The sequence below is a fragment of the Stenotrophomonas sp. NPDC077421 genome (assembly GCF_049545505.1).
GTDB lineage: Bacteria > Pseudomonadota > Gammaproteobacteria > Xanthomonadales > Xanthomonadaceae > Stenotrophomonas > Stenotrophomonas nematodicola.
The window spans coordinates 56990-107547 of record NZ_JBMWDP010000014.1; the positions used below are offsets into that span (position 1 = coordinate 56990).

General features: G+C 68.6%; 45 protein-coding genes. 24 read left to right on the plus strand and 21 right to left on the minus strand.

Annotation, left to right across the window (positions count from 1 at the left end; all coding sequences use genetic code 11):
- Nucleotides 1-26 precede the first annotated feature (26 nt).
- The gene (locus ACPEH1_RS09710) at nucleotides 27-1643 is read left to right on the plus strand and encodes a M28 family metallopeptidase (RefSeq protein ID WP_423715709.1); all 1617 of its coding nucleotides are present in this window, start codon (nucleotides 27-29) and stop codon (nucleotides 1641-1643) included.
- An 18-nt stretch (nucleotides 1644-1661) separates the two neighbouring features.
- Here the strand turns inward: ACPEH1_RS09710 and ACPEH1_RS09715 are convergent, their stop codons facing one another.
- Nucleotides 1662-2291: a hypothetical protein gene (locus tag ACPEH1_RS09715; RefSeq protein WP_423715710.1), complete on the minus strand. Its 630-nt coding sequence runs from the start codon at nucleotides 2289-2291 to the stop codon at nucleotides 1662-1664.
- Between the two features lie 157 nt (nucleotides 2292-2448).
- Between ACPEH1_RS09715 and gltX the strand changes: the two genes are divergently transcribed.
- Entirely contained in the window at nucleotides 2449-3852 is a 1404-nt protein-coding gene (gene gltX / locus ACPEH1_RS09720) for a glutamate--tRNA ligase (protein WP_136004331.1), read from the plus strand.
- A gap of 16 nt (nucleotides 3853-3868) precedes the next feature.
- Nucleotides 3869-4354: a Fur family transcriptional regulator gene (locus ACPEH1_RS09725; protein WP_136004329.1), complete on the plus strand. Its 486-nt coding sequence runs from the start codon at nucleotides 3869-3871 to the stop codon at nucleotides 4352-4354.
- Between the two features lie 63 nt (nucleotides 4355-4417).
- On the opposite strand, the gene ACPEH1_RS09730 is transcribed toward ACPEH1_RS09725, so the two are convergent.
- From ACPEH1_RS09730 to ACPEH1_RS09745, 4 genes are all read right to left on the minus strand, one after another.
- Entirely contained in the window at nucleotides 4418-5590 is a 1173-nt protein-coding gene (locus ACPEH1_RS09730; protein ID WP_136004327.1) for an HlyD family secretion protein, read from the minus strand.
- Between the two features lie 8 nt (nucleotides 5591-5598).
- On the minus strand, nucleotides 5599-7284 hold the full coding sequence (locus ACPEH1_RS09735) for an MFS transporter (protein ID WP_136004325.1): 1686 nt from the start codon (nucleotides 7282-7284) through the stop codon (nucleotides 5599-5601).
- Entirely contained in the window at nucleotides 7281-7847 is a 567-nt protein-coding gene (locus tag ACPEH1_RS09740; protein WP_153164446.1) for a TetR/AcrR family transcriptional regulator, read from the minus strand. The genes ACPEH1_RS09735 and ACPEH1_RS09740 overlap by 4 nt, the downstream gene beginning before the upstream one ends.
- A gap of 250 nt (nucleotides 7848-8097) precedes the next feature.
- On the minus strand, nucleotides 8098-10287 hold the full coding sequence (locus ACPEH1_RS09745; protein ID WP_423715711.1) for a TonB-dependent receptor: 2190 nt from the start codon (nucleotides 10285-10287) through the stop codon (nucleotides 8098-8100).
- A gap of 152 nt (nucleotides 10288-10439) precedes the next feature.
- Between ACPEH1_RS09745 and ACPEH1_RS09750 the strand changes: the two genes are divergently transcribed.
- Complete coding sequence (locus ACPEH1_RS09750; protein ID WP_136004320.1) at nucleotides 10440-10853, plus strand: MerC domain-containing protein; 414 nt, start codon at nucleotides 10440-10442, stop codon at nucleotides 10851-10853.
- Nucleotides 10854-10961: 108 nt separating this feature from the next.
- Nucleotides 10962-11144, plus strand: a complete 183-nt coding sequence (locus ACPEH1_RS09755; RefSeq protein ID WP_068850363.1) for a 30S ribosomal protein THX — start codon at nucleotides 10962-10964, stop codon at nucleotides 11142-11144.
- A gap of 76 nt (nucleotides 11145-11220) precedes the next feature.
- Here the strand turns inward: ACPEH1_RS09755 and ACPEH1_RS09760 are convergent, their stop codons facing one another.
- From ACPEH1_RS09760 to ACPEH1_RS09770, 3 genes are read right to left on the minus strand one after another with little or no spacing between them, the layout of a single operon-like run.
- Nucleotides 11221-12474 (minus strand): ectonucleotide pyrophosphatase/phosphodiesterase, encoded by a 1254-nt coding sequence (locus ACPEH1_RS09760; protein ID WP_423715712.1) that lies wholly within the window; start codon nucleotides 12472-12474, stop codon nucleotides 11221-11223.
- A gap of 60 nt (nucleotides 12475-12534) precedes the next feature.
- Complete coding sequence (locus tag ACPEH1_RS09765) at nucleotides 12535-13026, minus strand: methylated-DNA--[protein]-cysteine S-methyltransferase (protein WP_313241683.1); 492 nt, start codon at nucleotides 13024-13026, stop codon at nucleotides 12535-12537.
- Nucleotides 13023-14489 carry an AlkA N-terminal domain-containing protein gene (locus ACPEH1_RS09770; protein WP_136004314.1) on the minus strand — a complete coding sequence of 489 codons (1467 nt, stop codon included), beginning with the start codon at nucleotides 14487-14489 and terminating at the stop codon, nucleotides 13023-13025. Before ACPEH1_RS09770 ends, ACPEH1_RS09765 begins: the two co-directional genes overlap by 4 nt.
- A gap of 168 nt (nucleotides 14490-14657) precedes the next feature.
- Here ACPEH1_RS09770 and ACPEH1_RS09775 point away from each other — a divergent pair, with 168 nt between their 5' ends.
- The 4 genes from ACPEH1_RS09775 (at nucleotide 14658) to ubiM (ending at nucleotide 18125) form a co-directional block, all read left to right on the plus strand.
- Entirely contained in the window at nucleotides 14658-15818 is a 1161-nt protein-coding gene (locus tag ACPEH1_RS09775; RefSeq protein ID WP_136004423.1) for a hypothetical protein, read from the plus strand.
- Nucleotides 15819-15879: 61 nt separating this feature from the next.
- Nucleotides 15880-16410, plus strand: a complete 531-nt coding sequence (locus ACPEH1_RS09780; RefSeq protein WP_153164441.1) for a DUF4019 domain-containing protein — start codon at nucleotides 15880-15882, stop codon at nucleotides 16408-16410.
- A 30-nt stretch (nucleotides 16411-16440) separates the two neighbouring features.
- Nucleotides 16441-16830 (plus strand): MAPEG family protein, encoded by a 390-nt coding sequence (locus ACPEH1_RS09785; protein WP_136004310.1) that lies wholly within the window; start codon nucleotides 16441-16443, stop codon nucleotides 16828-16830.
- Between the two features lie 101 nt (nucleotides 16831-16931).
- Entirely contained in the window at nucleotides 16932-18125 is a 1194-nt protein-coding gene (gene ubiM / locus ACPEH1_RS09790) for a 5-demethoxyubiquinol-8 5-hydroxylase UbiM (RefSeq protein WP_153164440.1), read from the plus strand.
- Between the two features lie 30 nt (nucleotides 18126-18155).
- Here ubiM and ACPEH1_RS09795 read toward each other — a convergent pair whose 3' ends face one another.
- Nucleotides 18156-18386, minus strand: a complete 231-nt coding sequence (locus tag ACPEH1_RS09795; protein WP_136004306.1) for an RNA-binding S4 domain-containing protein — start codon at nucleotides 18384-18386, stop codon at nucleotides 18156-18158.
- A gap of 268 nt (nucleotides 18387-18654) precedes the next feature.
- On the opposite strand from ACPEH1_RS09795, the gene ACPEH1_RS09800 reads away from it, so the two are divergent.
- The 7 genes from ACPEH1_RS09800 (at nucleotide 18655) to ACPEH1_RS09830 (ending at nucleotide 29225) form a co-directional block, all read left to right on the plus strand.
- Nucleotides 18655-20604, plus strand: coding sequence for a DEAD/DEAH box helicase (locus ACPEH1_RS09800; protein WP_153164439.1), 1950 nt, complete (start codon nucleotides 18655-18657; stop codon nucleotides 20602-20604).
- A gap of 252 nt (nucleotides 20605-20856) precedes the next feature.
- A complete protein-coding gene (locus tag ACPEH1_RS09805) occupies nucleotides 20857-23199 on the plus strand; it encodes a putative bifunctional diguanylate cyclase/phosphodiesterase (RefSeq protein WP_423715713.1) in 2343 nt (780 codons plus the stop codon).
- A 129-nt stretch (nucleotides 23200-23328) separates the two neighbouring features.
- Nucleotides 23329-25005, plus strand: coding sequence for a sensor domain-containing diguanylate cyclase (locus tag ACPEH1_RS09810; RefSeq protein WP_423715714.1), 1677 nt, complete (start codon nucleotides 23329-23331; stop codon nucleotides 25003-25005).
- A gap of 54 nt (nucleotides 25006-25059) precedes the next feature.
- The gene (locus ACPEH1_RS09815; RefSeq protein WP_017354731.1) at nucleotides 25060-25782 is read left to right on the plus strand and encodes a pseudouridine synthase; all 723 of its coding nucleotides are present in this window, start codon (nucleotides 25060-25062) and stop codon (nucleotides 25780-25782) included.
- A gap of 66 nt (nucleotides 25783-25848) precedes the next feature.
- Nucleotides 25849-26919, plus strand: coding sequence for a GGDEF domain-containing protein (locus ACPEH1_RS09820; RefSeq protein ID WP_287256512.1), 1071 nt, complete (start codon nucleotides 25849-25851; stop codon nucleotides 26917-26919).
- 8 nt (nucleotides 26920-26927) lie between these two features.
- Nucleotides 26928-27989 (plus strand): DUF1176 domain-containing protein, encoded by a 1062-nt coding sequence (locus ACPEH1_RS09825; protein ID WP_165699759.1) that lies wholly within the window; start codon nucleotides 26928-26930, stop codon nucleotides 27987-27989.
- A 75-nt stretch (nucleotides 27990-28064) separates the two neighbouring features.
- Entirely contained in the window at nucleotides 28065-29225 is a 1161-nt protein-coding gene (locus ACPEH1_RS09830; RefSeq protein ID WP_423715715.1) for an AAA family ATPase, read from the plus strand.
- Nucleotides 29226-29237: 12 nt separating this feature from the next.
- On the opposite strand, the gene ACPEH1_RS09835 is transcribed toward ACPEH1_RS09830, so the two are convergent.
- Nucleotides 29238-30185: a DMT family transporter gene (locus ACPEH1_RS09835; RefSeq protein WP_423715721.1), complete on the minus strand. Its 948-nt coding sequence runs from the start codon at nucleotides 30183-30185 to the stop codon at nucleotides 29238-29240.
- Between the two features lie 94 nt (nucleotides 30186-30279).
- Here ACPEH1_RS09835 and ACPEH1_RS09840 point away from each other — a divergent pair, with 94 nt between their 5' ends.
- A complete protein-coding gene (locus ACPEH1_RS09840; RefSeq protein WP_229296445.1) occupies nucleotides 30280-30939 on the plus strand; it encodes a Pr6Pr family membrane protein in 660 nt (219 codons plus the stop codon).
- Here the strand turns inward: ACPEH1_RS09840 and ACPEH1_RS09845 are convergent.
- Both ACPEH1_RS09845 and ACPEH1_RS09850 read right to left on the minus strand, forming a co-directional pair.
- Nucleotides 30912-31730, minus strand: a complete 819-nt coding sequence (locus ACPEH1_RS09845) for a DUF72 domain-containing protein (protein ID WP_423715716.1) — start codon at nucleotides 31728-31730, stop codon at nucleotides 30912-30914. The two genes, ACPEH1_RS09840 and ACPEH1_RS09845, sit on opposite strands and share 28 nt — an antisense overlap.
- A complete protein-coding gene (locus ACPEH1_RS09850; protein WP_423715717.1) occupies nucleotides 31727-32167 on the minus strand; it encodes a VOC family protein in 441 nt (146 codons plus the stop codon). Before ACPEH1_RS09850 ends, ACPEH1_RS09845 begins: the two co-directional genes overlap by 4 nt.
- A gap of 131 nt (nucleotides 32168-32298) precedes the next feature.
- On the opposite strand from ACPEH1_RS09850, the gene ACPEH1_RS09855 reads away from it, so the two are divergent.
- Together ACPEH1_RS09855 and smrA are read left to right on the plus strand one after the other, a co-directional pair.
- Complete coding sequence (locus ACPEH1_RS09855) at nucleotides 32299-33876, plus strand: serine hydrolase (RefSeq protein ID WP_423715718.1); 1578 nt, start codon at nucleotides 32299-32301, stop codon at nucleotides 33874-33876.
- 88 nt (nucleotides 33877-33964) lie between these two features.
- Nucleotides 33965-35797: a multidrug efflux ABC transporter SmrA gene (smrA, locus tag ACPEH1_RS09860; protein ID WP_136004287.1), complete on the plus strand. Its 1833-nt coding sequence runs from the start codon at nucleotides 33965-33967 to the stop codon at nucleotides 35795-35797.
- 960 nt (nucleotides 35798-36757) lie between these two features.
- On the opposite strand, the gene ACPEH1_RS09865 is transcribed toward smrA, so the two are convergent.
- Nucleotides 36758-38569: a DUF885 domain-containing protein gene (locus tag ACPEH1_RS09865; RefSeq protein WP_423715719.1), complete on the minus strand. Its 1812-nt coding sequence runs from the start codon at nucleotides 38567-38569 to the stop codon at nucleotides 36758-36760.
- A 235-nt stretch (nucleotides 38570-38804) separates the two neighbouring features.
- On the opposite strand from ACPEH1_RS09865, the gene ACPEH1_RS09870 reads away from it, so the two are divergent.
- Nucleotides 38805-39611 carry a DUF4349 domain-containing protein gene (locus ACPEH1_RS09870; RefSeq protein ID WP_423670159.1) on the plus strand — a complete coding sequence of 269 codons (807 nt, stop codon included), beginning with the start codon at nucleotides 38805-38807 and terminating at the stop codon, nucleotides 39609-39611.
- A 43-nt stretch (nucleotides 39612-39654) separates the two neighbouring features.
- Here the strand turns inward: ACPEH1_RS09870 and ACPEH1_RS09875 are convergent, their stop codons facing one another.
- Both ACPEH1_RS09875 and ACPEH1_RS09880 read right to left on the minus strand, forming a co-directional pair.
- Nucleotides 39655-39948: a hypothetical protein gene (locus tag ACPEH1_RS09875; RefSeq protein ID WP_017355573.1), complete on the minus strand. Its 294-nt coding sequence runs from the start codon at nucleotides 39946-39948 to the stop codon at nucleotides 39655-39657.
- A gap of 71 nt (nucleotides 39949-40019) precedes the next feature.
- Nucleotides 40020-40961, minus strand: coding sequence for a LysR substrate-binding domain-containing protein (locus ACPEH1_RS09880; RefSeq protein WP_017355574.1), 942 nt, complete (start codon nucleotides 40959-40961; stop codon nucleotides 40020-40022).
- Between the two features lie 161 nt (nucleotides 40962-41122).
- Here ACPEH1_RS09880 and ACPEH1_RS09885 point away from each other — a divergent pair, with 161 nt between their 5' ends.
- Nucleotides 41123-42004, plus strand: coding sequence for a DMT family transporter (locus ACPEH1_RS09885; RefSeq protein ID WP_017355575.1), 882 nt, complete (start codon nucleotides 41123-41125; stop codon nucleotides 42002-42004).
- Nucleotides 42005-42016: 12 nt separating this feature from the next.
- Here ACPEH1_RS09885 and ACPEH1_RS09890 read toward each other — a convergent pair whose 3' ends face one another.
- Nucleotides 42017-42916, minus strand: a complete 900-nt coding sequence (locus ACPEH1_RS09890) for a peptidylprolyl isomerase (protein WP_017355576.1) — start codon at nucleotides 42914-42916, stop codon at nucleotides 42017-42019.
- A 151-nt stretch (nucleotides 42917-43067) separates the two neighbouring features.
- Here ACPEH1_RS09890 and ACPEH1_RS09895 point away from each other — a divergent pair, with 151 nt between their 5' ends.
- On the plus strand, nucleotides 43068-43433 hold the full coding sequence (locus tag ACPEH1_RS09895; RefSeq protein WP_017355577.1) for a PadR family transcriptional regulator: 366 nt from the start codon (nucleotides 43068-43070) through the stop codon (nucleotides 43431-43433).
- Nucleotides 43430-44449: a sensor domain-containing protein gene (locus ACPEH1_RS09900; protein ID WP_287255627.1), complete on the plus strand. Its 1020-nt coding sequence runs from the start codon at nucleotides 43430-43432 to the stop codon at nucleotides 44447-44449. Before ACPEH1_RS09895 ends, ACPEH1_RS09900 begins: the two co-directional genes overlap by 4 nt.
- Before the next feature lie 72 nt (nucleotides 44450-44521).
- Here ACPEH1_RS09900 and ACPEH1_RS09905 read toward each other — a convergent pair whose 3' ends face one another.
- Nucleotides 44522-45841 carry a polyhydroxyalkanoate depolymerase gene (locus tag ACPEH1_RS09905; RefSeq protein WP_136004275.1) on the minus strand — a complete coding sequence of 440 codons (1320 nt, stop codon included), beginning with the start codon at nucleotides 45839-45841 and terminating at the stop codon, nucleotides 44522-44524.
- 97 nt (nucleotides 45842-45938) lie between these two features.
- Nucleotides 45939-46535 carry a class I SAM-dependent DNA methyltransferase gene (locus ACPEH1_RS09910; RefSeq protein ID WP_136004273.1) on the minus strand — a complete coding sequence of 199 codons (597 nt, stop codon included), beginning with the start codon at nucleotides 46533-46535 and terminating at the stop codon, nucleotides 45939-45941.
- A 121-nt stretch (nucleotides 46536-46656) separates the two neighbouring features.
- Here ACPEH1_RS09910 and ACPEH1_RS09915 point away from each other — a divergent pair, with 121 nt between their 5' ends.
- The gene (locus ACPEH1_RS09915) at nucleotides 46657-47106 is read left to right on the plus strand and encodes a CopD family protein (RefSeq protein ID WP_136004271.1); all 450 of its coding nucleotides are present in this window, start codon (nucleotides 46657-46659) and stop codon (nucleotides 47104-47106) included.
- A gap of 92 nt (nucleotides 47107-47198) precedes the next feature.
- On the opposite strand, the gene ACPEH1_RS09920 is transcribed toward ACPEH1_RS09915, so the two are convergent.
- The 3 genes from ACPEH1_RS09920 to ACPEH1_RS09930 form a co-directional block, all read right to left on the minus strand.
- Nucleotides 47199-48158 (minus strand): acetyl-CoA carboxylase carboxyltransferase subunit alpha, encoded by a 960-nt coding sequence (locus tag ACPEH1_RS09920; RefSeq protein WP_136004269.1) that lies wholly within the window; start codon nucleotides 48156-48158, stop codon nucleotides 47199-47201.
- A 121-nt stretch (nucleotides 48159-48279) separates the two neighbouring features.
- Nucleotides 48280-49140: a hypothetical protein gene (locus ACPEH1_RS09925; protein WP_287256187.1), complete on the minus strand. Its 861-nt coding sequence runs from the start codon at nucleotides 49138-49140 to the stop codon at nucleotides 48280-48282.
- Nucleotides 49141-49171: 31 nt separating this feature from the next.
- The coding region (locus tag ACPEH1_RS09930) for an OB-fold nucleic acid binding domain-containing protein (protein WP_423715720.1) at nucleotides 49172-50558 on the minus strand (1387 nt) is incomplete at its 5' end.

Here is a 50558-nt window from a genome sequence, read left to right on the forward strand (position 1 = left end):
GAAGGGTGGTCGAGTTGAAGCGGAGCATGTTCAAGCGGAACGCGGTGAAGTGGGGCGTGCTTGCCCTGGCCCTGGCGGTGAGTGGCGGTGCTGGTGCACAGGCGAAGGAGCCGGTGGACCTGGACATGGTCAGCCGCATCCGGCAGGAGGCGTTCCATCGCTCGCAGGTGATGGCCACCTTCAGCCACCTCACCGAACAGATCGGTCCGCGCCTGACCAACTCCCCGGCGATGTCCGAGGCCAATGCCTGGACCCGCAGCAGGTTCACGGACTGGGGCCTGCAGAACGTGCACGACGAAGCCTTCGATGCGTTCGGCCGCGGCTGGGAATTCAGCAACGCCAACGTCGAGATGCTCAGCCCGCGGGTGACCCCGCTGTACGCGCTGCCGAAGGCGTGGACGCCCGGCACGCGTGGTCCGGTGGAAGGCGAGGTGATCAAGGTCGACATCAAGAAGCTCGCCGACCTCGACCAGTACAAGGGCAAGCTCGCCGGCAAGATCCTGCTGCTCAACGATGCGCGCGATTACGCACGCGCCAGCAGCGCCGACTCGCACCGCCACGATGACGCCGGGCTGGCCGAACTGCAGGTGTTCGCGGTGCCCAAGGACGTGGCCGACGCCAAGGCCGACCGCGCCAGGAAGGCCAGGGAATATCTGGAAAAGCAGGCGCTGACCCGTGCCACCAACGCCTTCTTCGCCGAGCAGGGCGTGCTGGCGACCATCAGCATCAGCGGCTGGGACAACGGCATCATCCGTGTCGGCGGCGGTGGGTCGCGCAAGGCCGGCGAGCCGGTCGGCGTGCCGGAACTGGCGATGATGGCCGAGCACTACAATCAGCTGGTGCGCGCGCTGGACCACAAGCAGCCGGTGAAGCTGCGCGTGGACGTCCAGGCACGTTTCACCGACGACACCGACCAGCCCGGCTACAACACGCTGGCCGAGATCCGCGGCAGCAGCAAGGCCGACGAGATCGTGATGCTCGGCGCGCACCTGGATTCGTGGCACACCGGCACCGGTGCGGCCGACAACGCGGCCGGCGTCGCGGTGATGATGGAAGCCATGCGCATCCTCAAGGCGGTGGGCGCCAAGCCCAAGCGCACCATCCGGGTGGCGTTGTGGAGCGGTGAGGAGCAGGGGCTGGTGGGCTCGCAGGACTATGTGTCGCGCCACCTGGCCCGTTACCCCGAACCGACCGACCCGCAGCAGCTGACGCTGCCGGCCTCGATGCGCGAACCGACCGGGGCGTTGCAGCGCCAGCGCGATTACGACCGGTTCTCGGCGTATTTCAACATGGACAACGGCTCGGGCCGCTTCCGTGGCATCTACGCACAGGAAAACCTGGCGGCCGTGCCGATCTTCGAGGCCTGGCTCGCACCGTTCCACGATGTCGGTGCCACCACCGTGGCCACGCGCAACACCGGCAGTACCGATCACATCGCCTTCGACCGCGTCGGCCTGCCCGGTTTCCAGTTCATCCAGGATCGCCTGGACTACTTCACCAACGTCCATCACAGCAACCTGGATACCTGGGACCACGCCGAGCCGGAGGACCTCAAGCAGGCAGCGGCCATCGTGGCGTCCTTCGTCTACCACGCCGCGATGCGCGAGGAAAAGCTGCCGCGCAAACCGCTGCTCGCGCCCTGATCCGGCGCTGCCTGCCGCTCATGGCGTGGCGGCGGTGCCGAAGGGCGCAGCCGTGCGCGCCAGGGCCAGGCGGAACTGGCGTGGCCCGGTATCGCTGCTGGCCGGCAGTTCATGCACGTGCACGGCCTGCAGGGGGGCGTGTCCGTCCTGCTCGATCGCCATCAATTGCCGCGCCAGCAGGTCCTGGGTCCGGTGGGGCCCGGACAGGACGGCCAGACACAACGACGCATCGCAGGCCAGGGTGTGCAGCGACAGCGGGGGCAGCAGGGTCGCAAGGTAGCCGTCCAGGCCTTGGTGCAGCCGCATTATGGTGCGTGGATCAGGACTGTCCTGGCGCCCTCGCCATTCCTCCAGGAGGGCATGGAACGCGGTGTCGTCGGACAGCAGTCCGCCCAGCGCACGCAGCGGGGTGTCGACCTGGCCGGGTGGCCCGGTCATCCGGCGGGACCGCAGCGTCGGCTCCAGCATGCGGGTGATCCAGGGGGCCAGGCGCGTCGCCTGGACCCGCGGCATCACCGGGCCGGGCGGGGCGGGAACCTCCGGCCAGCTGACCACTGCCATCACCGCCACCCCCAGTGCGAGCACCAGCGCGCTGGCGGGCGCGGCAACATGCAGGACGGGGGCGCGGGGGCGAGCGGGATGGTGCATGGAAACCTCCGGCAGTGCGGGTTGCAGGACGGTGGGCGTGCCACCGCGCAGCCATGAAAGCAGGGCGCGCCCTGGAAATCTTTAGGAATTGGCCGGTTTTCGCATGTGCGGCCGCAGGCGGGTAAAATTGCCGGGATTCCCGTTCCCCGAGCCCTCCATGATCTGCCGCACCCGCTTTGCCCCCAGTCCCACCGGTTACCTGCATATCGGTGGTGCCCGCACCGCGTTGTACTGCTGGCTGGAAGCCCGTCACCGGGGCGGCGAGTTTGTGCTGCGCATCGAGGACACCGACCGCGAACGCAGCACCCAGGGCGCCATCGACGCAATCCTGGAGGCGATGGACTGGCTGGGTCTGGGCTACGACGAAGGTCCGATCTACCAGACCGACCGCGTCGCCCGTTACAAGGCGGTGGCCGAACAGCTGGTTGCCGACGGTAAAGCCTATTACGCCTACGAGACCAAGGAAGAGCTGGATGCGATGCGCGAGGCCGCGATGGCCCGCCAGGAGAAGCCGCGTTACAACGGCGCCGCGCGTGAGCTGGGCCTGCCGTACCGCGACGACCCCAATCGCGTGATCCGCTTCAAGAATCCGCTCGACGGCACGGTGGTGTTCGACGACCTGATCAAGGGGCGCATCGAGATCGCCAACAGTGAACTCGACGACATGGTGATCTTCCGTCCGGATGGCTTCCCCACCTACAACTTCGCGGTGGTGGTGGACGACTGGGACATGCGCATCAGCGAGGTCATCCGCGGCGACGACCACATAAACAACACTCCGCGGCAGATCAATCTGTACGAAGGGATCGGCGCGCCGGTGCCGAAGTTCGGCCACATGCCGATGATCCTGGACGAGCAGGGCGCCAAGCTGTCCAAGCGCACCGGCGCGGCCGACGTGATGCAGTACAAGGATGCCGGCTACCTGCCCGATGCACTGCTGAGCTATCTGGCCCGGCTGGGCTGGTCGCACGGCGACCAGGAGCTGTTCACCCGCCAGGAGCTGATCGACCTGTTCGACGTGACCCACTGCAACTCCAAGGCCGCGCGCCTGGACATGGCCAAGCTGGGCTGGGTCAACCAGCACTTCCTGAAGACCGTTGACCCGGCCGATATCGCACCGCACCTGGTCTACCAGCTGAACAAGCTGGGCCTGGACCTGGCGGCAGGCCCGGCCCCGGCCGACGTCGTGGTGGCCTTGCGCGACCGCGTGCAGACGCTGAAGGAAATGGCCGAGAAGGCCGTGGTCTGGTACCAGCCGCTGACCGACTACGACGAGGCGGCGGTGACCAAGCACTTCAAGCCGGGCGCGGAACTGCCGCTGGGCAAGGCCCGCGAGCTGCTCGCCGCAGCCGGCGAGTGGACGGTCGACAGCGTTTCGGCCGCCCTGCACGACGTGGCCACCGCGCTGGAGATCGGCATGGGCAAGGTCGCCCAGCCGCTGCGCGTGGCCATCACCGGTACCCAGGTCAGCCCCGACATTTCCCAGACCGTGTTCCTGGCCGGGCGTGAAGAGGCCTTGAAACGCATCGACGTCGCACTCACTAAAGTACCGTCGGCCTGATAACCGGAGACCGCGCATGTCCGCCAAGACCGCTTGTACCGCCCCGCACCACCATGTTCACGATGCCTCGGACTTCGTGAAGGTGGTCGAACGCGTGTGCATCGAGCGCGGACTGCGCCTGACGCCCATCCGCGCCAATGTGCTGCGTCTGATCGCCGAGGCCGGAAAACCGGTCAAGGCCTACGAACTGCTGGAGTGGGTGCGCAACGGCAAGGGCGTGGGCGCTGACGCCCCGCCCACCGTGTATCGGGCGCTGGACTTCCTGATGGCCAATGGCTTTGTGCACAAGCTCGAGTCGGTCAACGCCTTCGTGGCGTGCCACCACCCGAGCAGTGCGCAGCACTCGGTGCCGTTCCTGATCTGCAACAGCTGCCACAGCGCAGTGGAACTGGAAGACCGCGAGATCGTCAGCCAGCTGGAAAAGCGCGCCAAGGAGCTGGGCTTCCAGCCGCAGGCGCAGACCCTGGAAGTACACGGGCTCTGCGCGCGCTGCGCGGGGTAACGCCGCACCCGCCGCTGGCGGGGCATCCATCCGGCAGACGCGCGGATTTCTACATGAGGCGGCTTACCTGCCGGGATCTGCCCCGGCATCGGCCGTCTCCACCCGCACCACCACCGACATGCCCGGGCGCAATCGCCTGGCCAGTGGCTGGTCGGGATCGATGGCGATACGGATCGGCAGGCGCTGCACGACCTTGGTGAAGTTGCCGCTGGCGTTGTCCGGGCGCAGCACGCTGAACTCCGAGCCGGTGGCCGGGGCGATCTGTTCGATATGGCCGTGCAGCCGCTGGCCGTCGAAGGCATCCACCGAGAAGGTGGCCGGTTGGCCGATGCGCATTTTCCAGGTCTGGCCTTCCTTGAAGTTGGCCACCACCCACAACGCATCGGGGACCAGGAACAGCAGCTGCGAGCCAGCGGTGACGTACTGACCCAGGCGGACCGACGCTTCGCTGATCTGCCCATCGCGTGGCGCGTGGATGACCGTATTGGCCAGGTCGATGCGGGCCAGCGCGAGCTGTGCCCGCGCGGTCTCCACGCGGGCTTCCAGGCCCTTTCGGGCCACCCGGGTGGAGGTGAGGGTTTCTTCGGCGATGCGGATCTGCGCCTGCGACTGCAGTACGGCCGATTGTGCGGACTGCGCGCCGGTACGGAACTTGTCACGGTCGTTGAGCGCGACCAGCTGCTGGGCTGCCAGCTCCTCATAGCGCTTGAGTTCGTTGCGCGATCGCGACAGCTCGCTCTGGCCGGCGGCAAGGTTGGCCTGCGCGGCGGCGATCTGCGCGCGGTTCTGTGCCTGGGTCTGGTCGGAATTGGCCAGCGCGGCCAGCGCGCTGTCCAGATCGGCCTGGGCCTGGGCCACTTTTTCCTTGTAGATGCGGTCATCGATGCGCACCAGTGCATCGCCCTTGCGCACGTACTGGAAGTCCTTGACCAGCACCTCGGTGACATAGCCGTTCACCTGTGGCGCGAGCACGGTGATCTGGCCGCGCACGTAGGCGTTGTCGGTGCTGACACGGGTGCTGTCGAACGGCCACAACGACCATGCACGCAGGATCAATGCGATGCCGAGCAGGGCAATCACGATCATGATCACGACGCTGCGCGTGCTGGGTTTGAGGTACTTGGGCACGCCCGACGGTGTCGCCGCGGCGGGCGTGCCGGTCGGGGCAGCATCGGTCGGCGGCGCTGGATTCACGTTCTCGGGCGTGCTGTCGTCGCGTGGCGGGGGAGTGGGCATGTCGGGACTCATCGGGTAGCGGCCGGCGGGGATGCCGGGACGGTCGGCGAAACGGCACGGCGCTGGCGTTTGCGCCATTGCTTGAGCAGGGCGGTGCGCACCGACAGCAGCAGCAACCAGCCGAGGAAGGCCAGCGCCACGGTGCCGCTTAGCGTGAACACATCATTGAACGCCCGCACATTGGCCTCGCGGCGTGTGGTCAGTGCCAGCTGCGCAGTGCCCTGCGCGCTGCGCTGCACCGGGTCGGTGATCAGGCCGGCATAGAGCTGTTGCTGCTGTTTCAGGCGCTGTGCCACCACGCCGTCGGCCGGATCGAGCTGGCTGACGAGCGCGCTGGAGTACACCTGTTCGCGGTGCAGCTGGTAGGTGCCCAGCACCGCCGAACCGGCCAGGCCACCCAGTGTCTGGGTGATCGACAGGGTGACCAGAAAGGTGATCATGTGGTCCACGCCCTGTTTCAAGGCCTGGGTGATGCCGAGCATGATCAGCGGGCCCATGAACATGCCCGCGCCGACCGAGGCCAGGAACTGGCTGGCGTAGAAGTCGTGCGGGCGGTCCAGGCTCGTCCGGCTCTGGTCGAGGAACGCGGCGCTGCCCAGCAGCAGGATCGCCATCAGCAGCTGGGGGATGATCCGCTTGGGGCCGAAGGTCAGCGACGCCGCCGCGATGCCGGTCACCACGCCGGCGAGGATCACACCGAACAGCGGGCGCATCTGGTCCGGACCCATCCCGAGCTGACGCATCAACCCGACCACGCCGTAGGACTGCTCGGTAGTCAGGAAGCGGATCAGGAACGCACCGACAATGAAGTGCAGCACCGGCAGGCTGGCCAGCCAGCGCGTCTGCAGCAACGGGTTGCGCCGGAAGTGTTCGATGATGAAGGCCGTCGTGCCCAGCACGATCGCGGCCACCAGCGCCCAGCCCAGCCAGGGGGTGTCGAACCACCAGCGTGTATAGCCCTGGGCCAGCACCACGACCAGCAGGCCCACCGCCGGCGCGAGCAGCGCAAATGTCAGGAAGTCCAACGGCTCGAACGCCTTGATCTGCGCACCCGGCGGCAGTTTGAGCACGACTACCGCAGCGAACGCGCACAGCGCCAGCCCGGCCTCGAACAGGTAGAGGTTGTGCCACTGGCCGGTGTCGACCAGTCCCGGTGACACCAGCCAGGCGATCGGTATCGCCAGCTGCGAGATGCCCACGCCGATCACCAGTAGATTTCCGGTGTAACGGCGCGGCAGGGATTGCAGCATGTACAGCGTACCCAGCGTGCTGCAGGCCGCGCCCGCGAATCCGCTGGCCGCGCGCGTCAGCACGGTGGTTTCGTAGCTGCCGACAAACAGGTGCAGTACCGCCAGGGCGGCGTACAGGCCCAGCCCGATTTCGGCAAACAGGCGGATGCCGTACTGCTGGCGGAATTTGAAGGCCAGCAGGTTGGCGGTCACATTGACCATCGCGTAGGCCGCCACCAGCCAGCTGCCCTGGGCCGGCGTGAGCCCGAGCTGGCCCTGCATGAAAGGCAGGTTGGCGGTGACCAGGGCGTTGCCGAGCCCGCCGGTGATGCCGACCAGCAGCGCCACCAGCGCATAGGCCAGGCGCCGGTGCGGCGGATGCCACGGCATGGAGGCCGAGCCGGGCAGCGTCGGTTTTTCGTGCTCTTCCCAGTCCGGTACCGGCTTGAGGTACTGCGGCATCACCCCTCCCCGTGATCAGGCCCCCGCAGTCCACCACGCAGCAACTGCAGGGCGCGCGTGGCCAGCGTGGCGCGTTCTTCCCGGGTCTTGCCACGCAGCGCGGCTCCCAGCATGCCCGAGATCAGTGAAATGTCCGTCACGTCGAGATCGGCGCGGCACAGGCCGGCGGCGATGGCGCGCTGCATGGGCGCGCGCAGGACGGCGCGGATGGTCTCACGCGCGGTTTTGATGGTGGGATCGTCCGGATCGACGGCGCGCCAGTAGTCCGACAGCGCGGGCGACTGCACGATGCGTGCGGCCATGCCGTTGAGCACCTCGAACAGGGCGTCGTCGCGGTCACCCAGCGTCTGCACCTGGCGCTGGATGCGGGTGACCGTGCGTTGCAGCAGGGCTTCCACCAGCGCCGTGCGGTCGGGGAAGTTGCGGTAGAGGGTGGCGCGCCCGACCTGGGCGCGTTCGACCACCAGGTCCAGCGGCGCGGTGACGCCGTGCTGGCCGAATACGGCATCGGCGGCGTCGAGGATCTGGGCACGGCGGGCGGCCGCATCGGCACGTTGGGTAGGCATGGCCCATGTTCGGACAGATGTGTCCGTTCTGGAAGGGGCGGACGCGTCACGTCAGGCGCACGCAGGGGGCGCCGCTGGGGTTTGTGCAGGGCGGGTGAACCCAGTGCGGTGCCGGCACGGTGGCCAGCCACGGTGAAGCCCCCGGCACTTGATCGACCTGCGTGCCACGGGGAGGGACAAGGGAAAAAAAGAGGGGGCCTTGCGGCCCCCTCAGAGTAAGAACAACGACCCCGGTCGTGAGAGGCGGGTATCAGAAGAAGGCGCGGATGCCGAAGGCCACGCCGCGGCCCGGCAGCGGCGAGTAGTCGCGCAGCAGGGAGGTGTGCGGGCGGACTTCCTGGTTGGTCAGGTTGCTGCCGTCCAGGAAGACTTCGTAGCTGTTGCTGTCGTTGCGGTCCCAGCGGTAGGCGAGGTGGGCGTCGACGAGGGTGTAGCCGTTGCTCGGGTCTTCGTTCTGGGCCACGTCCTTCTGGCTGCTGTAGCGCACGGCACCGACCGAGGCGCGCCAGCCGTCGCGGGACCAGCGCAGGTCGGCGCCGATGCGGGCCGGGGAAATCCGCGGCAGGTAGCCACTGTTGGCCAGGTCCACGGTGTAGTTGTGGTTGTGGTCGCCATGCGGCACGGCGATGTCCACGCTGCGGCTGCCGCTGCCATCCAGTTCGGCCTTCACGTAGTCGCCGAACACGCGCAGGTCCCAGTCGCCGGACGTGCCTTCGAACAGGTGGAACAGGGCCTCCGCTTCGGCACCCTTGAAGGTGGCATCCTGCTGGGTCCACAGGCGGACCGGCAGCGATTCGACCACGCCGGTGTCGGCCAGGTAGATGAAGTTCTTGAACCTGGTCTGGTAGATCGAGGCCGAGAAGTCGACGCGGTCGCTGTGGGTGTGGATGCCCAGTTCGACGCGCTGCCCGCGCTCGGTCTTCAGGTCCGCATTGCCGATTTCCAGGGAACGGGTGGCGATGTGTGCGCCAGCGGCGTACAGCTCCTCGTTGGTCGGTGCGCGCTCGGAGCCGTCCACGCCGAAGCGCAGGTCCACCGCGTCATTGAGCTTCCAGATACCGGCAGCGGACAGGTTGGTGGCGTCGAACGTGCGTGCGCGGTAGTCGCCGGTCGGGTCGAGCTTGACCTGGTCGTGGCGGCCGCCGAGTTCCAGTTTGAACGGGCCGAACTGCTTTTCCTGCAGCACGAACAGGCCGACGTTCTTTGTGCCGGTGTCGGGCACGAACGCTTCTTCACCCTTGGCGCCGAAGTCGCTGTTGCCGAACTGCACGCCGAAGGCGCCATCCCAGCCGCCGATCTGCTGCTGTACCGCCTCGAGGCGGGCTTCGATGCCGCGGTTGGTGAAGCGCGTGGACGGAGTGCCGGCTTCCAGCTCGGTGTGCTCGTAATCGGTGTAGGCGGTGCGCAGATTGACGTTCTTCAGGAACGGGACCGGGTTGTAGATGCCGGCCTTCGCTTCGAAGCGGTTCTGCACCATGTCGATGCGCACGTCGTGCTCGTCGCCTTCTTCCTCCTCGCCGTGGTCATGGTCGTGATCGTGGTCGTGATCATCGTCGGCATGCACGTGTGCGCCGTTGGGGATGCCGTAGTTGGTGCGGTAGGTGCTGGCCGAGATGCCGGCGTAGCCGCCGTCGCCCAGCCAGGTGACTCCCAGGCCGCCGGCGCGGGTACGGATGGAACTGTTGTCCAGACGGCCGCGGCGCGGCTCGTCGGCGCCGTCTTCGTCGTGGTCGTGGCCGCTGTGGTCTTCCAGGCCATCGATCACGGCGTAGCCCGGGATGCGGTAGTCGTCGCCGTTGCGTACGAGGCCATCCACATGCAGCACCACGTTGCCGCTGACGCCGTCGAGGCGGAACATGCCGCTGCGCTCGTCATTGACCGAGTTGCCGCGCAGTTCGGCGCGGCCGCTGAGCGGGCGGTCCGGCAGTTCGCGCGCGATGCGGCCATCAACCACGTTGACCGCGCCGCCGATCGCGCCGCTGCCGAACAGCAGCGTGGCCGGGCCCTTCAGCACTTCGATCTGGTCGGCCAGGAACGGCTCGATGCTGGTGGCATGGTCGGCGCTGACCGTAGAGGCGTCCATGTTGCCCATGCCGTTGGAGAGCACCGCCACGCGCGGGCCTTCCTGTCCGCGGATGATCGGGCGACCGACGCCGGGGCCGAAGAAGGTGCTCTGCACGCCGGGCAGCTTGGCGACGGTGTCGCCAAGCGTGCCGGCCTTCTGTTCGTCCAGACGTTCGCCGGCGAGGACATCGACCGGGCGGGCCAGGGATTCGGCATCGCCCTGCAGCGGCGAGGCGGTGACCTTGACCTCGGACAGCTCGGTCAGGTGGCCGCGATGGCCGTCATCGTCGGCAGCCATCGCCACGGAGGGCAGGAGGGCGGCCGCCAGGGCCAGGGACAGCGTGTGGCGCGTAAACAGGGGGCGGGAAGAGCGCATAGGGGCAGGGTCCGTCAGTCGAATTGTTACAATGTATCAATGGTGGGGCGCGCGAAACCCGTCGATGAACGGGGGTGGGGCAGGGGAGGCAGGTGCGCGTCGGGATTGATGTTATATTATTCCATAACGCTTCGCCGACCCTGCTGGAAGTCATGCCCCTGTTCCCACGCCTCCGCCATCTTCTCGATCGTTTCGGTGCCACCGGATCGCTGCTGTGTGCGGTGCACTGCGCGGTGTTGCCGGTGCTGCTGGCCGCCGCGCCCTCGCTGGGCCTGTCGGTGTGGATGAGCGACGGGGTCGAGCTGGCGCTGGTCTGCTTCGTGACCCTGCTGGGGCTGTTCAGCCTGGTCTGGGGATATCGTCGCCACGGTGCGCTGCGCGCGCTGGGCTTCCTGGTGCCGGGGCTGGTCGCGCTGTGGGCCGGGCTGCTGTATGGCCCGCTGCACCATTCAGCGGTTCCGCACGCCGTGGTGATGACCCTCGGCGGGGTGCTGGTGGGGGTGGCGCACCTGGTGAACCTGCGGCTGAACCACGGCCACATCCATGATGCGAGCTGTGCGCACTGAGTGCGTGTGGTAGGCTTTCAGATCGTGCGCGGGGGCGCCTGAGAGGGCGGCCCCGCCGAACCCGTGTCAGTACGGGGTTATCAGATTTCAGACTAAGGAGTTGACGACATGGGTAAGGGTGACCGCAAGACCGCCAAGGGCAAGCGCTACAACGCCAGCTACGGCAATTCGCGTTCGCACGCGGTGAGCAAGGTGGCCGTGGGCGCAGCTGCGCCGGTCGCCAAGAAGACCGTTGCCAAGGCGCCGGCCAAGAAGGCTGTCGCCAAGAAGGCGGTGGCCAAGGCCGGCTGATCCCAGCCAGGCAGGGCCCACGAAAAACGCGGCGCCTGCGCCGCGTTTTTTGTTGTCCGCGCGGCGCCGGCGCGCCTCAGCGCAGGGCCGGCAGCAGGCGTTGCGGGTCGCCATCGTTGGGCGCGGCCGGCACGTCGAGCAGGCGCGCCAGCAACGGATAGACGTCCACGTTGTCGAACGGCGCAATCACCGCGCCCTGTCTGAACGACGGCCCGCGCGCGACGAACACCGCCCGCATCGAGGGCAGTGCATTGTCGTAGCCGTGCGAGCCGCGGTCTCCCGGGGGGCGTTTGGCGATCCGATCGCGGGTCAGCGCGTCCCAGCCTTCGTGCATCTGGCACAGGATCGGCGGGATGCGCGGATGGGTGCCATAGGCCCACCGCGCCGGCAGCGCCTCGCGCCGCCAGCAGTCGTAGTGCGCGTGCGCGCCCAGCAGGATCTTCTCGGCCTGGCGCTGCTTGCCGGGCAACGGCGCGAAGCCGACCGACTGCCCGACGGTCACGTCCCGCGCGATGGCCGGATCGACCATGTCCTCGGTGGCGATGACCTGGCCTGCCGGCACGCTGGCCATGCCGTGGTCGGAGACCACGACGATGTTGGTGTCGTCGGCGAGGCCGCGCGCCTGCAGGCCGTCCAGCAGCCGCCCGATGGCGGTGTCGACCTCGACGATGGCGGCGGCGTACTCGGGCGACTCCGGGCCGTGGTCATGGCCGGCGTGGTCGACCTGTTCCATGTACAGCGTGACCAGACGGGGCGCCTGCGGATCGCTCTGGCCGAGCCAGCCGAGGACCTGATCAACGCGATCGGGCAGCGTCACCTGGCTGTCGAACACGCGCCACTGGCTCGGCCGCACGCCTTGGATGGCCGCTTCGCTGCCGGGCCAGGACAGGGTGGCGGTGCGCACGCCGGCTTTTTCCGCGCCCACCCAGATCGGCTCGCCGCCCCACCAGCGCGCGTCGGTGACGGCCTCGCGGCGATTCAGCCGGAAGCTGCCCAGTCCGGCTTCCTCCATGCTGTTGTGGATGATGCCGTGGTGGTCCGGACGCAGGCCGGTGACCAGCGTGTAGTGGTTGGGAAAGGTCAGTGCGGGATACGACGGCGTCATCCAGCGCGCACGCACGCCGCTGTCGGCGATCCGCGACAGGTTGGGGCTGATGCCGCGGTCGAGCATGTCCGCACGCAGGCCATCAATGGAGACCAGCAGCAGTTTCGGCAGTGAAGCATTGGGGGTGGCAGCGGCGACAGGCGGCGGCGGTGCGGACGGTGCGGTGGCGCAGGCGGCCAGCGACAGGGCGGCGGCAAGCGCCAGTGGGAAACGTACGGAGATCATCACGCCATGATAATCGGCAGCGGTGACGCGACGAAGACAACCAATGGCAGGGGGCGCGGCTCAGGCGAACAGCGAATCGCGCCGTGCCTCCAACTGCAGCAGGGCGGCCTTGGTGTCCAGTCCGCCACCAAATCCGGTCAGTGCACCGTTGCTGCCGATCACCCGATGGCAGGGCAGCACGATCGGCAGCGGGTTGCGGCCGTTGGCGGCCCCGACCGCCCGGCTGGCGGTGGGATGGTCGATGTGGCGGGCAAGGTCGACGTAGCTCCAGGTCCGGCCAAACGGGATATCGGCCAGCGCCCGCCACACGCGCAGCTGGAACGGCGTGCCATGCGGCGCGAGCGGCAGCGCGAAGGCGGTGCGTTCGCCGCGCAGATACTGCAGCAGCTGCAGACGTGCATCGCGCACGGCATGTGCGTCGCGCTGCCAGTGCTCGCGGCCCTTGGCGTCGTACCGGTTGTTCTCGAAGAGGATGTGGTGGATGCCACGGCTGTCGCCGGCCACGGTGAGGGCGCCGATGGGGCTGTCGAAGGTGTCGTAGCGCAGTGTCATGGGCGTACTCCGGGAGCGGGGGGAGACAGGTGCCACAGGTGCAGCACCGCATAGGCGCGCCACGGGCGCCAGGCATGCGAACGGGCCTCGGTGGCGCGCTCGGCAAGGCGGGTTTCGCCGCCGAGGACCTGCTGCAGCACGAGGTCGCCGGCGGGAAATGCGTCGGGCAGAGCCAGGGCGCGCAGCGCGATGTAGTGTGCGGTCCACGGGCCGATGCCGGGCAGCGCGACGCAGCGCGCCACGAAGCTGTCCAGGCGCTGGCCGGCGGCGAAGTCCAAGCGGCCGTCGGCGACTGCGGCGGCCACCGCGCGGACCGTTGCCGCGCGGGTTTTCGGCAGGCCCACGGTGTCCAGCGGGGCCTCGGCCAGCGCCTGCGGGGTGGGGAACTGACGGTCCAGGCCCTCGGGCATGCCCGGCAGCGTGATGCCGAAGCGGTCGACCACGCGTCGCGCAAGCGTGGCCGCCGCGGCCACGCTGACCTGCTGGCCGAGCACGGCGCGCACGGCCACCTCGAAGCCGTCCCAGCCGCCGGGCACGCGCAGGCCGGGGCGCTCGGCGATGCCCCTGGCAAGCAGTGGCTCCCGGGCCAGCGTGGCGTGCACGATGCGCAGGTCCGCATCCAGATCGAAGATCCGCCGGACCCGTCGCACGATGCCGGGGATGGCGCGTGGATCGACCTGGCCCAGTTGCAGCAGCAGCTCCGGGCGCTTCGGATCGGCACTGACGCGGATCACGCTGGGGCGCGCGGCCGGGCCGATCACGCGCTGGTAGCTGTGGTCGTCGATCTGCTCGATACCGGGAATGGCGCGGCGGCGCAGGAAGCCGAGCATCGCGGCGAAATCCAGTGGCGGCCGGTAGCCCAGGCGCAGGGTCAGGGGGGCGTCGCCGAGCGCACCGCGCTGGCGGCGGATGGCCGTCGGAGGCATCCCGCAGCCGTCCACGAACGCGGCGTTGAAGCGGCGCAGGCTGTTGTAGCCGGACGCCATCGCCACGTCGGTGACCGGCAGCGCGGTTTCGGTCAACAGCTGCTTGGCCAGCAGCAGGCGACGGGTGGCGTGGATCTGCGCCGGCGCCGCGCCGAGGCGGGCCACGAACAGGCGCTGCAGCTGGCGGGCGCTCAGCCCCACGTGGGCAGCGAGCGCGCCGACCGGGGCATCCTGCAGGTAGCCATCGTGGATCAGCGCCAACGCGCGCTGCAGGGTTTCGTTGCTGAGGACGTCCTGGGCCTCCGGCGCCAGTTCCGGGCGGCAGCGCAGGCAGGGCCGGAAACCGGCGGCGGCGGCCGCAGCGGCGGTCGGGTAATAGTCCACGTTGCGCGGCTTCGGCGGTGGTGCCGGGCAGACCGGGCGGCAATAGATGCCGGTGCTGCGCACGGCGGTGAAAAACACCCCGTCGAAGCGGGCGTCGCGTGCCAGGCGGGCGCTTTCGCAGGCGGCGTAGTCCAGGGGCAGGGCGGTGTCCATGCCGGTCAGTCTATGCCCCCGGGATGGACCCGGCTCGCCGTTTTCGGACGGCAATGCGGTCGCGGCCCCGGACGGTTCAGTGCAGGTTGTCGCGGCGCTGCCGTGGCGCACTAGACTGTCTGCCTGCGCGCCGCAGGTGCGCCCCTTGTCGTGGAGTCCAGGTTGTCCATGTTGCCCAAGTCGTGGTGGTTGCCGTTGTTGTGCCTGGGATTGGCCGGTTGCAGCCAGCTGGAGAATCCGGGCAATGTCACTGCGGCCGACAAGGCGGTGCGTGCGCAGGCGGCCGATGGCGACCACATGGTGTCCATCAACGCCGCCGACGCCCCGCCACCGCCGCCGCCACCGCCGCGGCGTGGGCAGCAGGCGTGGCCGGACGCGGCGCTGGACAACGGCAAGGCGTTCGTGAGCTGCGATACCGATTACGCCGCCGAAGGGGGCGACGGGCAGCCGCTGGAGGCGCTCGACCGCGCCAGCGTAGAGGCGGCGCTGGCACCGTGCGCCGAGCGTGGCCTGCTGCGCGTGCGCTACGTCGGCAAGATCAATCCCGGGTTTGCCGAGCTGGTCGGCCGGGTGGCGATCGTGGCCGATGCACAGCACATTTCGCGGCGCATCCTGGATCTGGATTCCAGTGGCGGCCAGGTGGAGGCGGCCATCGTGGCCGGCGACAGCATCGGCGAATCCAACTGGACCATCTGGGTGCGCGAAGGATCGGTCTGCCACAGTGCGTGCGTGTTCGTGCTGGCGGCCGGTGACAACCGGCTCGTCTCGGGCAAGGTCGGCATCCACCGCATGATGCGGATCAGCTCCAAGGCGACCTCGCGCGCCGAGCTCAACCGCGAGCTGCACGAAGTCTATGACAACGTGAAGGACTACCTGCAGCGCAATGGCGTGGCGGTGGGCGTGGCCGACCTGATGATGACCGTGCCCAACCGCAGCCTGCGCCTGCTCGATGCCGGCGAGTTGCGGCAGTTCGGCCTGGACGGCACCAATGCGGTGCAGGACGACCTGGAGCGGATCAAGCAGATGCGCAAGTGCGGCGATGATTTCGTGCGCCGCAAGGATGCGTTCCTGATCGCCTTTGATCAGGAATGCAAGCGCGAGGGCGCCGAGATGGAGGCGATCAACACCTGCGGGCAGATGCTCAAACAGCGATTCGGTTTCCCCGACGCGACCTGCCCGGACGAAAGCCCATTGTCGGAAATCGACGTGACCAGCCTGCTGCCACCGTCCACGCCCACCGCGGCGTCGGCAGACGCGGTGCCGGCCGCACCGGCGCAGACCGCGAGCGAAGGACACCGGCCGCCGCCCGAGGCGGCGCAGCGCAACTGACGGACTACTCACGTCCTTGACGTATGCTGGCCGGCAGTTTCCTTCTGCCGACGGTGCCCTGATGCGTGTTCCGCTGCTGCTGTTGTCGATCCTGTTCCCCGTCGCCGCGATGGCGCAGACGCCTGCCCCGGCCACGCCCGCCCCGGCGCCGGCCCGCCCGGCACCGGATGCCGCCGCCGCGCCGCGCCCGGTGCTGACGCCCGCGCAGCAGGCCCAGGTGCGCGAGCAGGATGCGGAGATGAGCGCGGCGGCGTTGAAGGTGGCGCAGCTGGTCGATGCCAACCGGGCGGCCGAGGCGTGGCGTGGTGCGTCCGCCGTGGCGAAGAAGACCGTCACCGAACCGGCCTTCGTGGCCCAGCTGGCGGCCGACCGCAAGCGGCTCGGCACGCTCGCATCGCGCGGCCAGCCCACCGTGACCCGGGTCAAGTACGCGGCTGGCGCGACCGTGCCGGAAGGGCTGTACATCAACGTCAGCTTCCCGACCCGCTTTGCCAACAGCGCCCAGCCGGTACGCGAACTGGTGTCCTTCCGACTGGATGAAGACCGCGTCTGGCGGCTCGCCGGTTACAGCGTGCGTGCCGCCACCCCCTGACGTTCTGCCTGACACCTTCCGGAGTACGCCATGACGATCGAGATCCAGATGCTGGTGTGGTCGATGCTGCTGGGCATCGTGCACCTGTTCGCAGCGTCCACGGCAGTGACCCGCGAGCGCGGGCTGGCGTGGAATGCATCCGCGCGCGACGGGCAGAGCGCCCCGGTACGCCCGTTGACGGGCCGGCTGCAGCGCGCCCAGTCCAATTTCATGGAGACCTTTCCGTTCTTCGCGGCGGCCGTGCTGGCGGTAACGCTCACCCAGCGCCAGGACGGGCTGACCGCACTGGCCGCGCAGCTGTACTTCTGGGCGCGGGTGGTCTACCTGCCGCTGTATGCGGCCGGCGTGCCGTACGTGCGCAGCCTGGTGTGGCTGGCCTCGCTGGTGGGCATCCTGCTGCTGATGTGGTCGCTGCTGTAACGCGGGGGTGAACCGTTCCGCACGCGGCTGATCCAGATCAAGGCCGGCGCACTGCCGGCGGCGCTAAGCTCCACGTGGACTGGCAACCGCAGGATCGGATCATGGTGGAGCAACACGCGCGCCCGGTGGATGTCGTGGTGGTGGGGGCAGGGCCGGTCGGGCTGTGCCTGGCCCGCTCGCTGGCCGGGACCGGCCTGACGGTGACGCTGATCGAGCAGCAGCCGCGTGCGGCACTTGCCGAGGCGGCGTTCGATGGCCGCGAGATCGCGCTGACCCATGCGTCCCGCGCGATCCTGGAGCGGCTGGGTCTATGGGCGCGGCTGGACCCGGCCGAGATTTCACCGCTGCGCGATGCGCAGGTGCTCAACGGCGGTTCGCCGTTCGCGCTGACCTTCGCGGCGGCACGCGACGGGCACGGGCGCGACCTGGGCTGGCTGGTGCCCAATCATCTGATCCGGCGCGCCGCATGGCAGGCGGTGCAGGACCAGCCCGGGGTCGAGGTGCTCGACCAGACCAGCGTGGCCGCCATCGACACCGGCCCCCGGCACACCTCTGTCACCCTGGCCGATGGGCGCCGCCTGCAGGCGCGGCTGGTGGTCGCCGCCGACAGCCGCTTCTCCAGTACCCGCCGCCTGCTCGGGATCGGTGCGCGCATGCGTGATTTCGGCAAGTCGATGCTGGTGTGCCGGATGCGTATCGAACAACCGCACCATCACACGGCCTGGGAATGGTTCGGCTATGGCCGCACGATGGCGTTGCTGCCGCTGAACGGCGACCTGGCCTCGGCGGTGATCACCCTGCCACCGCGGCAGATCGCGGCGCTGATGGCGCAGGACGACGACGCCCTCGGGCGTACCGTCAGTGGCTTCTTCGAGCACCGGCTCGGCCGCATGCAGCCGTGCGCGCGGCCGATCGCCTATCCGCTGGTGGGGGTCTACGCACAATCCTTCGTGGGCCCGCGCTGCGCGCTGATCGGCGATGCGGCGGTGGGCATGCACCCGGTCACCGCGCACGGCTTCAACCTCGGCCTGCTCAGCCAGGACCGGCTGGCTGCGGTGATCGCCCCCGCCGCCCAGCGGGGCGGCGACATCGCCGCGCCGGCGGGCCTGGCCGGTTATGAGCGGGGCCATCGGCTGGCGTCGCGGCCGCTGTACGAGGCCACCAATGCCATCGCCACGCTGTACACCGACGACCGCCTGCCGGCCCGCGCGCTGCGCAGTGCCGGCCTGCGCCTGGCCCAGGGCGTGGCCCCCTTCCGGCAGCTGATCGCCGCCCAGCTGACGCGCGCCTCCTGAGCGGGGCGGCAGCCGCGGGGCGGCGGTGGCTCAGGGGGCGTCGCTGTCGGCGATGATGTGGATGGTGGTGTCGCCGAACCGGACCTGTTGGCCTGCGCGGATCTTGCAGGCCTTGCGCAGTTCAACTTCCCCATCGACGAGGACCTGGCCGTCGCCGATGACGGTTTTGGCCTCCCCGCCGCTGGTGACCAGGTCGGCCAGCTTGAGCAGCTGCTTGAGCTCGACGTAGTCGCGGTCCAGTTCGAATTCGAGGGTCTGCATGAAGCGGGTATCCTGGAAAGGGGCGCGGACGGTGGCCCGGGCCGGGGGAGGGCGCGTATTGTGCGCCAGCGCGGGGCCTGAGCGGGATTCAGGCGGAAATCTGTACGCGTGGTTCAGGAACGATGCGGTATCATCGGGCCCTGAGCGAGTGAATTCTCCTCCGACCGAGCAGCGCCAGGGCACGCGATAAGAAAGGGCGCCCAAAGCGCGGACCATCCCCTTTTTTTATCGCATTGCCCGAAAAATGGCAGTGCCTTCGGAGTTTCCCATGTCCCAAGAATCCCCCGCGCCGCTGCTGTTCGCAGACCTCGGCCTGTCCGATGCTGTGATGAAGGCCGTGGCCACCGTCGGCTATGAAACGCCGTCGCCGATCCAGGCCGCCACCATTCCGGCCATGCTGGAAGGTCGCGACGTGCTGGGTCAGGCCCAGACCGGTACCGGCAAGACCGCCGCCTTCGCGCTGCCGGTCCTGTCCAACCTCGACTTCAACCAGGCCAAGCCGCAGGTGCTGGTGCTGGCGCCGACCCGCGAACTGGCCATCCAGGTTGCCGAGGCCTTCCAGACCTATTCCTCGGCGATGCCGGGCTTCCGCGTGCTGCCGGTCTACGGCGGCCAGCCCTACGGCCAGCAGCTGTCGGCCCTGCGCCGTGGCGTGCACGTGGTGGTGGGTACCCCGGGCCGCGTGATCGATCACCTCGATCGCGGCACTCTGGACCTGTCCGAGCTGAAGACGCTGGTCCTGGACGAAGCCGATGAAATGCTGCGCATGGGCTTCATCGACGACGTCGAAGCCGTGCTCAAGAAGCTGCCGGAGACCCGCCAGGTCGCCCTGTTCTCGGCCACCATGCCGCCGCAGATCCGTCGCATCGCGCAGACCTACCTGAAGAACCCCGCCGAAGTCACCATCGCGGCCAAGACCACGACCTCGGCCAACATCCGCCAGCGCTACTGGTGGGTGAGCGGCATGCACAAGCTGGATGCGCTGACCCGCATCCTGGAAGTGGAACCGTTCGACGCGATGATCATCTTCTCGCGCACCAAGGCGGCCACCGAAGAACTTGCCGAGAAGCTGCAGGCCCGCGGCCTGGCGGCTGCCGCCATCAACGGTGACATGCAGCAGGCCCAGCGTGAGCGCACCATCGGCCAGCTCAAGGAAGGCAAGCTGGACATTCTGGTCGCCACCGACGTGGCCGCGCGCGGCCTGGACGTGGAACGCATCAGCCACGTGCTGAACTACGACATTCCGTACGACACCGAAAGCTACGTGCACCGCATCGGCCGTACCGGCCGTGCCGGCCGCACCGGCGACGCGATCCTGTTCGCCACCCCGCGCGAGAAGGGCATGCTGCGGGCGATCGAGCGCGCCACGCGCCAGCCGATCGAGGAAATGCAGCTGCCGAGCGTGGACGCGGTCAACGATACCCGCGTGGCCAAGTTCATGAGCCGCATCAGCGAGGCGCTGGAAGGCGGCGGCGTCGACTTCTACCGCGAGCTGCTGCAGCGCTACGAGGCCGAGAACAACGTGCCGGCGATCGAGATCGCCGCTGCGCTGGCCAAGCTGCTGCAGGGCGATTCGCCGTTCCTGCTGACCCCGCCGGTGCGGGGTGCGCGTGAAGAACGGGCGCCTCGCGAACGCAACGACCGCAATGATCGTGGCGATCGCCCGGCGCGCTTCGAGCCGCGTTTCGAGCGTGGTCCGCGCCGTGAAGACGACCGCGGTCCGCGTCCGCCGCGTGCCGAAGGCGACTTCGGCGGCAACGAGGGTGGCTTCGAGCGCGCCCCGCGCCGTGAGATCGCCCCGCGCGGTGCGCCGGAGCAGGGCATGGAGACCTTCCGCATCGAAGTGGGCCATGTGCACGGCGTCAAGCCGGGCAACATCGTCGGCGCGATCGCCAACGAAGCCGGCCTGGAAAGCCGCTTCATCGGCCGCATCGACATCCACGACGACTTCTCGGTGCTGGACCTGCCCGCCGAGATGCCGAGCGACCTGCTCACCCACCTGAAGAAGGTGTGGGTGTCCGGCCAGCAGCTTCAGATGCGCAAGGTGGAGCCGGGTGAAGACCTGACCCCGTCGCCGCGTCCCCCGTTCAAGCCGAAGTTCGGCCGCGGCGGCAAGCCGGGTGGCCCGGGCGGCCACCGTGGTCCGGGTGGTCCGGGCGGCAACGACCGTCCGCCGCGCCGGGACGGCTTCAAGCCGCGCGGCCCGCGCAGCTTCTGATCGCCCCGGGCGGTCCCTGCAACGCCAGCCTCCGGGCTGGCGTTGTCGTTTCCGGGGAGTCACGCCGGGTTTCGCGCCGTCTCAACATGCTTGGTCCTAGCCTCGGCAATGGGCCGCGCAACGGAATCGGTCCCCACACAACGAAAGCGTCCAGGGGAATCGACGATGCTTGGAAGTGGCAGGGGCGGGGGCGTCAGGGAAGTACCGTATCCAACGCGGGGCCTCATCCTGCGTTTCGCGTTGCTGACCGGCATGGCGATCGGTCTGGTCGGCATTTCGGCCCTGATCCAGGAGCTGCAGGCCGCTTCGACGGCGTGGATCGTCGGCCAGAGCCACTGGTCGCGGGCGCAGCAGCACGCCACCCTGGCACTGTCGCGTTACCTGGCCACCGCCGATCCGGACGATCTGGCCGACGCGCGCGCGGCGCTGGCGGTGCCTCTGGGCGACCTGCAGGCGCGGCACGCGCTGGAAGCGCCGGACGCCGACCTGGCGCGGGCGCGCCGGGGCTTCCTGGCCGGCGACAATGCGCCCGGTGACGTCAATCGGCTGATTGTCTCGTTCCGCTATCTCGGGCGCCTGGGCTACTTCCGCGATGCGGTCCGCCTGTGGCGCACGACCGATGCCGACCTGTTGCACCTGCAGGCGCTGGCCGACCAGGCGCAGGCGCTGCACGGCAGTGGGGGCATGACGCCGGCGCTGCACGACGCCCTGCAGGCGCGGCTGCAGGGGCTCGATGTCAGTCTGCGTACCAAGGCCCAGGCTTTCTCGGCGTCGCTGCTGCGTACGTCGGGCATCGTTCGCATGACGACCCTGGTGGTGGGCGGGCTGTCGGTGCTGATGATCACCGTGGTCGCGGTGATGCTGGCGCGCCGGGTGCGCAACGATCTGATCGAGCAGGAAAGCCGCTTCCGCGCCGCGTTCTACCAGGCCACCGTCGGCATGCTCAAGCTGGACATGGGCGGGCGCGTGGTCGAAGCCAACCAGGCAATGGCCGACATCCTCGAGTACCGCCGCGATGCCCTGCTGCACCTGTCGCTGCAGGAGCTGCTGGTGGAGGGCGAACTGGTGGTTGACGGCACCGGCGCGATTGACTGGATGCGCCAGCTGCGGCCGGCCGAACTGCGCTTCCGGCGCGCCGATGGTGGCCTGCTGTGGGGGCGCTGGAGCGGCACGGTGGTGCATACCCGCGGGCGGGAGCCGGCCGCCTTCGCGATTGTCGAAGACGTGTCGCAGAACCATGCGCTGGCGCGCGAGGTGGAGCACCACGCCAGCCACGACCCGTTGACCGGTCTGGTGAACCGGCGCGAGATCGAGCGCCTGATCGAACTGGCGCTGCTTGACGTCCGCGATCGCGGCGGCATGCACGCGCTGTGCTACCTGGACCTGGATTACTTCAAGCTGGTCAACGATGGCCTCGGCCATGCCGCCGGCGACCAGCTGCTGCGCACGTTCGCCGACCAACTGGTGGGCGCGGTCCGCGAAGGCGACTGGGTCGGGCGGCTGGGCGGCGACGAGTTCGCGGTGTTTCTGGCCAATGCCAGCCAGGAAGAAGCCAAGCGCGTGCTGCAGCGGGTGATCCGCACCCTGGGACAGGTCAGTTTCCAGCACGGCGAGGGGGCGCCGAAGGTGAGCTGCAGCATCGGCGTGGTCGAGATCACCGCCGAAGCGCAGGACGTCAACTGGCTCATGAGCGCGGCCGACAGCGCCTGCTACGCGGCCAAAGAAGCCGGGCGCAACCGCGTGCACTGCTTCAATGAAAGCCGCATGGCGCTGGACGAGCGCCGGCTGGAAGCCGAGCGGTTGTCGAGTGTGGCCAGCGCGATTGCCGAGAACCGCATGCTGCTGTACGCCCAGCGCATCGAGCGGGTTGGCGATCCGGGCTTCCTGCATTACGAGGTGCTGGTGCGCATGCGCAGCCCCGAAGGCGCCCTGCAGGGCCCGGGCGAATTCATGAGTGCGGTCGAGCGCTACGGCATGGCGATGGCGCTGGACCGGCACGTGCTGGGGCTGCTGTTCCGCCACCTGCAGGTCTGCCCGGCACATGTGAAGCTGCTCGGCCTGTGCAACGTCAACGTGTCCGCGCAATCCATCGCCGAGCCGAGTTTTCTGGCGTTCGTGACCGATCTGCTGGAGCGCAATCGCGGCCTGGCCACCAAGCTGTGCTTCGAGATCACCGAGACCGCCGCGGTCAGCAACCTGGCGCAGGCGCGGAGCTTCATCGACGCGGTCAAGGCGCGCGGCTGCCGGATGGCGCTGGACGATTTCGGTTCCGGGCTGTCCTCGTTCGGCTACCTGCGGCAGTTGCCGGCGGACATGCTCAAGATCGACGGCATGTTCGTGCGTGACATGGAGTCCGACCCGATCAACCGCGCGGCCGTGCGCGCCATCACCGAAGTGGGGCGCGAGCTGCACATGACGGTGGTGGCCGAATGGGTGGAATCGGCCGATGTGGCCCGTCAACTGGCCGACCTGGGCGTGCAGGGCCTGCAGGGCTACGCGATCGAACGGCCGATTCCACTGGAGCGGATGACCCAGCAGGGGCTGTGGGCAATCCACCCGGGGGCGGCGTCCGACGGCGCGCACGGCCCGGCGTGACGCCCGCTGCGGCGGTGCCCGGGTGTGCGGACCGGGTCATCACCGCCGTGGCGGCGGTTCTTGCGATAATCCGCGCCAGGGGCGATGCACGGTGTGTGCGTTGGCGTGAAGCACGGGCAGGACGTTGTTGTGACAGGCAGGCACGGCTGGTGCGGGGAACAGGCGGTAGCGGCGTTGCTGCTGGTGGTGCTGATGCTGTGCGCCTGGCCCACCCGGGCCGATGCGCCGCGGGCCGGCGTGGACTATCTGCTGCTGGGCCAGGCCACGTCCGAGCCGACCCCGCAGCGGGCGTGTGCACCGGGGGTGCTGGCGCGCCACCAGGACGTGCTGTCGATTGCCGCACCCGCGCAGGGCTGGTCCGGTGAGCCGCAGGCGGTGGACGTCTTCGGTGTGCTGTCGGGCGAGGTGCGCATCAGCCACGGCCAACGCCAGGTCTGCGGCAGCATGCATGACGCCCGCACCCGCGATTCGCGCTTCCGTGCCGGCGTCGGCATGGTGGTGGTGCCCAAGGCCGGCGACCGCGAGCCGATCGTGGTGTCCTGGGCCCGGCCGCTGAAGGCGCGCTGGGTGCCGACCCTGCAGCTGGGTGCGCCCAGCCCGGTGCAGCAGAACGACACCGCGCGCCTGCTGGTGCGTGCGGCGTGCATTGCCGTGGCGATCGCCCTGGCACTGTCGGCGCTGATGGGGTTTGCCACCACGCGCGATCGCCTGTTCCTCCTTTACGTCGTGGTCTGCCTGGTGTTCGTGCTGTGGCAGGCCGTGCTCGGCGGGCTGAGCGGCTACCCCGAGCCGTGGCTGCCGGTGCATGACCGCGCCTCCTGGTGGCTGGTGGGGTTGACCGCCTTCTCCGAAGCGCTGCTGCTGCCGATTCTGTGGCGCCTCAATGGCGGCGACCGGCGCTGGCCGCGGTCGCGCGCCTGGCAGCACGCGGTGCTGTGGGGACTGGTCGCAGTGGGCTGCAGCGTGCCCTGGCTGGGCATGCCCGCGCTGGGAACGCTGGCAGCCGCGCTGGAGACGCTGTACCTGCTTGGCTGCGTGCTGTGCCTGGGCGTGGGCGTCTGGGCACTGTGGCGCGGCGATGCGCAGGCGCTGGCCGGCCTGGGCGCGCTGCTGCCGTGGTGGATCCTGATCGTGGCCGAAGCGGTCGGTGCGCGCTGGCTCATCGCCTACCGGATCGAAGCGCTGCAGGTGGCCACGACCTGGTTCCTGATGATGGCGGCCTTCGCGCTCAACCTGCGCCTGGGCCGGCTGCGGCAGCAGCGCGACGAGATGCGCCAGCTGGCCGACACCGACATGCTGACCGGCCTGCCCAACCGCCGGGCCGGGCTGCGCCTGCTGTCACAGTACCTGGAGCAGGCGCGCGTGCAGCCCCAGGCGCTGGCGATCGGCTTCCTGGACATCGACCTGTTCAAAGACATCAACGACCAGCACGGGCATGAAGTGGGCGACCAGGTGCTGGTGGCCGTGGCGCGTGCGCTGGGGACCTCGGTGCGCAACCACGCCGACGTGATCCGGATGGGGGGCGAGGAGTTCCTGGTCCTGCTGCCGGGTGCCGGCCGTGCCGCCGCCGCGGCGCGGCTCGAAGACCTTCGGCTGAAGGTGGCCGCGGTCACCCCGGGGCTCGGCATCCCCGGCCTGAACGTGTCGGCCAGCATCGGTCTGGCGGTGCTGCGTGCCGACAGCGACGACCTGGCCGGCCTGCTGCGCCGTGCCGACCACGCCATGTACTGCGCAAAGCGCGCCGGGCGCAACCAGGTGTTCGACGCCGAGGCGCTGGCCGGACAACCCGATCCGCAGGCGGCGTGAGCCCGATTGCAGGCAAACCCGCAGCCGGGACCGGCTTTGCCGGATAATGGGCGGATGACCATCCGACTCAACAAGTACATCGCCGACACCGGCTTCTGTTCCCGGCGCGAAGCCGACCGCCTGCTCGGCGAGCGCCGCGTCACCGTCAACGGCATCCCCGCCGGCACCGGCGCGGTGGTCGGGGAGGGCGACCAGGTGCTGGTCGACGGCCAGCCGCTTCGCACCCGCGAGGCGAAGAAGCCCGGCGGCCGTCGCCACGTCTATATCGTCCTGAACAAGCCGGTGGGCATCACCTGCACCACCGAAAGCGCGGTCAAGGGCAACATCGTGGACTTCGTCGGCCACGAACAGCGCATCTTCCCGATCGGCCGCCTGGACAAGGATTCCGAAGGCCTGATCCTGATGACCAGCAACGGCGACATCGTCAACCAGATCCTGCGCGCCGAGAACAACCACCAGAAGGAGTATCTGGTGGCGGTCAACAAACCGGTCACCGACGAGTTCCTGCGTGGCATGGCGCGCGGCGTGCGCATCCACGACCAGACCACGCTGCCGTGCCGTGCCAGCCGCATCGCCAAGTTCGGCTTCCGCATCGTGCTGCAGCAGGGCCTGAACCGGCAGATCCGCCTGATGGCCGCCGCGTTCGGCTACCGCGTCACCCAGCTGCGCCGTGTGCGCATCGACAACGTCAAGATCGGCGCGCTCAAGCCGGGCCAGTGGCGCAACCTCACCGACGCCGAACTGCGCGGGCTGTTGCCCAAGCAGTTGGATTGGTGAGGGTCCGCTGACGCCGGCACCGGCGTTGATTGGCTAGACTGCGACCGACTCGCCGGGAGCCGACACATGATCAAACCGTCCAGACCGGACAATGAAGAACAGCGCCTGCAGGCGCTGTTGCGCTATCAAGTGCTGGACACCCCGGCCGAACGCTCCTTCGATGACCTGGTCACCATCGCCACCGCGCTCTGCGGCACGCGCATGGGCGCGGTCACGCTGGTGGACCGCGACCGCCAGTGGTTCAAGGCGCGGCGGGCGCTGGATGTGCCGCAGACCACCCGCGAGATCTCCTTCTGCGGCCACGCCATCCTGCAGCCGGACCAGGTGATGGTGGTGGAGGACGCCCGCGAAGACCCGCGCTTCTTCGACAACCCGATAGTGGTCGACGACCCGCACATCCGCTTCTATGCCGGAGCACCGCTGCTCAGCTTCGAAGGCCTGCCGTTGGGCACGCTGTGCGTGTTCGATGCCGCGCCCGGGCAGTTGTCGCCCGAACGTCTACAGGCACTGTCGGCGTTGTCGCGGCAGGTATCGCTGGTGATGGAACTGCGCCGCTATGCACACGAAATCCAGCAGCACATGAGCGAACGGGCGTGGTATGAGCAACGTCTGTCCGAGTACAACGCGCTGCTGGAACGGCAGAACGCCGACCTTGCCGAGCAGAGCCGCACCGATGCGTTGACCGGCCTGCCCAACCGGCGCGCGATGGGCGCGTTCCTCGATGCGGCGCTGCACGATGCCAACGGAGCGCCGCGCGCGGTGTCGGTGGCGCTGCTGGATATCGATCACTTCAAGAACGTCAACGACCTGTACGGCCATGCCAGCGGCGACCACGTACTGTCCGAACTGGGGCGCCTGCTGCGCGCCACCTTCGCCGGCGGTGGCATGGCCGCGCGCCACGGCGGTGAGGAGTTCGTGGTGGTGATGCCCGATACGCCATTGAGCGTGGCCGAAATGCAGTGCGAGTTCCTGCGCGTGGCGGCGGCCGATCTGCCGCTGGGCATACCGCTGACAGTCAGCATCGGCGTGGCCGCCCATCGAGAGGGCGACACGGCGGAACAGACGCTGGCGCGTGCCGATGCCGCGCTGTACCGTGCCAAGCGCGAAGGCCGCAATCGCGTCGTGCCTGCCGAATAAGGATGTTCATGAACGTTGTTTCCGTGGTTTCGCTGCTGGCCGTTGCCCTGGCCACGGCGCTGCCCGCGCATGCCGCCACGCCGGTGTACCGCCAGTTCCAGGACTGGGTGGTGGCCTGCGACAACGTCGCGCGCTGCGTTGTCTCCGGCGCTGCCGAAGCGTTGGATGGGCGCATCACCGTGCAGCGGGATGCCGGCCCGCAGGGCGCCATTGACGTGACCGTGGTGCTGCCCACGCGCGGTGGCAATGCGCCGCTGCGGCTCGACGGCAAGGCCGTGGCGCTGACCGCACCGGGCTGGGCGCGCACGCAGGACGGCGCGGAGTGGGTGGTGCGCCGGACGCGCGGCCTTGCCGACGCACAGGCGTTCGTCGATGCAGTGCGCAATGGGCAGTCGCTGCGCTTCGGTGCCGGCGAGCGCGACGCGATACCGCTGGGCGGGCTGAGCGCCGCGCTGCTGCTGGTCGATGAGACCCAGGGTCGCCTCGGCGGCACCACCGCGCTGCTGCGACGAGGTGCCGCGGCGGCCAGCACGGTGCCGGCCGCGGCGCCGTTGCCGCGGGTGGCGCTGGCGCCGCCGCCCCGGGCCGTCCTCGACGCGGCCACCCAGGCCCGCCTGATCGCCCAGGTGCGGCGCGGCCAGGCGGCCCTGATACAGCGTGAAGACTGCAGCCAGCACGGCGGTGACGACGCCTTCGATGAAGCGGCCGCGTTGGACGATACCCGCGCGCTGGTGCTGATCGAGTGCCTGCGTGGCGCCTACCAGAGCTCCAGCCTGGTGTTCCAGGTGCCGGTAGCCGATCCGTCGCGCGCCACCCGTGTGACGCCGACCCTGCCGTTCACGCTGCCGGGTGTGCGCGCGCGACTGGACATGGTCACATCGGCGGCGTTCGAGGACGGCGTGCTTACCCATTCCGGCCGTGGTCGCGGCATGGGCGATTGCGGCAGCGGCGCGCGTTGGGGCTGGACCGGTACCACCTTTGCACTGCTCGCCTACGAGCACATGGGGGCCTGCCGCGGCGACGATGCGGCCGAATGGCCGGCGCTGTGGCGCACCGCCAACGCCCCCTGACGGCATCGGCCCGGTCGCAGGCGTTGCGACCGCGCCCTTCCACACTGCGCGCTCTCCCTCCTGTCAGGACGCGCCATGCTGCAGACCCTCGCCATCTCGCACTATCGCTCGCTGCATGCGCTGGTGGTGCCGATGCAGCGCCTGACGCTGGTGACCGGCGACAACGGCAGCGGCAAGTCCAGCCTGTACCGTGCGCTGCGCCTGCTGGCCGAAACCGCGCAGGGCGGGGTGGCGGCCGCGCTGGCCCGGGAAGGGGGGCTTGGCTCGGCGCTGTGGGCCGGTCCGGAAGAGATCGACCGGCGCATGCGTACCGGGGAGGTGCCGGTGCAGGGCACCGCGCGCCGCCATCCGGTGTCGCTGAAGCTGGGTTTTTCGGCCGAGGCGTTCGGGTATGCGATCGATCTCGGTCTGCCGGTCCCGGGCCTGTCGATGTTCGACCGGGAACCCCGGATCAAGACCGAGTGCATCTGGGCTGGCCCGTTCCTGCGCAGCGCCAACGCCCTGATCGAACGGCGTGGCGCGCGGGTGCGTCGCCGCGCCGGGCGTGGCTGGGACCTGCTGGAGGAACCGCTGTCGGCGTTCGACAGTCTGTTCACCCAACTGGCCGATCCGCAGCGCATGCCCGAGGTGATGCAGTTGCGCGACTACATCCGGTGCTGGCGCTTCCATGACCATTTCCGCACCGACATGGCTGCGCCGGCGCGGCTGCCGTGCCTGGCGATCCGTACCCCGGTGCTGGCCAATGATGGCCATGATCTCGCTGCCGCCTGGCAGACCATCGTGGAGGTCGGCGATGTCGCCGGGCTGACCGGCGCGGTGGACGATGCCTTCCCGGGCGCACAGGTGCGGATCGACGCGTACGACGGACGCCTGTCGCTGACGTTCCAGCAACCCGGCCTGCTGCGCCCGTTGGCCGCCACTGAACTGTCCGACGGCACGCTGCGCTACCTGCTGCTGATCGCCGCGCTGTACACACCGCGCCCGCCACCGCTGCTGGTGCTCAACGAACCGGAAACCAGCCTGCACCCGGATCTGCTCCCCGCGCTGGCACGCCTGATCATCGCCGCCAGCGTGCGCAGCCAGGTCTGGGTGGTATCGCACGCGAGCCGTCTGATTGCCGCGTTGCAGGAAGCGCCCGCCTGCCATGCGATCCGGCTGCACAAGGAAATGAGCCAGACGCGCGTGCTGGGCCAGGGGCTGCTGGATGCACCGGCCTGGTGCTGGCCGGCGCGGTAATCGCCGCGGCGGTCAGTCGGCGATGTTGCGGGCTTCGGCCGTGCCCAGGAGCTCCGGATGCTGGACCGGCTTGCGGCGGTTCAGCAGCGGATGCAGGAACACGGCGACGACGATGATCGCCACGCCAGCGTAGAACAGCGGTGTGAGTTCGCGCTGTTCGCTGAGCAGCACCATCGCCAGCAGGATCGCGTAGACCGGCTCCAGATTGGTCACCAGCTGCACGGTATAGGCGCTGAGATGGCGCAGCGCCACCAGCGCCAGCGCGAACGGCAGCAGCGTGCACAGGCCGGCCAGGGCCAGCAGCAGCAGACCGTCGTGCAGGTTGGGGACCACCCACAACGGGCTGGCCAGCGCCGGCAGCAGGAACGGCAGCAGCGGCGCCAGCAGCGTCAGCGTCAGCGTGCCGGCGCCCAGCTCCAGGGCGGTGACCGTCAGCGGATCGGCATGGCTGACCAGACGCTTGTTGAGGGACCCGAACACCGCCACCAGCAAGGCCGACAATGCACCGATCAGCACGCCCAGGCGCATGCCGTGGGGCACGCCGCCGACCACCAGCGCCACGCCGGGCAGTACGGCAATACCGAACGCCAGTTCGCGCAGCTGGAAGGGACGTCTGGCCACCCAGGGCTCGATCACGGCAGTGAACACCGGGGCGAGCGCGATGCAGGTCGCCGCGACCGAGGCATTGGCCAGTTTCACCGCGCCGTAGAAGGTCAACCAATGCAGCGCGACCAGCGCGCCGACGCCGCAGTAGCCGGCAAACAGGGTCGGCGAGAGCTGGCGCAGGCCGCGCCAGACACGCGGGAGCAGCGCGAGCATGGCCACCACCAGCAGCATGCGCCACCACACCAGCGGCAGGGCGGGCAGGGTGATCAGCTTGCCGAGGATGGCGGTGACGCCCCACAACAGCACGCAGAAGTGGATTTGCAGCAGCGCTTTGCGGGTGTCGGTCATCGGCATCCGCATATTGTGCGGGAAGCGCGCGGTCATCGCGATCCTGCTGCAGCACCCCGCCGCCGCATGGCATCCTGCGCCAATGGAGACGCCCCACGCCTTGCTCCCCGTTCCGGCCCCGACCGGGGCCGCGCGCGCCTGGGCCGCGCTCACCGGTCTGGTCGCCGTCGCAGCGCTGGCCCTGCAGTACGGCCTGCTGCTGCAGACCGTTGGTGCCGAGGCCGGGAGTGGCCAGGCCACCCTGCGGCTGCTGGGCTACTTCACCATCCTCAGCAACATCGGGGTGGCGGCGGTGTGCCTGGCGCGGCTGCGTGGCAGCCGGAGCGGCCTGGCCGCGCCTGCCCCCAGCGCCGCGGTGGCGCTGTACATCGGCATCACCGGGCTGGTGTACGCGCTGGTGCTGCGCCCGCTCTGGCAACCGCAGGGCTGGCAGTGGTGGGCCGACATCGGCCTGCATACCGCCGTGCCGGTGCTGTATCTGCTGGGCTGGCTGGCCGGGCCGCATGTCGGCCTGCGCTGGCGCCAGCTGGGCGGCGCCCTGGTGTTCCCGGCGGTGTACCTGGGCTGGGCCCTGCTGGTCGGCCGCTGGAGTGGCCACTATCCCTATCCGTTCCTGGACCTGGGCCTGCTGGGTGGGGCCACGGTCGCGCGCAACGCGGCGGTGGTGGCAGCGGCGTTCATTGCCGTGGGGGCGCTGCTGTGGCGGCTGGATGCCCGCCTGGCACACCGCGCTCAGGGGGCGCCGACCCGCCGCAGCTGATCGCGCAGCGCCATCGCCGCGCCGGGATTGCGCTGTTTGGCCGCGCCGATGAACACCACATACACGTCGCGGGAGACAGCCGGCGGTGCATCGGCAACCACATGCGGCAGGTCGGGGTTGTCCTCGCCGCGCGCCCAGCGCATCGCGCGCAGGCACCACTGTTCCAGCGCACGTTCGGGGTAGCCGGCGCGCAGGTTGCCGCGCGCATGCATCAGCCGTGCATAGATGAAGTCGGCGGTGGGGTCGGCGAAGCTGGGATAGTCGGCCGAGCCGCTGTACACCAGGGCGGTGCCGTGCCCACGTGCGGTTGCGATCAGGGCCGGCGTCCACGCCGCCGGATTGCGCACCTCCAGCGCATGCTGCAGGCGAACGCCGCCGGCCTCGCGCGGAAGGCGCTGCAGGAACGCGTCGAACGCCTCCGCGTCGGCCGGATGGCTGTCGCCGAACTGCCAGACCAGCGGGCCCAGCCGGTCGCCCAACGCGGCGATGCCCTCGACGAAGGCATCCACGCGCGCCCCGACCGTGCCCAGGTCGTGGGTCTGGGTAATGGTGCGCGGTGCCTTGGCCGAAAACCGGAAGCCGGCCGGGGTCTGCTCACGCCACTGGGCGTACACCGCCGGCTTCTGTGCGCGGTAGAAGGTGCTGTTGATTTCGATGCATCCGAGTGCGCGGCTGGCATGCGCCAGTTCATCGCGCTGGGGCAGCCCGGGCGGATAGAACATGCCGCCGCGCCAGGCCGGAAACACCCAGCCGCCGATGCCGGTACGGATACGACCGGGCGGTGCGCTCATGCGCCGCCTGCGCGGGCCTGCCAGGGATCGTAACTGCCGAACCACCACAGATAGCCTTCGGGATCGCGGCAGGCGTAGCCACGACCACCGTAGTCCTGGTCGGCGATCGCGATCACCACCTCGGCCCCGGCGGCAACCGCGCGCGCATGGTGCGCATCGGGGTCGGCCACGATCACGCAGGCGCTCTGGGTCTGGCGGCCGCCGACCTCGTCCGGCTGCACGCTGTGGCGTCCCCATGCGCTGCCGTTGTCCACCGAGCCCAGCATGATCATGCCGTGGCCGTAGACCAGCTGCGCGTGGTGGACGGTGTCGCCATCGGCATACACCGCCTGCGGTTCGAAGCCGAACGCGCGCTGCAGCCAGGCGATCGCCGCCCGGGCGTCGCGGTAGCGCAGGCACGGAATGATGGTGGAGACGGTGTTGGCTGGCGCGGTCATGCAGGCTCTCCGGGGCGGGCCGCCTTCTGGCACAGGCGAGCGTGAAGGGGGCCGCGTTACCATCGTGCGAAACCGGCGACGGGCATCCTGTGGATCTCAACGCCCCCGCGACATGCAACTGGAGACACTGATTGAACACATCCTGGATCGGAGGCGTCGTGCTGCTGGCGTGCGCACCCCTGGCATCGGCGGCCGTGCCGGCCGAACTGCAGCGGCTGGACGCCACGGTCGAGCGCGTCCGCAGTGAATTCGATGTACCCGGCATCGCGGTGGCGGTGGTGAAGGACGGCAAGGTCGTCCTCGAACGTGGTTACGGTGTGCGCGAGCTGGGCAAGCCCGCGCCGGTGCAGGCCGACACGCTGTTCGCGATCGCATCCAACACCAAGGCCTTCACCGCTACCTCGCTGAACCTGCTCGCCGAGCAGGGCAGACTGAAGATGGACGACCGGGTGATCGACCACCTGCCCGGTTTCCGCATGTCCGATCCATACGTGACCGGCGAGATGCGCATCCGCGACCTGCTCTCGCACCGCAGCGGGCTGAGCCTCGGCGCCGGCGACCTGCTGTTCTGGCCGACCACTACCTACACCAACCAGGAGGTGGTGCAGCGCCTGGCCAAGGTGCCGCTGAAGGCCGGATTCCGCGACCGCTACGCGTACGACAACATTCTCTACGCTGTGGCCCAGCAGGTGATCGAGCAGGTGTCCGGGCAGTCCTACGCGGACTTCCTGCAGCAGCACATTTTCACGCCGGTCGGCATGACCGGCACGCGCTACAACGCCGACCACCTGCAGCCGGGCGACAACGCGGCCGTGGGACACGCCAAATACGACTTCACCGCGCTGCGCACAGTTGCGCCGCTGACCTGGTCCAACAACGCCGGTGCCGGCGGCATCTACTCCAGCGTGCACGACATGGCGCGCTGGATGAATGTGCAGTTGGCCCACGGCACCCTGGAGAACGGCACCGCGCTGTTCAGCGCCAAGACCCAGAACGCGATGTGGCAGATGATCACCCCGCAGGTGGTGCCCGAGCCGAGCGTGCCGGAGCTGGCCGCGGCACGCCCGAACTTCGCCGGATACGGCGAAGGCTGGAGCCTGAGCGACTATCGGGGCCAGAAACTGGTGTGGCACACCGGCGGCTGGCCGGGCATGGTCTCGCGCGTGACCCTGGTGCCCGAACAGAACCTGGGCATCGTCGTGCTGACCAACCAGGAAGTCGGTGCGGCCTTCAACGCGATCACGATGGATGTGCTGGACGCCTACCTCGCGGCACCGACGACCGACTGGGTCGGCGCGTACGCGGCCGCGGTGGCCAAGGCGCAGGACAAGGCCGACGAGGGGTGGGCCCGGCACCAGGCCGCGCGCGATGCGAAGTCCCGCCCGTCACTGCCGCTGGCCGGCTACGCCGGTGGCTACCGCGATCCGTGGTACGGCGATGTGTTCGTGGAGCAGAAGGCCGGTACGCTGCGCCTGCGCTTCGGCAGGACCGCGCAGCTGGTTGGCACGATGGAGCCGTGGCAGCACGACACCTTCCTGGTGCGCTGGGACGACCGTTCACTGAATGCCGATGCATTCATCACTTTCAGCCTGGACCCGGACGGCAAGGTCTGCGAGGCGCGCATGCAGGCGGTGTCGTCGCTGACCGATTTCAGTTTCGATTTCCAGGACCTGCTGCTGACGCCGATCGCCAACGACGCGAAGGGCTGAACCGCGCGTCCCGCGTGTGGCGCGGGTGAAAACAAAACGCAGGCCGCGGTGGGATAATCGCGGCCTGCTTCTTTTTGTGGGAAATGGAATGTTCCGCTGGTTCGAGTCGCTGATTCCGGTGTTCCCGCCGATCGATGGCCGCATGCCACCGCGCAAGGTGCTGCCGTTCTACGTCCACTACCTGCGGCCGGTATGGCCGGTACTGCTGGCCACGCTGATCGCCGGGCTGCTGCTGGCGCTGGTGGAAGTGGCCATGTTCGACTTCCTCGGCCGCATCGTGGACATGGTGGGCGAGCAGCCCGATCCCGGCTTCTTTGCCGCGCACGCCGACACGCTGCTGTGGATGGCCGGCATCACCCTGATCGCCCGCCCGATCCTGGTCGGCCTGCACAACCTGCTGGTCAACCAGGCGATCGTGCCGGGGCTGAGCAACCGCTCGCGCTGGCTGATGCACAACTACGTGGTGCGGCAGAGCCTGAGTTTCTTCCAGAACGATTTCGCCGGCAGCATGGCCAACCGGGTGATGCAGACCGGCACGTCGCTGCGCGAATCGGCGGTGCAGATGGTCGACTCGCTCTGGTACATCGTGGTCTACACCGGTACCGCGCTGTATCTGTTCGCGCAGGCCGACTGGCGGCTGATGATTCCGCTGGTGCTGTGGCTGGCCGCCTATGTGGCGATCATGTGGTACTTCGTGCCGCGCGCGAAGGAGCGCGCGTGGATCGCCTCTGAAGCGCGTTCCAAGGCGATGGGCCGTATCGTCGACGGCTACACCAACATCCCCACGCTCAAGCTGTTCGCCCACGGCGGCCGCGAGCAGGCATACGTGGCCGAGGCGATCGATGAGCTGGCGGTCAAGCACCGTCGCCAGACCCGGATCACCACGTCGATGGACCTGACCATCGCCATCGTCAACGGCTTCCTTATCGCCGGGACCTGCGGGCTGGCGTTGTGGCTCTGGAACGGCGGGCACATCACCGTGGGCGCGATCACGCTGGCGACAGGGCTGGTGATCCGCATCCACAACATGTCCGGCTGGATCATGTGGACCATCAACGGCATCTTCGAGGATATAGGGACGGTGCAGGATGGCATCACCACCATCGCCCAGCCGCTGACCGTGCAGGATCGTCCCGACGCGGTGCCGCTGGAGGTACGCGAAGGCGGGGTGCATTTCGACGACATCCATTTCCATTACGGCAAGACCGGCGGCGTGATCGCCGGTCTCGACCTGGTGGTGGCACCGGGCGAGAGGATCGGTCTGGTAGGCCCGTCCGGCGCGGGCAAGTCGACGCTGGTCAATGTGCTGCTGCGGCTGTACGACCTGGAAAGCGGACACATCCGGATCGATGGCCAGGACATCGCGGGGGTGACCCAGGAGAGCCTGCGCCGGCAGATCGGCGTGGTGACCCAGGACACGTCGCTGCTGCACCGTTCGATCCGCGACAACCTGCTGTACGGACGACCGGACGCGACCGAGGCGCAGCTGCGCGCGGCGGTGTCCAAGGCGCGCGCCGCCAGCTTCATCGAGACGCTGCGCGACGGCGAGGGCCGCACCGGCTACGACGCCCACGTGGGCGAGCGCGGGGTCAAACTGTCCGGCGGCCAGCGCCAGCGCATCGCGATCGCGCGGGTGCTGCTCAAGGACGCGCCGATCCTGGTGCTGGACGAGGCGACCTCCGCGCTGGATTCGGAAGTGGAGGCGGCCATCCAGGACAACCTGGACGAGCTGATGGCGGGCAAGACGGTGATCGCGATCGCCCACCGGCTGTCCACCATCGCGCGCATGGACCGGCTGGTGGTGATGGACCAGGGCCGGATCGTGGAGACCGGCACGCACGCCGAACTGGTCGCCGCCGGTGGCCTGTACGCACGGCTGTGGGCCCGCCAGACCGGCGGGTTCGTCGCGGCGGACGCGTGATCCTGATCCTGGTGAAGAAGAGGCATGAAGCCAGTGCTGGCTGCCCTGGTTCCCGGCGGGTGGCCGGCGGAGATGGGCATGCGGGACACGCCGTGAATACGTCCATGTAGGCTCGTAGAAAACATCCATGTTTTCTACGGTCCCGCATACCCATCTCCGCCAGCCACTGACAGTGGCCCGGTGCGTCATCGACAGGCGAACAGCATCGGCACTCGTTGCAGGCCGCGCACACGTGAACCTATCGGAGGAGGGCCGTCAGTCCTGTCCGGGACCGTAGAAAACAGGGATGTTTTCTACGAGCCCCCAGGGATGGGTTCACGGCGTGTCCCGGATAGGGCTGACGGCCCTCCTCACACAGGACAAGCGAGGCGCTGCTCTGTGCTTCACAGAAGAAAACCGCAAACACAAACGGCCCGGTTCGCACCGGGCCGTTTGCCTTGCAGGCCGCACACATGAACCTATCGGAGGAGGGCCGTCAGCCCTGTCCGGGACCGTAGAAAACAGGGATGTTTTCTACGAGCCCCCAAGGATGGGTTCACGGCGTGTCCCGGACAGGGCTGACGGTCCTCCTCACGCAGGAACAAGCGAGGCGCTGCTCTGCTTCACAGAAGAACAACCGCAAACACAAACGGCCCGGTTCGCACCGGGCCGTTTGCCTTGCGTGCCGAACAGCGTCGGCAGTCGTTGCAGTCATTGCAGGCCGCACACGTGAACCTATCGGAGGAGGGTCGTCAGCCCTGTCCGGGACCGTAGAAAACATGGATGTTTTCTACGAGCCCCCAGGGATGGGTTCACGGCGTGTCCCGGACAGGGCTGACGGCCCTCCTCACACGGGAACAGAGAAGACGCTGCTCTGCTTCACAGAAGAAAACCGCAAACACAAACGGCCCGGTTCGCACCGGGCCGTTTGGCTTGCGTGCCGACCAGCGGCCGGCACCCACAGATCACGCTGTCGACCGGTTACTCGATCGGCTGGTCCAGCATCAGCTGGCGCGCGAAGCGCACCGGCGGGGCGCCGTAGGACAGCATCTGGTCGTGGTAGGCCTTCAGGTTGAACTTGTCGCCCTGCTTCTCCTGCACCGCCTTGCGCGTGTCGAAGTGCTCCTGCGCGCCGACGAAGTAGGTCGGCAGCTGCGCCGAGGTCAACTGCGCGCGCACCCACTTGCCCGAGGCTTCGCTTTCCTGCTGGAACGCGTCGTGGGTCATCAACTGCATCGCCTGCTCACGCGACCAGTTGTCCACGTGCACACCCTGGTCGAGGATCGCGTTCGAGATCGTGCGCAGGTAGAACTTCAGCTGCACCAGATGGAACAGCGGGTCGTTGTCCAGGTAGCCCTGCTCCTGCATCATCCGCTCGGTGTAGACCGCCCAGCCTTCGGCGAACAGGCCCGAACGCAGCACCGCGCGCAGGGTCGAGGGGAACTTGCCCGAGTGCCAGCCTTCCAGGTAATGGCCCGGCGTGCCTTCGTGAATGCTCAGCAGGTGGATCATGCGGCTGTTGTATTCGCGCAGGAACGAGTCCACCTGCGCGTCGCTCCAGTCGTCCGGAATCGGCGAGACCGCGTAGAACGTCTTCAGGTTCTTGTCCAGCGGACCCGGCGAATCGCAGTACGCCACCGCCACGCCGCGCTGGAACTCCGGCATCAGGATGATGTCCACCGGCGAGTCGGGCAGCGTCATCAGGTCGTGTTTGCGCACGAACTCGGTGGACTGCGCCAGCGCGGCCTTGGCGTCGTCCACCACTTTGTCGCGCGCCGGCTTGTCGGCGTAGGCCAGTTCCAGCGCCGCCTCGATCGCCGCCTGCTGCTGCGCGTCGGTCGGGTTGGCCGGCAGCGCCGGCGCGCCGGCCGTATCCTTGAGCACGGTCTGCGCGATGCCGTACATGTCCTGGCGCACGCGCTTGAGCTCGGCCCGCGCGCGCTCACCGATCTCTGCGCGCGACAGCGACGAATTCAGCGCGAACTTCAGCTTCTGGTCGTACAGATCCGCGCCGATGCGGAAGTCGCCCTTGGCGTTGGGCACCAGGGTCTTGTCCAGCCAGGTCTGCTGCTCGTCCACCGCCTTCTTCAGGCCTTCGATGGCAGCCTGCAGGCGCTTCTGGTCCTCGGCCGGCAGCTCGCCCATATGCGGCACGATGAACGAATCGACGATGCTGAGGATGCCGCGGTTCTGCTTGGCGACCGTCTCGGCATGGATCTTCGGCACGCGTGCCGGGTCCAGGTTCTCACGCGCCTGGGCGAAGATCGCCGGCAGCTTTTCCATACGCGCGGTGGCGGACTTCAGCCGCTCCGGCAATGGCGCGAACTCGCGCGCCATCAGGCTGTAGATGGCACTGCCGGCCAGGCCGTTGTAGACCTGCGGGTCCCACCTGGACGACTGCAGCACCTCGGCGTTCCAGATATCCGACTGCAGCTGATTGCGCAGGATCGCCGCATCCACCTGGTTCTCGCGCGACAGCTTGCTCACGTCGATGCGGTCCAGGTCGGCGACCAGGCCCTTGTACGCGGTCAGCATCTTCTGCTGGCCAGCCGCGCTCAGATCGTCGATCTCGCTGTCGTAGCGATGGTCGCCGATCTGGGTGGCGCTGATCGGCGACAGCTGCATCCACGTATCGAGCGCGCGCTTGGACAGGTCGGCGAAGGCGGTGTCGACGGCGGCGTCACTGGCGCTGGCCGCGGCAGCCGGGGCGTCGTTGGCGGCCGGCGGAGCGTCGGCCTGCTGGCAGCCGCCGAGGGCGGCGACCAGGGCGAGGGCAAGGAGATGCTGGCGCATCGTGGATCCTGTACTGGGGACAATCCCCGAGGATAGGCCCGCCGGCGGTCTTTGTCCCCGTGCCATTGGATTACCATGATGCTTTCCGGCACCACCACACCTGCGGCACCGCCCCGTTCAGCGAGGGCATCGACCCGTGCAGCGGCCCGGCGATGGTGAAGGTGAATGCATGTTGCCTGCCCGGGGTCGACCTGGGCGGGCTCACGATCACGCGATTCGATGGAGCAAGCCAGTAATGAAACGGATGACGTGGCACCTTGCCGGTGCCCTTGCAGGGATGCTGCTGCTCACCGCGAGCGGCTGCAGCAAGACCGAGATGGCCGCCGACAGCGGTGGTGGCGCCGGCGCGGTGGCATCGCCCGAAGGCGCTGCACTGGCCTACGAGCATGATCTGGACATCCGCCTGGATGCCGCGCAGATCGGCCCGCGCGTCAAGCAGATCGCCGACGCCTGCCAGTCCGCCCGCTTCGGGGACTGCGCGGTGCTGCAGGTGGGCCAGCAGGGTGGCGAGTATCCAACCGGCTCGATCCGCGTGCGCATCGCGCCCAAGGGCGTGGAACCGATCATCGGCCTGGCCGGGCAGGGCGGCGAGGTGTCCTCGCGCAACACCCATGCGGAGGATCTGGCGCAGCAGGTGGCCGATACAGCGCTGACCAAGGCCAGGCTGGAGAAGGAGCATGCGCGCCTGCTGGCCTATCAGGACAGCAGGACCATCACCACGGCCGATCTGCTGGTGGTGAGCCAGCGGCTGGCGGAGATCGAAGCGGGCGTCGAGCAGGCCAACAAGGATGCCGCGCAGCAGCGCCGACGGATCGACACGCAGCTGGTCACCCTGCAGTTCCATACCCCGTCAGGGCAGCGCAGCCGCAGCGAAATCGGCGAAGCGCTGCGCGAGTCCGGTGCGATTCTCACCGCCAGCGTCGCGTTCGTCATCCGCGCCGTGGCGGCGCTGCTGCCGGTGGCGGTGGTGCTGTCGGTATTCGTGTGGATCGGCCTGAAGCTGTGGCGTCGTCGTCAGCGCCGCCTGCAGGCGACGCACTGAGCAGAGCGCGGCGGAGCCGGTGTGAGCCGGCTCCGCGCGCAGATCAGCCTTCGTCGCGCTCGTACTCGACGAACACGTCCAGTTCCAGCGCCAGCTCCTGCACCGCATCGCGCACGCGCTGGGCCGTGTAGTCATTGCCGACTTCCACTTCCAGTTCGTGGATACCCGGCCCGATGTCGTCGGACAGACCCGCCGAGCTGGAATCGTCGTCATCCATGTGCGGCATCAGATCGTCGGTTTCTTCCACATGTTCGATGCCCTCGATGCTCTGCAGCAGGTCGGTGATGGCACGCGCATCGTCTTCGCTGCCGGTGATTCGAAGTCGCAACAGGGCCATGAGTTCGCCTTGGGGGAAAGGGACTTCAGCCTAGCGGCGCGATGGACAAGAAGGGGTGACGACCGGGCGCGCTAGCCCGCGTCGGCAGGCAGGCCCAGCAGTTCGTCCGGCAGCGCCGGCACCGGTGTGCGTTCGTCCAGCGCCTCGCGCCGCAGCCAGTCCATGAACGCCAGCGCGGTCGGGCTGAGCGGGCGGTGTTCGGCATGGACCACGTAGTAGGCGTAGCGCGCCTTCAGCGCCGGGCCGGGCAGCCGCACCAGTTCATAGCGCTGCAGGTACGGCTGGGCGATGTGCTTGCGCGCCAGCACCGCGCCGATGCCGTAGACCGCCGCGCGCATCGCATCGGTGCTGTCGCTGAAGGTGTGCAGCGATGGCAGGTCCAGACCGCGCACCCCGGCCGCACGGAACCAGTCACGCCAGCCCTGCGGCGACATGTCGCTGATCAGCGGCAGGCTGGCGATCTGGGCCGGCTCGCGCAGTGCCGCGACTCCGGCCAGCGCCGGCGACGCGACCGGGCACAGTTCGTCGTCCATCAGGTGGTGCGCGCGCAGGCCTGGCCACTGGCCCAGCCCGTAGCGGATGCCCAGCTCCGGTCCGTTCTCGTCGAACCGCACCAGTTCGGTGCTGGTCTGCAGTTCGATGCGCATGCGCGGGTGCTGGCGGGTGAAACGCGGCAGCCGTGGCACCAGCCAGCAGTAGGACAGCGAGCGGATGGTGGTGATGCGCAGCGGCACGGTGTCCGCCTGCGGGTGCAGGTTGCCGGCTACCGCATTGAGGTCACTCAGCGCTGCGGCCGCCGCATCGGCCAGTTGCCGACCTTCCACGGTGAGCCGCACGCCGCGTGCGTGGCGCTGGAACAGCACCGTGCCGAGCAGGTCTTCCAGTTTGCGCACGTGATGACTCACCGCACTGGCGGTGAGATGCAGCTCCTGGGCGGCGTGGGCGAAATTCTGGTGGCGCGCGGCGACCGCGAACACTCCCAGTGCGGGCAGCAGGGCAGGCCGGAGAATCATGGTCGAGACCCAAATCAGATTTGTGGCTTGCCCGGATACTACGCGCTTGTCGGCCTGTACCGGTAGGCGGATGCTGTGCGCCTGTCCCCCGGAGTCGATCCCATGCTGCCGTCCGCCATCCTTGTCCAGCCACGTATCTGCCTGTGGTCGGGGAGCCGGCCATGAGCGGCGCACCGCTGGCCAGCGGCGTGATCGAGCGCGACTGGCGAACCCCGCTCGAACTGACCGTGCTGGGCGCGATCTGGGGCTGTTCGTTCCTGTTCATGCGTGTGGCGGTGCCGTCGTTCGGGCCCTACGCCCTGGTGGAGGTGCGGCTGCTGCTGGGTGCGCTCGTGCTGCTGCCGTTCCTCTGGCAGGCACGCGCGCGGTTTCCGGCGCGGCGCTGGCTGTGGCTGGCCCCGATCGGCCTGATCAATTCGGCGATCCCGTTCGTGCTGTTCGCCTGGGCCGCACAACGGGCGCCGGCCGCGATCGGTGCGATCTGCAATGCAATGACGGTGCTGTTCGCCGCGCTGATCGCCTTCCTGTTCTTCGGCGAGAAGATCGGCATGCGCCGCGCGATCGCCCTGCTGGTCGGCTTCGCCGGTGTGGTGGTGCTGGCGACCGCCAAGGTGTCCGGCCTGAGCATCGGCGCGGCAGTGGTCGCTGGCGCCTTGGCCGCGCTGCTGTACGGGCTGGGCGTCAACCTGGTCAAGCGCCACATGACCGGCCTGCCGCCGGCGGCCTCGGCCGGTGCCACGCTGGGCTGCGCGGCGATCCTGCTGCTGCCGATGGCAATCACCCATTGGCCCTCCGCCCCGATTCCGGTGCTGGCCTGGGCCTGCGCGATCGCCCTCGGCGTGGTCTGCACCGGCCTGGCGTTCCTGATGTTCTATCGCCTCATCGCACGCATCGGTCCGGCGCGTGCGTCCACAGTGACCTACCTTGTACCGATGTTCGGGGCGCTGTTTGCGTGGCTGTTCCTGGGCGAGCCGGTGACCTGGGCGATGGTGGTCGCCGGCGCGTTGATCCTCGGCAGCGTGGCAGCCTCGCAGAAGCGATAGGCGACGCCGCCGTTACCGCACCGGCACCGGAATGTTGCACAGGTCGATGTGGCCGGCCGGCCGCTTGTAGAAGTCGTCCACCCGGTTGCGGCGCGCCTCGACCGTATCGGCGAACGTCTTCGAATCGGTGCGCAGCACCTGCAGCGCCGGCCGTTCCGCCGCCGGCACATCGCTGGCGCGCTGGATCGAGCGGATCGGTGTGCGCTGCGCGGCATCGGCGTAGAACCCCATCGGCGCCGGCCCGCGCGGCAGGGCGCTGAGCAGTTCCATGCCCTGCAGTACGCGGCCCACCAGCGTGATGTTGCGGTCCAGTTGACGCGGCGACTGCCCGGTCACCACGTACAGTTCCGCCCCGATGCTGCTGTCTTCCTCGTTGCTGCGGCCGGCGCCGAGCGCCCCGTAGCAGTGCGCCAGCCAGGTCTTGCCGTCCTGCGCGTCCTGACCCACCGCGAAGCCATCGACGAAACCGGTGCGGTCGGCCCAGCCGTCACGATCGGGCAGCACGGTCACCTTCAGGCCCTTGCTGTCGCGCTGGAACTCGGCCGGCAGCCTGCGCTTGGCCGACCCCAGCGGTTTCGCTTTGGCCGCCTCGTCGGCATCGGCATCGCCGAACTGCACCACGAAATTGTCCTGTGCCCGGTAGATGCTCTCGCCGTCCCAGAAGTGCTCACGGGCGAGGGTCTGGATATTGGCCACATGCGCCGGCGCGAACGCCGGTGCCAGTTCGATGATGACCCGGCCGCCGTCCAGGTTCATGTACAGCAGGTTGGCCGGGTCCGGGGTGCGCCAGTCGCTGTCCGGCGAGGCCGCCAGGATCTGCTGCGGGCTGCGGTAGGGCGAGGCCGCCGACGCAATGAAAGGCAGCGCGCAGGCCAGGGCGAAGGCGAGCAGGGCAGGACGACGTGGCGACATGGCGGACCCGTTCAGAAAGTGTCGGCCGATTGTGCGCGAAGCGCGCCCATCGCCGCCAGCGGCGCCCCTGACGCCAGGCACGGTGACTAACGGCACGTTCGCTATAGCTCACTTCGCACTAGTGTTGACTCCACGCTAGTTGGAGACAGCCATGAGCGATCTCGATGCCCCGCTGAAGAAGTTCCAGAAAGAGCTCAGTGCCGGCACGGTGTCGCTGGCGTTGCTGGCGGTGCTGGCCAAGGCCGGCGAGCCGCTCTACGGCTACCTCATCGCCAAGGAGCTGGAACGGGTGGGCGAGGGGGTACTGAGCGGCAAGCAGAGCGCGCTGTATCCCGTCCTGCGCAACCTGGAAGGGGCCGGGTTGCTGGAAAGCCATGTCGAACCGTCGATGGCCGGTCCGCCGCGACGCTACTACCGCATCAATGAACGTGGCCACCAGGTACTGGAGCAGTGGATCCAGGCCTGGCGCGCCACCCGCGATTCCGTCGATTCCGTGTTGGAGGGGGTACTGCAATGAACGACCCGACCACGGCAGGCAGCAGCCTGCCCACCACCATCCCGCAGTACCTGGCGCAACTGCGTGGCGCGCTGCACGATGCCGATCCGGCGATGGTGCAGGACGCGCTGTACGACGCCGAGGAGTACCTGCGCTCGGAGCTGGCTGCCCAGCCGGGCCGCAGCGAGGCCGAGGTCATCGCCGACGTGGCCGGCAGCTACGGTGCGCCGGACGAAGTGGCCGAGATCTACCGCGAAACCGAGATCACCGTGAACCGCGCGCTGCGCACGCCCAGTGCCGGTGCGGGGCCGGTGCGGCGGGCCCCGGTGGTTGCGGTGGGGGTCGCCGCCGGTGTGGCGGGTGATACGGCCGCGACGGCCGCGGCGGCCGTGCCGCCGCCGCACGCACCGGCCAAGCCGCGCTCGCTGCTGGCGCGCTTCTTCGGCGTGGCGCTGGACGCGCGTACTTACGGCGCCCTGTTCTACATGCTGCTGTCGCTGGCGACCGGCATCTTCTTCTTTACGTGGGTGATCACCGGGTTGTCACTGTCGCTGGGCTTGCTGATCCTGATCATCGGCATTCCGCTCACGGTGCTGTTCTTCGGCTCGGTGCGCGGGTTGTCGCTGCTGGAAGGCCGGCTGGTGGAAGCCCTGCTCGGCGAGCGCATGCCACGGCGGCCGACCTATTCCGACCGCAGCCGCAGTTGGCTGCAGCGGATCGGCGACATGTTCACCGACGGCCGCACCTGGCTGACCCTGCTGTACTTCGTCCTGATGCTGCCGCTGGGCATCCTCTACTTCACCATCGCCATCACCCTGCTGTCGGTGTCGTTGGGCTTCATCTGGGCGCCGGTGGCGGCGCTGTTCACCGGTGCGCTGCCGGGCATCTACATTGATGGCGACCAGATGCTGTCGATCTGGGCCACGCCGCTGCTGGCCGTGGTCGGCATCCTGCTGCTGTTCCTGACCATGCACCTGGCGCGCGGTATCGGCCATCTGCACGGCCAGCTCGCCAAGCACCTGCTGGTCCGCCTGTAACCGCGGCGCCGGCCGCTGGCCGGCGCCAGACGGCGACAGAACGGAGCCGGCCCGCCGCCGGCTCCGTCCGCGTCACCCCGCCTTCTTGCGGATCGGAGTGACGTTGCTGGCGGCCTTGGCCGTCTTCTTCGGCTTGGCGCCGGCGGCCTGCGCGTTGGCAGCGGCGAAGAAATCGCGCACTTTCGGGTACACCGTCTCGCGCCAGCGGCGGCCGCTGAAGATGCCGTAATGGCCTGCGCCTTCGACGATGAAGTGTTCGCGGCGCCCGGCCGGGATGCCGGTGCACAGCGCCTGCGCCGCTTCGGTCTGGCCGAGGCCGGCGATATCGTCCAGCTCGCCCTCGATGCTCAGCAGCGCGGTACCGGTGATCGCGGCGGGGTCCACGCGCTCACCCTGCACGTACCACTCGCCGCGCGGCAGCAGGAACTCCTGGAACACCACGCGGATCGTATCGAGGTAGTACTTGGCCGGCATGTCCAGCACGGCGTTGTACTCGTCGTAGAAGCGGCGGTGCGCGTCGGCATCCTCCATGTCGCCCTTGACCAGGTCGGCATAGAAATCCCAGTGTGAACTGAAGTGCCGGCTCGGGTTCATCGACAGGAACCCGGCATGCTGCAGGAAGCCCGGATACACACGGCGGCCGGCACCGGGGTAGGTGGCCGGTACGGTGTGGATGACGTTGTTCTCGAACCACGACAGCGGGTTCTGCGTGGCCAGGTTGTTCACCGCGGTGGGGCTGCAGCGTGCATCGATCGGGCCGCCCATCATCACCAGCGAACGCGGGGTGGGTTCGCCACGGCTGGCCATCAGGGAGACCGCCGCCAGCACCGGTACGGTCGGCTGGCACACGCTCACCACGTGCAGCGTGTCACCGCCCAGATGGCGGATGAACTCCTGCACGTAGGCGATGTAGTCCTCCAGCCCGAACTCGCCTTCGCTGCCGGGCACCATGCGCGCGTCCACCCAGTCGGTGACATACACGCGGTGGTCGCGCAGCAGCGTGCGCACGGTGTCGCGCAGCAGCGTGGCGTGGTGGCCGGACAGCGGCGCCACCACCAGCACGAACGGCTGGTTGAGCATGGTGTTGAGCTGGTCCGCTTCGTTGCTGTGGCGCTTGAAGCGCAGCAGCTTGCAGAACGGCTTGCTGATTTCTTCGTGGACCACGATCGGCACGCGCTCGCCATCGACGTCGATTTCGTTGATGCCCCATTCGGGCTTCTCGTAATCCTTGCCGATGCGATGGAACAGCTCGTTCACCGCCGCCAGACGATCGGCGCCCGGCATCTGCGACCACCAGTGTCCCTGATTGGCGAAGAACTTCGCGTTGGCCTGGGCCTGGTGCACCCAGGGGGCGAGCATGTTGCGGGTCAATTCATGCAGCTGATAAAGCATGACGTCCGAATATGTATGGTCTTATGTTGCCGCGCAGCATAGCGCACCCGTCGGACGGGTGCGTTAATGCGGGGGAGCGTCTCATTTGATGCTGCGATCAGGGCGCTGCGCGTTCCAGCGCCGCCGCGTGGCCGGCCAGTGCCGGTGAGAGCCAGCAGTGCGACCCGAGCGCGGTGAAGCCGACCGTCCTGAGCTGGCTTCGGTACCAGCGCGCCGGGCGTGGCTGGAAGCCCTCGTGGTCGCCCTCGAACGCATCATCGGCGCTGAACGCCTCCAGGAACGCGATGCCGCCGGTCAGCTCGGCAAACCCGGCCAGCGCGGGGCGCAGTTCGCGGCTGGGCACGTAATGCATCACGTCCGAGCACACCAGCAGGTCCACCGGCGCACACGGGCGCAGCCAGGCGAAGTCACCCACCCGGGCCAGGTGCAGATTGCGGCTGCGCCCGTAGCGGTGCACGGCGTATTCGCTGCTGTCGAAGCCGAGGTACTGCACGCGCGGACGCAGCTTGAGCAGCGGCGCGCGCCAGGCGCCCTCGCCGCAGCCGATGTCCAGCACGCTGCGGATCGGGCGTTCCAGGTAGTACTCGGCGCTGGCCACGGCCAGGGCCACTTTGCGCGCCAGGCGCGCGGGGCCGCCGGTCTGGTCGGGTTGGTACCAGCGCTGGAAATAGGCCTGGTCGTAGATCTTGTGCATGAAAGAGGCGGGCAACAGAAGAAACGGACGCCATCGTACTGCGTCAAACCGTCGCGCATGCGCGGCCGGGGTGAATCGGTGAAAATGGGTCACTTTCTGCGCCAGCCGATGGAGCGAGCACATGTATCTCTGGGTCAAGACCTTCCATCTGCTGTTCGTGGTGGCGTGGATGGCGGCGGTGTTCTACCTGCCGCGCATCCTGGTCAACATCAGTGAGACCGCCGGCCAGCTGCCGGTGACCGAGCGCCTGCAGTTGATGGGCCTGCGCCTGTACCGGTTCGGCCACATGATGTTCGGCCTCGCGCTGCTGCTGGGCCTGGTGCTCTGGCTGGGCTACAGGGTGATTCCGGATTTCCCGACGATGGCGCCGCCCGGCGCGTCCGGCTGGCTGCATGCCAAGCTGGGGCTGGTGGTGCTGCTGCTGGGCTACTACACGTGGACCGGGCGACTGCTGAAGGCATCGGTGAAGGGCAGGGAGTTGCCGTCCTCGCGCGCGCTGCGCTGGTTCAACGAGCTGCCGCTGGTGCTGTTCATCGCGGTGGTGTGGCTGGTGCTGGCCAAGCCGTTCTGAACCGGCCAGCGCATCGGCCCGCGTGCCGGTGCGCTGCATGAAAAAAGCCGGACGCCTGCGCGCCCGGCTTTTTTTGCGTTCCTTGCCGCCGATCAGGCCGCTTCGTACGCGCCGTAACTGCGCAGGCGCTCGTAGCGCTTCTGCAGCAGGTCGCCGGTGGAGAGCCTCTCCAGCTGGTCCAGCTCGTTGAGCAGCACGGCCTTCAGGCGCCTGGCCATCTGGGTCGGGTTGCGGTGGGCGCCGCCGGTGGGCTCGCGCACCACCTTGTCGACCAGGCCCAGGCCCTTCAGGCGCGAGGCGGTCAGGCCGAGCTGTTCGGCGGCGTCCTTGGCCTTGCCGGCGTCCTTCCACAGGATCGAGGCACACCCTTCCGGGCTGATCGTGGAGTACACGCTGTACTCCAGCATCACGGTGCGGTCACCGACACCCAGCGCCAGCGCGCCACCGGAGCCGCCTTCACCGATCACGGTGCAGATCACCGGGACCTTCAGTTCAGCCATTTCCATCAGGTTGCGGGCGATCGCCTCGGACTGGCCGCGCGATTCGGCATCGATGCCCGGCCAGGCGCCGGCGGTATCGATCAGAGTCAGTACCGGCAGGCCGAAACGCTCGGCCATCTTCATCAGGCGCAGGGCCTTGCGGTAGCCCTCCGGCTTGGGCATGCCGAAGTTGCGCTTGATCTTTTCCTTGGTGTCGCGGCCTTTCTGGTGCCCGATCAGCATCACCGAACGCCCACCGATGCGGGCCAGGCCGCCGATGATGGCCTTGTCGTCGGCGAAGGCGCGGTCGCCGGCCAGCTCCTGGAACTCATCGCAGATGATGCGGATGTAGTCGGCGGTGTAGGGGCGCGAGGGGTGACGGGCCAGCTGCAGGATCTGCCACGAGGTCAGATTGCGGAAGATCTGCGCGGTGCGCACCCGCAGCTTGTCCTGCAGGGCGTGCACTTCGGCCTCGACATTGACCGCAGGACCGGCGCTGGCGCTGCGCAGTTCCTGGATCTTCGCTTCCAGATCAGCGATGGGTTGCTCGAAGTCGAGGTAGTTCGGATTCATCGGAAGCCGTCGTGAAGAAAAGAGGGAAAGTGTAGCCGAATGCGCCGAAAAGCCCCGTACGCCGTCGTCTGGAAAGGCGACGGTAGCGCAGCTGGGCGGGGCGCGCCAGCCGCGGCCGGTCTCAGGGAACGACCAGCGCGGCGCTGCCCATCAGTCGGCTGCGGGTCTCCACGAAGGCGTTGTACGCCTCATGGGCCTCCACCGGCAGGGCGGACCCCAGCGAGGCGGTCGCGGCGGTGAAGGCCATCTGCGCCTGGTGGGCCTCCTGCTGCAGCTGCAGCTGGGCATCGGCGGTGGTGGCGTGCAGGTAGCGTGTGTACAGCTCGCGGAGCGGGCCGGCATGGGCCTCGAAGACCGGGTCCAGCGGCGGCAGGGCGGCCGGTGCGGCTTCCGGCGCGTAATGCGGCGCGACGTAGCCGGCGGGCTGCGCGCGCAGGTAGGCACCGGACGGGTCCACGTAGGCGATGAAGTCCGGGGCGGTGAAGATCTTGGTGTTGATGCGGCCACCGCTCTCGTCCACGTGGGCCACGGTCTGCACGTCCGGGAAGGGCTCGCGCACGTCGAAGGTCCAGGTCCTGTCGATGAACAGGTCGTGGGTCTTCTGGTAGGGACCCTCGAAGGGGACGCCGCCCAGCTCGATGCGGTGGTCGATGCGGCCGAAGTTGGCGAGCTTGCTTTCGCCGGTGACGTAGACCTCCTGCGCGATCACGTATTCGGCCAAGGTGGGGTTGATCAGTCCGCCCTTGCCGCGTGCGTACACGATGAAGCGCACATCGCCCAGCGGCGCGCTCTGCAGGTGATGCTCGCCGGGCGTGAGGTTGACCGGGCGGGAGGCGTGCGCGGCGATCGGCAGTTCGTTGCCGTCGATGCGCACGATCAGCGGGGTATCGCGCGGGTTGTCGATCACGAAGGTCTGGGCGGGACTGGAACAGCCGGCGATGGCAACGGCTGCACACAGCAGCACGGTGAAACGTTTGATCAAAACAAGGTACCTGTAGTGCGGATGGAGCGGATCAGTTCGCCCACGGCGGGCTGTAGCGCACCTTCAGGGTACGCACGGCGGGGTCGGCGCGGAGCGCGTCGACAAGGTGGCTGTCCACGCGCACGGCGATGTCGCCGGCCACATCGAGCATGCCGGCGATGGGCCCCTGGTCGGAGTCCAGCAGCAGGTCCAGGCGCAGCGGCGTGCGGCCCGGACGATGGCGGTCCAGCAGCGCATTGATGCGCGCCCACACCGGGCGGCCCTGGCGCAGGTCCAGGCGCAGCGACAGGCGTGTGGCGTAGTTGGCGCAGATGTCCTCGAAATCCCAGCACTGGCGGATGCGCAGGGCGTAGCCGCCGTTGAATTCGTCTTCGCGCAGGCCGCCCTTGACCACCAGGATGCGGTCCTTGGTCATCAGGTGGCCGAACTCGGCCAGGCCATCGGAAAACGCGCTGCACTCGACCCGGCCCTTGCCGTCCTCGAGCTGCATGAACACCTGGCTTTCGCCCTTGCGCCGGACGCCGACCACCAGGCCGGCGAGGATCACCGGGGTTTCCTGGCGCCAGGCGCGCTTCTCGCCGTCCTTGCTCGGGCGTGCGGGCGGAATGAGTTTCTCCAGCATGCCCAGGTCGGTGCCGACCAGTTCCTTGACGTCGTCGGCATGCGGATCGAACGGGTGGCCGCTGAGGTAGAAGCCCAGCGTTTCGCGTTCGCCTTCGAGCAGTTGGCCCAGCGCCCACTCCTTGGCCTCGGGCAGGACCAGCTGCTGTGCGGTGCTGACCGGATCGGGGGCACCGAACAGCGAGTTCTGGCCGGAGGCCTTTTCGCGCGACATCTGGTCGGTGGCCTTGAGCACCTCCGGCAACTGCAGCATGAGCGAGGCGCGGTTCTTGCCGAGTCCGTCGAGCGCGCCGCAGTTGATCATCGCTTCGAGGGTGCGCCGGTTGAGCTTGCCCGATTCGATGCGCATGCAGAAATCCAGCAGGGAGGCGTAACGCCCGCCGCGCCGGCGTTCTTCCACGATCGCTTCACAGGCACCCTGTCCGACGCCCTTGATCGCCCCCAGGCCGTACACGATGGTGTCGGCACTGGACGCTTCGAACATGTACGCCGATTCATTGACGCGCGGCGGCTGCACGGTCAGGCCGAGGTTGCGCACTTCGGCGAGGAAGCCGACCACCTTGTCGGTGTTGTCCATGTCCGAGGACAGCGTGGCGGCCATGAATTCGGCGGGGTAGTGCCGCTTCAGCCAGGCGGTCTGGTAGCTGACCAGTGCATAGGCGGCCGCATGCGACTTGTTGAAGCCGTAGCCGGCGAACTTCTCCATCAGGTCGAAGATCGCGTCGGCCTTGGCTTCGCCGACGCCATCCTTGGCCGCGCCTTCGCGGAAGATCTCGCGGTGCTTGGCCATTTCGGCC

What these genes read in the sequence shown, in the direction of transcription:
- ACPEH1_RS09760 (WP_423715712.1), bottom strand. Translation starts at nt 12,474, where the DNA reads ATGATCTCCGTACGTTTCCCACTGGCGCTTGCCGCCGCCCTGTCGCTG.
- ACPEH1_RS09850 (WP_423715717.1), bottom strand. Translation starts at nt 32,167, where the DNA reads ATGACCGCGCCAGCCAACACCGTCTCCACCATCATTCCGTGCCTGCGC.
- ACPEH1_RS09745 (WP_423715711.1), bottom strand. Translation starts at nt 10,287, where the DNA reads ATGCGCTCTTCCCGCCCCCTGTTTACGCGCCACACGCTGTCCCTGGCC.
- ACPEH1_RS09870 (WP_423670159.1), top strand. Translation starts at nt 38,805, where the DNA reads ATGAAACGGATGACGTGGCACCTTGCCGGTGCCCTTGCAGGGATGCTG.
- ACPEH1_RS09780 (WP_153164441.1), top strand. Translation starts at nt 15,880, where the DNA reads ATGCGTGTTCCGCTGCTGCTGTTGTCGATCCTGTTCCCCGTCGCCGCG.
- ACPEH1_RS09885 (WP_017355575.1), top strand. Translation starts at nt 41,123, where the DNA reads ATGAGCGGCGCACCGCTGGCCAGCGGCGTGATCGAGCGCGACTGGCGA.
- ACPEH1_RS09845 (WP_423715716.1), bottom strand. Translation starts at nt 31,730, where the DNA reads ATGAGCGCACCGCCCGGTCGTATCCGTACCGGCATCGGCGGCTGGGTG.
- ACPEH1_RS09875 (WP_017355573.1), bottom strand. Translation starts at nt 39,948, where the DNA reads ATGGCCCTGTTGCGACTTCGAATCACCGGCAGCGAAGACGATGCGCGT.
- smrA (WP_136004287.1), top strand. Translation starts at nt 33,965, where the DNA reads ATGTTCCGCTGGTTCGAGTCGCTGATTCCGGTGTTCCCGCCGATCGAT.
- ACPEH1_RS09915 (WP_136004271.1), top strand. Translation starts at nt 46,657, where the DNA reads ATGTATCTCTGGGTCAAGACCTTCCATCTGCTGTTCGTGGTGGCGTGG.
- ACPEH1_RS09905 (WP_136004275.1), bottom strand. Translation starts at nt 45,841, where the DNA reads ATGCTTTATCAGCTGCATGAATTGACCCGCAACATGCTCGCCCCCTGG.
- ACPEH1_RS09770 (WP_136004314.1), bottom strand. Translation starts at nt 14,489, where the DNA reads ATGGACACCGCCCTGCCCCTGGACTACGCCGCCTGCGAAAGCGCCCGC.
- ACPEH1_RS09775 (WP_136004423.1), top strand. Translation starts at nt 14,658, where the DNA reads ATGTTGCCCAAGTCGTGGTGGTTGCCGTTGTTGTGCCTGGGATTGGCC.
- ACPEH1_RS09895 (WP_017355577.1), top strand. Translation starts at nt 43,068, where the DNA reads ATGAGCGATCTCGATGCCCCGCTGAAGAAGTTCCAGAAAGAGCTCAGT.
- ACPEH1_RS09715 (WP_423715710.1), bottom strand. Translation starts at nt 2,291, where the DNA reads ATGCACCATCCCGCTCGCCCCCGCGCCCCCGTCCTGCATGTTGCCGCG.
- gltX (WP_136004331.1), top strand. Translation starts at nt 2,449, where the DNA reads ATGATCTGCCGCACCCGCTTTGCCCCCAGTCCCACCGGTTACCTGCAT.
- ACPEH1_RS09795 (WP_136004306.1), bottom strand. Translation starts at nt 18,386, where the DNA reads ATGCAGACCCTCGAATTCGAACTGGACCGCGACTACGTCGAGCTCAAG.
- ACPEH1_RS09750 (WP_136004320.1), top strand. Translation starts at nt 10,440, where the DNA reads ATGCCCCTGTTCCCACGCCTCCGCCATCTTCTCGATCGTTTCGGTGCC.
- ACPEH1_RS09740 (WP_153164446.1), bottom strand. Translation starts at nt 7,847, where the DNA reads ATGCCTACCCAACGTGCCGATGCGGCCGCCCGCCGTGCCCAGATCCTC.
- ACPEH1_RS09800 (WP_153164439.1), top strand. Translation starts at nt 18,655, where the DNA reads ATGTCCCAAGAATCCCCCGCGCCGCTGCTGTTCGCAGACCTCGGCCTG.
- ACPEH1_RS09820 (WP_287256512.1), top strand. Translation starts at nt 25,849, where the DNA reads ATGATCAAACCGTCCAGACCGGACAATGAAGAACAGCGCCTGCAGGCG.
- ACPEH1_RS09835 (WP_423715721.1), bottom strand. Translation starts at nt 30,185, where the DNA reads ATGCCGATGACCGACACCCGCAAAGCGCTGCTGCAAATCCACTTCTGC.
- ACPEH1_RS09785 (WP_136004310.1), top strand. Translation starts at nt 16,441, where the DNA reads ATGACGATCGAGATCCAGATGCTGGTGTGGTCGATGCTGCTGGGCATC.
- ACPEH1_RS09825 (WP_165699759.1), top strand. Translation starts at nt 26,928, where the DNA reads ATGAACGTTGTTTCCGTGGTTTCGCTGCTGGCCGTTGCCCTGGCCACG.
- ACPEH1_RS09890 (WP_017355576.1), bottom strand. Translation starts at nt 42,916, where the DNA reads ATGTCGCCACGTCGTCCTGCCCTGCTCGCCTTCGCCCTGGCCTGCGCG.
- ACPEH1_RS09900 (WP_287255627.1), top strand. Translation starts at nt 43,430, where the DNA reads ATGAACGACCCGACCACGGCAGGCAGCAGCCTGCCCACCACCATCCCG.
- ACPEH1_RS09710 (WP_423715709.1), top strand. Translation starts at nt 27, where the DNA reads ATGTTCAAGCGGAACGCGGTGAAGTGGGGCGTGCTTGCCCTGGCCCTG.
- ACPEH1_RS09910 (WP_136004273.1), bottom strand. Translation starts at nt 46,535, where the DNA reads ATGCACAAGATCTACGACCAGGCCTATTTCCAGCGCTGGTACCAACCC.
- ACPEH1_RS09880 (WP_017355574.1), bottom strand. Translation starts at nt 40,961, where the DNA reads ATGATTCTCCGGCCTGCCCTGCTGCCCGCACTGGGAGTGTTCGCGGTC.
- ACPEH1_RS09730 (WP_136004327.1), bottom strand. Translation starts at nt 5,590, where the DNA reads ATGCCCACTCCCCCGCCACGCGACGACAGCACGCCCGAGAACGTGAAT.
- ACPEH1_RS09805 (WP_423715713.1), top strand. Translation starts at nt 20,857, where the DNA reads ATGGCGATCGGTCTGGTCGGCATTTCGGCCCTGATCCAGGAGCTGCAG.
- ACPEH1_RS09920 (WP_136004269.1), bottom strand. Translation starts at nt 48,158, where the DNA reads ATGAATCCGAACTACCTCGACTTCGAGCAACCCATCGCTGATCTGGAA.
- ubiM (WP_153164440.1), top strand. Translation starts at nt 16,932, where the DNA reads ATGGTGGAGCAACACGCGCGCCCGGTGGATGTCGTGGTGGTGGGGGCA.
- ACPEH1_RS09830 (WP_423715715.1), top strand. Translation starts at nt 28,065, where the DNA reads ATGCTGCAGACCCTCGCCATCTCGCACTATCGCTCGCTGCATGCGCTG.
- ACPEH1_RS09755 (WP_068850363.1), top strand. Translation starts at nt 10,962, where the DNA reads ATGGGTAAGGGTGACCGCAAGACCGCCAAGGGCAAGCGCTACAACGCC.
- ACPEH1_RS09865 (WP_423715719.1), bottom strand. Translation starts at nt 38,569, where the DNA reads ATGCGCCAGCATCTCCTTGCCCTCGCCCTGGTCGCCGCCCTCGGCGGC.
- ACPEH1_RS09725 (WP_136004329.1), top strand. Translation starts at nt 3,869, where the DNA reads ATGTCCGCCAAGACCGCTTGTACCGCCCCGCACCACCATGTTCACGAT.
- ACPEH1_RS09765 (WP_313241683.1), bottom strand. Translation starts at nt 13,026, where the DNA reads ATGACACTGCGCTACGACACCTTCGACAGCCCCATCGGCGCCCTCACC.
- ACPEH1_RS09815 (WP_017354731.1), top strand. Translation starts at nt 25,060, where the DNA reads ATGACCATCCGACTCAACAAGTACATCGCCGACACCGGCTTCTGTTCC.